This window comes from Methanosarcina sp. MTP4, assembly GCF_000970045.1.
Taxonomy (GTDB): Archaea; Halobacteriota; Methanosarcinia; order Methanosarcinales; family Methanosarcinaceae; genus MTP4.
The window spans coordinates 4,035,839-4,093,223 of record NZ_CP009505.1 but is presented as its reverse complement, the minus strand read 5'-3'; the positions used below and the strand labels follow the sequence as shown (position 1 = coordinate 4,093,223).

The window sequence follows — 57,385 nt, the reverse complement described above, 5'->3', positions numbered from 1 at the left end:
AGGAGTTTCTGGTTTACTTCGTCAAGCTCCATCCTCACGGTATCGCTCCTGTCCGCAATTCCCAGCAGGTCCGTGATCTTGTTCAGGTCGACTCCGATTTCGCACTCATCTGCGCTGTATTCATCAAAAGCTGCCGACCCGAGCTCGAAAATCCCCATCGCAACGTTTGCGGGGTCAACCGCTTTTACGGTAATTCCTTCCGAGTTAATCCTGAAGCGTACTTCATCGACAATTACAGCCAGTGAGGCAATCGAATCTTTCAGAAGCTCTGCATTAATCGCTGCCTTGAACATAGTTCTTCTCCGTTAAATAAATTTAAATCTTAAACTCCTATTTACCCTTGAGATATATAAATTTCTTTATAGGCGAGGGCGCTTTCAGGCCGTTTCGGACGGAAAAATCCGGAATCCGGGGAAACAACCTTCTGGAATTTTGGAATCAATAGGTCCAAAGTCCCGGCAACTATATAAAGCTTGGTTAGAAAACCGGAGGCTTTAACCTCATCCGGAAGTCGGAAGGCAGGTTCGCAGGGGGCATTCGCTTTCTTTTAGGAATGCAGGGTTGCGGGAACAGCAACTCCCTTACAGTTCTCGAGCTTTTTTTTGCGATAGGATTTTTTTCCCGGATTTTTAGTCGTATTCTCTCCAGGTGAACCCACATTTGGTGCACTTGAAAAAGCGGGTTTCTGACTCATCTGCAGATCGGAGCTGTCTTAACCACCAGTATGCGCTGTTATTCCCGCATTCCGGACATTTTGCGTTTGTTGAGGGCAGACCCGACATCTGTTCCCCTTCCAGGACTACCACTTCGTGTTCTTCCATCTTTGCTTTGGAGACAAACGCTTTTGCGTTTTCTTCAACGGGTTCCGAATGACCACATTTTCTACATTCTAAATTGCCATTCTTAGGAAACATCATACTTTTACATTTGGGACAAAACCGCATTAATATCACTTTTTGCATCGTTTATCATTTTATCATGGTCAAAAGCCAGTTCAGGGATTGAATCAAGTTCAAAAAGCTCCACATCAGCGGCATCAGAGCCCGATCTTAATTGTCCTTGTCCTGTCGCGAGGTAACACACCGAAACCGTATGCCTTCTCGGGTCTCGACGGGGGTCGGAATAGACCCCGATTAACTTGACGAGTTCTATAGAAAGTCCGGTTTCTTCAAAAGCTTCTCTTACAGCTGCCTTTTCCGTGCTTTCTCCGACTTCAACAAAGCCGCCCGGAAGGGCAAATTTTCCTTGATAGGGGGGGTTTTTTCTCTTTATAAGAACAAGCCTGTTTTTATAGAGGATCACTGCGTCTACGGTTAGACTGGGACTGGAGGGAGGACTCATAAAACGCCTTCGTAACACACTTTCATGGAGATGTTTTTACCGCTATCAATCTCCTCATGAATGATGTTTTTCCGGCAGGTGTGCCGGAGTAGAATATTATATTATGTTGTATTATGTTATAGCAGAATATTATATTATTATTGTACATATGTAGAAAATCGTTATCATATTTCAATTATTCTTCTAAATTCTTTTTTTCTTTGCAGGAATTTCTCATGCAAAAAGATTCCTTTTGCTGAAGCCTTTCTTAAAGTTTTCTATTCTTTGCTTCCTAAGTAACTTCTCTTTTCCATCTGGTAAACTTCTTTTTGTCAGGCAGCAGGTTTTTTATTAACGGAAACCTTCTTGTAATCGGTATTCTTCTATAATAGAAATTTATTATCATACTTACTAAGTGCTTGTAAATCAAGTGCTCTCTCCCGGGCTTCTTCTGGCTTTTGCAGCCATAACGCATCGGGTTTTTCAAATGAGACTAAAATCCGCATGCCTGGTAGCTTGTAACTGAATCTTCAATAGAAATGCTTTTAATCATCTTGGAGAATTTCAGATACTGTTTTCCGGAAAAAGGTGCTTGAAAAATGATCGAAAATGTACTCTGGCTTGCAGTCGGGTTAATGATTGCATCATCAGTAATTCCCAGGAACCTTATGGTCCGCAAACTGGTCGGCGGAATAGGCTGGGGATTATTTTCCGTTCACTGGGGTTACCAGCCCTTTCACTACATAGAGATTCAGGACTATGCAAATGTGGGCTTAACCTTTATCTTTGCCCTTTTCTGTGTGTTCGTTGCGTACATAATGCTCCGGGAATACAGGGAAGGCGTCCTCCTGGTAGGAAAGAACAGGGATCTGGTACGCTCGAAAATTCCTTCCCCCAATGGCATGGAAAAAGGCATGGAAATAACTTCCATGCTTACAAGTGCAAGTGCCCTCGGAGCTCTTATCTATTTCCCATTTGCGAATTTTTCAGCCCTTAACACCTGGATCATAGGAGAGGTAGCCTCCCAGGTTGTCTGGATACTCCATTATTTTGATATCCCTGTGTATATGAAGGACTGGAATATGATAACCCTGAACGGGTATACCGTGGAGATCATCCTTGCCTGTACGGCAATCGAGAGCATTGCTCTTTTCATGGGACTTATCGGTTCTGTCAGTGCTCCTTTCAGGCGCCTGGTTGCCGCTTTTATTGTTTCAGTACCGGTGATTTACGTGCTCAATCTTATCAGGGATAGTTTTGTGGTTCTGGCTTACGGGGAACAGTGGTTTGGCATTAACAGTTTCTCGATTGCCCACAACTATATTGCAAAGGCAGGTTCAGGAATAGCTCTCTTTTTAATTTCATACGCAGTACTCCGCATCCTGCCGGAACTGCTGGATCTGATCGATGGTTTGTGGGTTGTCCTTTCCAGAGAAATGAAAAATATCCTGGACAGGTTTGCGGGGGACTGAAGAGGCATGTTTGCAAAAGGCTCAGAACCCTGGATTTGTGCTGCTATCTCCGTCACCGCCCTTCTTGCGGGCTTTCATCGGGTTACGAATTATTCCGTGTTTCTCCACGCTACGTATCTGGGGACAGCAATGGCCATATTCATGGTCTGGTTCTTCAGGGACCCCGAGAGGAATGTAGAAGTTTCGGACAACTACATGATCTCTCCGGCTGATGGCACGGTCATTGACATAAGAGGACGCAAAATCTGTATATTCATGTTTCTTCAGAATGTTCATGTAAACAGGACTCCAATTTCCGGCAGGATTACGGAAGTAGTCTACAAAAAAGGAGGATATCTCCCGGCTTTTTGCAAGGACTCTGAAAGGAATGAAAGAAACGAGTTCATTATCATCAGCAAACACGGGGATGTTAGTGTTACACAGATCGCAGGTACAATTGCCCGCAGGATCGTTACTTATGCAAAAAAAGATGATGTTGTTGAACAGGGCCAGCGCATAGGTATGATCCGTTTCGGGTCGAGGGTAGACGTGACAATCCCCGAAGCCTTTGACATCACTGTCCGTAAAGGAGAGAGGGTGTCCGCAGGCAGGACCGTTATAGCAACACTAAATGAGGACAGTGATGTATTATGACCCTTTTGCAGCTTTTAAAATTACCTGACTTTGTTTCCCTCTCGAACCTCTTCTTTGGAATCTCGGCTATTTCCGCTGCTCATGTAGGCTCCTTTGACTTTGCCCTGATCCTCCTGCTCCTTGCAGCAATTGCAGATGGGGCTGATGGGTACTTTGCCCGGAAATTCGGGGGAGGTAAGCTTGGGGAACAGCTGGACTCCCTGGCAGATGCTGTCTCTTTCGGTGTCGCTCCTGCTCTTCTCATTTACTTCTATTTCGGCGGAGAAGACCTGATAGTAGTCATTTTTGCATACTTCTACGCCCTCTGCGGGGTCCTGAGACTTGCCCGTTTTAACGTAATCCCCTCGGAAAAGACAGGTTTTGAAGGGCTCCCGATCACCGCAGGCTGTGTTATGCTCGCCTCGTATATGCTCCTGGGAGAAAGCCTTGTCAGGATTGATTTCCTGCTTGCCCTGACTCTTGCCCTGTCCCTCCTGATGGTAAGCTCCGTGGCCTATCCCAAGATCAAGAACTTTAAACTCCTGGCTTTCATAGCTTTCATGTTTTTCGCCATGGTGCTGCTCTTCTTCATAGACCTGCGTTACATGAGGTTCTTTTCCCCTGTTCCTTTCATTTTGATGCTGGTTTATATGCTCTCTCCCTTCCTGAAAGTACCCATGTTGAGCAATGTTAATAATAAAAGGAAAAGGTAAAGGTAAAAAAGGTAAGATAAGGTGATACTATGACTGGTTGTACAAATGATAATATAACTGACAGGGACAACGCTCTCTTCGAGGCAGGCATAAAACTGGGCGCTCTCTACCACCAGTTTACCGGTTCCCCCGTGAACCTGAAAACGGCAGGAAGTCTGGAAAAAGCCATTCAGGAAAGTATCTCCGTCCAGCCTTACGTGGAAGACATTTCCGTAAAAATCGACCGGGAAATGTTAAAGGGTAAACTGAACGATGAATTCGGCTACACCGAACTCCAGGGACCCATGCTGAAGGTTAAAATAACCGTAAAATATGGCTCTAAGCGGGTCAATGTCGGAATGGAATTCGATCCCGAGCTGAATTATCCTCTTATGAAAATCGAAGGAATTGAAGAATTTTGAAGGAATTGAAGAAGTAAAGTTATGAAGCGAATTAATTGAAAAACCGGGTAATTTATAAAATTGAAGTCAGAAACCCGGGCCCGGGGTTTCCGTCACATCTTTTTTCAACTTCCTTTTTCAACTTCCTTTTTCAAACTTCTTTTTTACAATTCTTCTTTTACAGCCTCGAAAGCCCGGACCACCTTATCGTTCTGTTCCGGGGTTCCCACTGTCAGGCGGATCAGGGTATCCCCGGCGTCCCGGAAGGAATCGCAGGGACGCACAATAATTCCTTTTTTCAGGAGAGCTTCGGACACGGCTTTTGATTTAAGCGGGATGACGTCCACGAGGACGAAGTTGGCCTGGGAGGGGTAAACTTTGAAAGGCATCCTCTCTTTCAGGTCTTCCCTTCCTTTCCTGGCAAGTTCTATGCTCTTCCGGAGTTGTTCGGTATCCGATAGGGCAGCGATTCCTGCCCTGAGAGCGGGAAGGCTCACGCAGAAAGGCGTTGCTGCCCGCATGTATTCCCTTTGAAGCCATTCCTGCATGATCCCGTAGCCAAGGCGCAGGCCTGCAAGTCCGAAGGCTTTGGAAAAGGTCCTGCCTACGATCAGGTTGTCGTACTCGCTGACCAGGCTTGAGAGCTTCCTGTCGGCAAATTCCACATAGGCTTCGTCAACGAAGACAAGGGCCCGGGCATTTTCAAGGATCTTCCTGAGGTCGGCTTCGGGCAGGAGGTTTCCCGAGGGGTTGTTGGGGGAGCAGAGGAAGATAAGCTTTGTCCGCGGTGTTTCGGCTGCCAGGACTTTTTCCGGGTCAACGGAAAAGTCGGCTTCCCTGCTGACAAAGACCGGGATTCCCCCGCAGGCCAGGGCCGGAAGTTCGTAATAGGCAAAGGTGGGGGTCGGGACAATGACTTCGTCTCCCTTTTCGAGGGTGAGCCTGCAAAGCCCGTCCAGGAGCCCGTCCATCCCGGGGCCTGACGCGACAAGGTTCGAGACCGGGAATCCTGTGTATTCAGACAGGGCTTCCCTTAACTCCCGGGCATCGGCTGAGGGGTAGATGTTTGCGCCGGGAGCGGCTTTTACCAGGGCTTCCACGGCTTTTGGAGAGGGGCCAAGCGGGTTTTCGTTCGAGCCGAGTTTGATGATCGTTGCAGGGTCAAGCCCGTAAGCCGAGGCTATTTCCTCGATGGACTTGCCGGGCACGTACTCTGCAATCTCAAAAATTTCTTTTTTTATGAGTTCAGGCCTGCTCAAGGATACCAACTACCGTATCTATCTGCTCTTTGGTGATTACAAGCGGGGGCACAAGGCGGAGCACCGAGTCCGAGGTGCAGTTCACAAGCACACCGTGTTCCCGGGCAAAGTCCACGATATCCCCACATTTGTAGTTCATCTCAACCCCGATCATGAGCCCTTTCCCGCGGACTTCCACTACATCGTCCCTGTTCATGTTCCTGAGTTTTTCTATAAAATAAGCTCCCATTTCACGGGAACGTTCTAGGAGCTTTTCTTCCTTGATGGCTCCAATTGAGGCGAGAGCAGCAGCACAGGCCAGGGGCCCGCCTCCGAAGGTGGCCGCATGCTGGCCGCGCTCAAAACTGATTCCTTCACGGGCGGCAATGGCTCCCATGGGGAAACCTCCTCCGATTGCTTTTGCCATGCTCATAATGTCGGGTTCAACCCCTGCCTGCTCTTTACAGAACCAGGTCCCTGTCCTCCCAAAGCCGGTCTGCACCTCGTCAAAGATCAGGAGAGTGCCGGTTTCGTCGCAGATTTCCCTTACTTCTTTAAGGTAGCCGGGGTCAGGAATGTTCACCCCGCCTTCCCCCTGGACGGGTTCCAGGATAACGGCGGCGGTATTGTCGGAGATTGCCTGCCTGATTGCAGCGGCATCGGAGTAGGGGACAAAGGTGGTCGCCGTACTTACCGGGGGTTCAAAAGGTGCCCTGTAAGCGTTTTTGTAAGTTACGGAAAGTGCTCCTATGGTCCTGCCGTGGAAGGAGCCTTCAGCTGCAATAAAGGCGCTTTTCCCTGAAACCATGCGGGCAAGTTTCATTGCAGCTTCTACGGCTTCAGCTCCCGAGTTGCAGAAGAAAACACGTCCCATGCCCGTAACCGAGACCAGGGCTTCCGCAAGTTCTGCCTGGATTTCGGTGTAGTATAGGTTGGAGACGTGCATCAGTTCTCCTGCCTGTTCTCTGATAGCTTGGACCACTTTCGGGTGGCAGTGTCCCACGTTGTTTACCGCAATCCCTGCCACGCAGTCGATATACTCTTTCCCGTGCACGTCATAGACAAGCGCACCTTTTCCTTTCGAGAGCACAAGGGGCTGGCGCCCATAGGTCTGCATAACGTATTTTGCATCTTTCCCGATGACGGAATCGTACTTTGCCTGCGGATCTTTCTGATCCATTATTCCTTCTGTCAAATGAACACCTTCTCTGAGATTTATAACTAAAGGTTATAATGGTAAGCCGCTTACTTGCAACCGCTTACTTGCGACAACTTACTTGCAGCTCTTACCTGCGGAAGAATATCTCCGTAATTATAGCAGTCAGTTGAAACTCTCATCTATTCTATCTGAAGCCAGATAATTCCCTGATTCCCTAATTAATCTTACTGCTACCTGGCAGTTTCCTTTAAAGAATATAGTACCTTGTTAAAGGTTTCTTCATTCAAAATAAAAAAAATCGAAATATGTCTTAGAAGGGTCAGGATTAGTCAGGGTTGGGGAGTTTTCTGACTCTTCCCAGCGTTGGGCTCGGAGTGGGGGAATGTCCGGTCCCCGGCTTATGGCAGTCTTCCGGAACCTGAAGCCCTGCATTTTTCTAATCTGAACCTCTGCGCACCCATGAAACGTCGGCTTCTTCCCATTGCCCCAGTCCTGGCAGGCATTCTTCCTCTGCCGGGCACAAAACCGTTTTTAGCTTTTGCCTTTGTTTTCATGAGGGTTTCGATTTCTACCACTTCAAAGGCTTTTACGCCCCCTTCTTCATGAGATCTTGCTTTAAACCCTTCAGATGCTTTTTCAGCCGCTGGGCTTTCAAAGTTCCGGATTTTTTTGAAAGCTATTTTTTCTGCAGGTTCCCGGATAAAAGATACTCCGGAAGGTGCCCTGATAGTGCCGTCTACCCTTGCCTTTTCATGCAGGAACACGGCATCGGCCTTTATTCCTCCGTAGATCCGGCTGTTTCTTCCTATACGGACCTGTCCTTTTGAAACAAGGCTGCCGTGGACAGTGCTGTTGTCCCCGAGGGTAATCTTGTCCTCCGAATGGATGCTTCCCTGCAGGGTCAGGCCTTTTCCTGCCTCTAACGACTGCGCCTTAATATTTCCTATGAGAACACAGCCGCTTCCTATCAAGGCTTTTTCTGCAACTTCTATGGCTTTCGGGGAGACTTTCGAGCCGGCGGGCACAATCAGGAGCTTTTCGCCAAGCCGGGGGGTCTCTTCATTGTCCTCATAATCTTCGAAGAGGTCTTCAATGGCTTTTTCAACTTCTTCGCCCTTTCCGAGGCCCATCATTTCCCTGATGTACAGGAAAAGGAACATGATAACGGGTACGGGGTTCCTGACAACTATCCAGCCTTTGGTTTCGAATCCGGCTTTGACCTTCACTTCTTTTCCGACGTCCAGATCTCTTTCAACGGTCAGTTTCCCGTCAATTGTCACGAATTCCCCCAGGTAGGCGTTTCTCCCAACATCGACATTGCTCCCAAATTTGGACCACATGTCAATCCTGGCATCGGACCTGGCTGCAACGTCTCCAGAAACGCTCACCCCTTCCCCGATTATAACCGTATTTCCGGAAATCCCGTATTCAATACTGGAGTGGTTGCCGACAATCACGTCTCCTTCCACGAAGATCCGGTTAGCTTCTATTCTGGTGTTGTCGGGAATGAGCAGGGATTTAAAGACCTGTTCTGGTTCTGAAATGTTTTCACTCTCCGGGGACTGATTTTGGATACCTGGATCTCTGCTGCAGGGATATTGTTTGAAATCCTTTTTCAGAAATCTATGAAGTACTTTCAAGCAAAAACTACTTTACAGGATATATTTTTATTCATTTACTGTGGGCCTGAGCCACACAAAATGGCATCCTTATTATATTATGTCCTATTTCTACCAGCCTTTACATATAAAATATTGTGTAAATTTCCGGAAATGTCTATTCTATTTCCTTTCTCCAGTGTCTTCTCCGGAAAATCCTAAAGATAAATCCGGGAAGTGCAAAGGGAAAACACAGGGACTCCTGCGTTGGAGGTTCATTCCGCTTTCTTTGATTCTATGCCTACCCGCACATCCACTGCAGGCCCACCCTCAAGGGCAAGGACCTCTTCGGGAGAGAGGAGTAGCTGTCCGGTCGCAAGCAGCCTGTCGTTTTCGTCCGTGACAAGGACTTCGTCCCCTGCCCTGAGTTCGGGGTCGAGGGATACCACATGTTTTGCAAAAGCCGTTTTACCTTTTGCCACAAAAGGGGCCGCGTCTTCACAGACCACTACCCTGAGCCTTTTTCCCGGTAAATGTCCGTGAAGAACGGCTGCCCCTTTCATGCTCAGGGTAAAAAAACCGTCCTTTGCCCTTGCTGTTGTGATGCGCTTTCCGGAGTGGAAAACCTGGCGCACTCTCTTTGTCCGGGATAACTGGAATGTTGCCCCTTCAGGGAAAAGTTCTTTTCCGGAGCCTTTACCAAACTGGTAATCCGCGATCGTGCGGACTCTTGTAAGTCTTTCTTCGCTTTGCATGAGAGTAAATAATATGCTGAACTTAAAGCCGTGTCGGTCATCCTGAGTTTTCCGGAGAGATTTCCCGGGATGCATCTTATTAATATTTATAAAATGATATAATAACTTATTTATATTTGTTGCATTAAAGCAGTAACTGGTAGAAAATATAAAATTTCGTGAAAGTTTATGGCGTTTTCCGGGTCCAAGGATCTACGGACCTGATCTGCCGGCCCGGAAAGTTATCTTATATAAAATGTCGAGGGCTCTTTTGATTCGTAAAAACATCTCCCTGGATGATGCTCATCTACTTAAGCTCCAGCCTTTCCTGGACAGGCATGGAGGAAATCTCAGTGCGGCGGTAAGAGAAGCTATCGAGCTTGCCGATCTCGCTCTGGAAATGCACGGGACACCGGAAAAAGCAGCAAATTCTCTGAATGGAAGTGAAATTGATTTCGGAGGAATGGAAACCCTGGTGGAGTCAGGGGAAGGCATCATGGTAAGCCAGCAAGTGTTGAACTGGCTTGTGAAGAATACTTCCGGCAGGCTGCTGGATGAAGACGTTGTCCATGAACTGATCAACCCTTACAGGATCAGAACGATGTCTGAACTTGAAGGATATCTCAATGCCCGAAGCCGGAAGATGGGCTGGAATCTGGAGGTCTCGGCTGCCTGCGGCAAGGAACTTGATCCTGAATTTTCAACTATGAGTTTTCTGGGGGGAGATCGGGACCTCCGGGAACTCGTTGTGGAAACAGTTTGCCTTTTCCTGGCGCGGTGGATGAGCCTAGATGTGGAAGTGGTGCACAGGAAGTCCAACTCGACTACCCTCTACCTGAAGCCCTTTGCACGGCATGAGCAGGGAGAAATTCCCCCCGGGGTCCTGAAGTACTTCGGGTCGATGGACAGCATGTACAGGGAAATCGAAAGAAAAGGGGATTTCTGGAAAACGCTCGTCGAACTATACAAGTTTTTCAACTACCAGCGGATAAACATTGACAGGGACCTCTTCGAATCTTTTGCTGCCGGGGAATATCCCGATATAATGAAGTATTTCGAGGTAAAAGCCGGGCGCCAGCTCCATGAAATCCCGCTTTCGGAACTGATCCCTCTTTTCAAACACCTGTTTATGACCTCACAGCTTGTGGACGATGTCGAAATTAACACGGAAAAAGGGAAAGAGTACATCAAAGTTTACCATAATTATTCCAGTGAAAAGGTAAATGCCAAAATGGTTCGTCTTTTTTCTGATGTATTCCGGGCAGGCTGGCACAGTTTCAGTGTAACCTCTCTTAAGGGGCTTACAATATTGGAGTTCAATGATCCGGAAGTTGAAAAGGAAAGTTCCGGGCTTCCCTACCCTTCAGACGAAGGCGTGGAACTCTGAGAAAATGAGAGTTGGGGTCTAATTTCAGATTTTTTTGTGTCCTTTCAGATCCCTTCGTGTTCTTTCTGATTTTTTCGCCTCTTCTCTTTTTCTTTCGCATCCTCTCGATTTTTTCGTGTTTTTTCAGGCCTTTTTCAGTTTCTCTGTAAGGACCTGTATGAATGCAGCTTATTCTTATTTTATATAATATCCAAGAAATTTTATATACCATCGATTAACATCTTAGTGTGTATTGGATGCCATCCATTCACATCTTGATGCCCGTAAACATCCTTTATCCGGAAATACGAAGGAAATTTGTTTCAAATTTCAATGGCCGGCTTGAAAGTACCTTATTTAAATAAGAACTCTGGGGAACGCTAGTGATCCGAAAGAACATCTCAATGGAAGATGAGTACCTGCAAAAATTGCGCCCTTTTCTGGATAATAATTCTGGTAATCTGAGTGCGGCAATACGGGATGCCATCGAACTTGCCGAAGCTGCATTACAGGAATATGACACAATCGAGGAGGCAATAAAGCACTTCAGGGAAGAATCCGGGTACCCTGCGCTTCGCAACAGCCTAATTGAAAGTGGAGAATGTATATTAATGAGTCAGCTCACCGTTAGGTGGCTGATCGAGAAAACCGATGGGATTCTCGTGGAAGAAGGGGTTGTAAGTGAACTTTTCAATCCTTACCGGATAAAGTCTCTTCCCGACCTGGTGGAGTACCTGAACACCCGAAGCAGGAACATGGGATGGGAACTTGTAGCTTCAACCTATCACCTGGATGACGATAAAACCGAAGTAATCATACTCGAAAACGGGGACCCGAGTTTCAGGGCTTTCATTTCCGAGAAAATCTCTATTTTCCTTGGCTTTTATATGGATCTGGACGTCTCTTTTGTCCACCGGAAATCAAACTCTGTACGTATATATCTCAAGGAATACAGGTCTATGGGTCTGGAACTTCCTCCCGGGATTTTAAAAAACTTCGGAGCTTTCGATGCCGTTTTCAAGGAGATTAAGAGCCGGCCTGATTTCTGGATTTCCCTCATAGTCAGGTACAGGCAGCAAAGGTACCAGAGGGTGAACCTGAACAAGGACGTTTTTGAAGCTTTCCTCGTGGGAGAAGTCCCTGACGTGACAAGCTTTTTTGAAGAATCTGCGGGTAAACCTATACGAGAGATCTCGCTTTGCGAAATGATCGTTGCCACGAAAAAACTGGCCTCAGTCACCCAGCTTGTAAGTGATGTCGAAAGGGTTTTTGAGGAAGGAAGGATGCAGGTAAAAATCCGGCATCAGTTTTCCAGTGAAAAGGCTTCTCTCAAATTGGTTGAAATGTTTTCCAGGCTGTTCCAGGCTGCCGGATATGAGTTTGAAGTAAGGATCATTTCGAACCTTCTGATTTTCGAATTCAGGGAAAAGTGTTAAACAGCCTAAAGGCTTTTTTCAAATAATTCTCTTTTCGGATGTTTTCTTTTTCCCCGGCCTTCTCCCTTCTCTCCAAAGTTCTGTATTCTACGTTTTTGTCCCTCTCAAACTGTCTAATTTTTTAAACACATATACCAAAAAAATTAAAAGTTATAATCTACAATTATTTGGTATTGGGTGTTACTCAATTATGTGGTCAAGGCGAGTGAACAATTAATGCTTAAATACCTGCCTGGTCCCAACAGGTTGAAGAAGGCAATCTAAGTGATAGTCCGGAAGAATATCTCGATTGACCAGTGCTATATCGATAAGCTCCAGCCTTTTCTGGAAAAAAATAACGGCAACCTTAGTGCAGCGATAAGGGACGCTATTGAAATTTCTTCCCGGGTAGTGGAAGGAAAAAAGGCTGTGGATGCGGAAAAGTACGTAAATAATGTTCCTCAAAATGCGGAAATTCGCAATAAGCTTATTGAGACGGAAGAATTCATACTTGTACACCGTACCATGTTTGAATGGTTCTTTAAAAAAACTTCAGGGCTGCTTATGGATGAATCTACAATATATGAGCTTATAAATCCTTATAAGTTCAGAAAGGTCCCTGAAATAATCAACTACCTGAACACACTTAACGAGAAGCTTGGCTGGAAGATTAAGGTTTCCGCAGAATACCAGGGAGAGCCGGAACCGGAATCGTTTACTCTTACTTTCTCAAACGGCAATCCTTCTTTCCGGGAACACCTGGTTCACGGGGTTGCTCTTTACCTGGTTAAACAGATGAAACTGGATGTCCAGGGACTGTACAGCAGGTCAAATGTGACCAAACTTTACCTGAAGCGCTTTAAGTATCTTGATTATGAAAAGGTTCCGGAAGGCTTTGAAGGGCATTTCGGTTCCATGGACAGCACCTTCCGGGAAATCCGGAAAAAGCCTGATTTCTGGAAAAATCTCATCCAGCTCCACAGGCAGCACAACTACCAGCGAATCAGCATACAGAAAACAATTTTTGAGGACCTTGTCTCCGGAAGAGTGCCCGATGTTGCGGATATTGCAAGGGACTTCGAATTCCTCGCGGGAAAACCTCCTGATGCTCTCACTCTTTCCGAACACATTATGATTTTCAAGGAACTCTACCTGACAGACAACATAGGGAGTGATATTGAGGTCTCCACGGAAAAAGGGCGTGAATACATAAAACTCATTCATGAGTATTACGATGAAAAGGTCTGTGAATACGTCACTCAGTATTACTCAAACATGTTAAGGGCTCTTTTCTATCCTTTCACAGTAACTTCCAGTCCCAACATGATCCTTTTTAATTTCAGGAAAGGCCCCGATTCCTGTGCCGAAACAAAACCCGATTTTGTCGATCCCGGTTCTCTGATTCCCTGAAACTCTGCTTTCAGGGTTTTGTTTCAGGATTTTGTTTCAAAAAAATCCACTATTTACTTACTGATGCGTTGACTTACTGATACGTTGACTTACTGATACGTTGACTTACAGATACGTTGACTTACTGATACGTTGACTTACTGATGCGTTGACCTACAGATACATTGATATTGCAGAGTTTCATATCCTTTTTCCATGAGTGACGTGATTCTGCTCTGGGACACCCCTTTGCTTTTTGAAAAACTGTTTCTTGAATACGGCCTTGAATGCACCCGGACACATTCCGGCTCCCTGGGCACCCCCTATCTTCCCGCCTGTAAAATCCTGGTTGTGCCCACAGGTTTTGCAAACCGGCAGTATACCAAAATAGGGTCCGGGATCGAAAGCAGTGGAACTCGCCTTGAAAGGTTTGTGGAAAAGGGTGGGACCCTCCTGATCTTCAGCCCTCTTGTTCCGGAATATGAATATGAATGGCTTCCCTTCACCCTGAAGTACGTAATGGAAGAAAACCCCTGTACTCCCCGGCCAGTAGGCGAGCACGATGCCCAGAAGCTTGTGGAAGGCGTCCACCCTCCCGTTGGATGCGACGGTTATTTCGCAGAAACCGATGCCTACGTGGTGCTGGAAGATGATAAGGGAAGAGCCATTATGGTTGCAAAGGAAATCGGAAAGGGACTGATAGTGGCAACCACCGTGCATGAACTGCCTGCAGAAGAGTTCTTCAAATGCAGGATCTGCGGGGCCTGTAAAGTTAAGGTCTGAACAAGTTCAGGTCAGGAAAGTTCAGGTCAGGAAAGTTAAGATTTGAAGGAAAAGTCAGGTTCGGAAAATTAAGATTTGAAGGAAAAGTCAGATTATGAAGAAAAGTTAAAGTCTTAATTCTTTTTTTTATCGGCCTTCATCTTCCTCATTTTATTTTTTTGACGTCTTTGTCTTTGCTGTACTGGGCTTTCAGCTTTTTGATCTCTTTTGCTTCGTTTCTAAGCCTCAGGACAAACAAGCCGAAGCAGGGTTTTATATACTGAAATATTATGTCGTCTCCTGAAAACCCCACAGGGGCTACCTCTCCCATGAGAGGGAGGTCTTTTACCTTGTATCCGCCGGGTACAAGGTAAACTTCTTCAGAATTATCCTTTACGGTTTTTTCACACTCCTTGAGTGTGGCATTCTTCAGGAGAAGTTCAAAGTCCAGATCGCTTAAACATACCATTTTTGTACCTTTTATGATTTTTTTCTTTTAGATCAGCCAGAAAGATTTTGATGGCTGCCACTGCCTCAAATGACCTTTATTATATCTACAAATTTAAATTAAGGGGGGATACTATATAGAGATAGCTCATTCTAAAAAGAGTAAAAAGATGGTTCCAAGTTTTGCTTCTTTGACTTTATTACGGAACTTTCTAACCCTTAGTGCTTCTCAGAACTTCCTTCTCACGATATTTTAACCTGGGATATTGAACCGTTTTTGGACTGATATCAACAAACATATAAATTGTTAACACATGAGAATTGTTATAATCAGAACTTAGAAGGATCGAAACACGAATATACGGGAAAATGGTTGAATTAAAACGTTTTCTCGTTTCAAGGATTTCCGTCTAAATCTTAATTGCAAAGGTTGAGATTCAGGCTCATCTATATTCCATTCTTACAGATAGCATTCTTACAGATAGCATTCTTACAGATAGCATTCTTACAGATACCATTCTTAATGATAAAAATACATCAGAGATGAAATTTATGACCGGCGTAAAAGTGCTCCTCATGATGGGATGCCCTGAGGTCCCAATTCAAACCAGCATTGCTCTGTATCTTTCCCATAAGCTGACTAACTCAGGATTCGATGTAACCGTTGCCGGGACAGGTGCAGCAACTAAGCTTTTGAGAGTCTCTGATTCCGACAGCTATTATGTAAAAAATCTGGTGAATCTCGATAAAACCCTGAAGGACGTTATTGAGAAAAGAGCGGATTTCGACATCTGCTTTGCCTTTATGCATAATGATGCCGGAATGACCTATGCCGCTACAATGAGTGCCCTTTCCGAGGCTAAACTGTACTCCATAGTCTTTGGAAGGAACGCCGAGGCTCTGGCAGAAACCATCGAATTCGATTGTGATAGGATCATCGAAAAGGCCGCTCACAATCCCGTTCAGCTCAAGAAAAAACTGGATAAGGTGCTGGAGGAGATATCCAAATGAGCTGTATTGAGCAAATGAAGTACGAGATCCTCCTGGATAGGACGACCTATAAGGATGCCAGAGAGTATATTAAGGAAAACTCGGACGAGGTTTACTATGTTTCCCCCGGCTACAAGATATTCAGGGACTACCACATAATAGGAGTTCCGCCCATTGCTCTGGGGGCTAAAGGAAGTGCTCTGATCTTCACCTATACAAAGCCCTGCTATGGAACTTTTGTCCTGACAGTAGACAACGAGGATAGCATAAAGGAGATCAATCGGCTCAGGGAAATGGAGAAGGAAAAGGTGACTTCCTCATTGAAGAAAAGCAAGCCTCCTGAAAGCTCCAAAAAACCACCAGGCAGCTTCCTGGATATGTGGAAAAAATGAATTCAAAAAGCAGGTGAATTCTAAAAAGATTTCAACCTAGGGGAAAAGAGTTTTACCCTCACTTTCCTCTAAGTTGACTTTCAAAATCGAGTTTTGCACTAATTAATTTTGAAGTAATAGTTTTACACTAATTAATTTTGCACTAATAGTTTTGCACTAATAGTTTTGCACTAATAGTTTTGCACTAATTAGTTTTACACTCGCTTATTCTATTACCAGGTCTCTGACCCTGATTCCGCTTTCCACTATTTTCCCTACTATTTTCCCACCGGTTATTTCGGCAGCCCTTGCTGCGTCTTTTTCCGGGAGGATGAGCAGGAAGCCCATGCCCATGTTGAAGGTCTTGTACATCTCAAGGTCCTCGACTCCGCCTTCTTTCTGGAGGAACTTGAAGATCTCCTGGGGTTCCAGGGGGTCGTAAAAGTCGAAACCGAGTTTTGTCACCCTTCTCAGCTTCAAAAGCCCGCTGCCCGTGATGTGGGCAAGCCCGTGGACTTCGCATTCCTTGAGGGCGTCCAGGACTTCGATATAGATCCTGGTCGGTATCAGGAGGTCTTCTCCTATGGTCTTTGAAGCATCGTAGGGGCAGGGGTCCTGGTAGGAGTATTCCGACTCTTCAATGATCTTCCTGACAAGTGTGTAGCCGTTGCTGTGTACCCCGTTGCTCGGGACTCCCACAATAACGTCCCCTTCCTGCACTTTTTCCCCGGTTACTATCTCACCTTTCTTAACCATTCCAAGACAGGTGCCTGCAAGGTCGAAACCTTTGATGATATCGGGCAGAGTTGCGGTTTCCCCTCCCACGATGGACATCCTGGAGATTTCAGCTCCTTTCAAAAGTCCCTCTCCTATCTGCTCGGCGAAGGCTTCATCGTGCTCTTCGAGAGCCAGATAGTCCACAAAAGCCATGGGTTCGGCCCCTATGGCAAGGAGGTCGTTTACGTTCATAGCGATGCAGTCGATTCCCACGGTGTTCCAGCGCTGCATCTCGTTTGCGATGAGAACTTTCGAGCCTACCCCGTCCGTTGCCAGGGCAAGGGCATATTCCCCGAAGTCCAGCAGACCTGCATAGTGCCCGATCCCCGTCAGGGGGGCGCCGATGCCTTCCCGTACATAGCTGAGTTTGCCTGTCAGGGCTTTAATGGTTTTTTCTTCTTTCCTGATGTCAACGCCTGATTCTGCGTATGTAAGGTGTTTTTCGCTCACTCTCTGACCTCTTGCCGTGCCGTTCAAATTTGATATTAGATCCCGTTTCCGTTGTAAAGTTCGAATTCCTGATGCAGGGTCCTGACCGCGGGGATTGCGTCTTTTTCCCGGACCACGAAGGAGATGTTGTACTGCGAAGAGCCCTGGCTGATCATGATGATGTTGATCATGGAATTCCCTAGAGCCCCAAAGACTCGCTTTGCCACTCCCGGGGTCCCGGCCATGCCCGCGCCTACCACGGCAACCACGCAGACTTCTTTGTCCGAAATGATTTCCCGGATGATTTTTCGGTTAAACTCCCTGTGGAGGGCTTTTACGGCCTTTTCCACATGGGCTTCGCTGACCACGAAGGAGAGGTTGGACTCGGAAGAGCCCTGGCTGATCATGACGATGTTCACGCCTGCGCTTGCAAGGGTGGTAAAGAGCCTTGCAACGGTGCCTATGGTGCCTGCCATTTCGGCTCCTGAGATGTTGATAAGAGCTACGTTCTTGATCAGGCTTACCGCCTTTACCACGTGCCTGCACTGGAACTTGTCCGCGACCACAAGGGTGCCTTCGAACAGGGGGGCGAAAGTGTTCTTGACCCGGACAGGGATGTGCTCGCGCATCGCAGGTTCGATTGACCGCGGGTGGAGCACGTTTGCCCCGAAGTAAGAAAGTTCCATGGCTTCGGAGTAGGAAATCCTGGGGATGGTCTTGGCTTCGGGCACGATCCTTGGGTCGGTGGTCATGATTCCGTTTACTTCTTTCCAGAGCCAAATTTCATCAACTTTCAGGGAAGCGCCAAGGATGGATGCCGAGAAGTCCGAGCCGCTCCGGCCAAGTGTCGTAATGATCCCGTCCTCGTTTTCCCCGATAAAGCCTGTGACCACCTGGATCTGGGACTCAAGCCGGCAGCCCAGCCGTTTTTCCACCAATTCGTAGGTCTTTTCAAGAGGCCGGGCGTTTCCGTAATCTCCAGTGGTTATGATCCCGGCTTCGCCTCCCGTGTATTCCGTGGAGGAGACTCCAAGAGAGCGGATTGCTCCTGATATGATAGGGGCTGCCAGGCGTTCCCCGTAGGATGATATGTAGTCAATGGACCTTGGAGTAAGTTCTCCCAGGTAGCAGATCCCGATCAGAGCTTTTTCAAGTTCGTCAATGCGGATGTCAAGGATCTGGAGGACTTCTTCTGCGATTTTGGGGTTGTCAATAGCTTCCTTAACGGCTTCGTGGTGTTTGTTTGTCAGCTCTGTCTTAAACTCTTTCACAAGAGTCACTTTGCCCTTTGTGGAAGCAAAGTTCGCATTTTCCATGAGCACATCGGTCACTCCGCCGAGTGCCGAAGTTACCACCACGATCTGATTGCCTTCCTCATAGTACTTCATGAGGAGCTGGGCAACATGACGGATCTTCTTTCCGTCGCCTACGGAACTTCCTCCAAATTTCATCACAAGTCTCATGATCGAATCACATTTCAGGATTTAAATAAAAGTATTTTAATTTGAATCTTTTAATGATTTATTTTTAATAGGGTTATTCTAATTAGCATCATTCTCTGAAATTTATTCAATTCTGGAATTTATTCAATGCTTATCTGTCATGTTTGCAGTTTGCCTTTCTCTGATACGGTTTTTTTCTGAACGGGCATTTACATGCCAGCTCTTTTTGCAGATTAATATAATTTACGCTGCAAGCATTTCCTGTATAGGATATAGGTACTATATTATAACATTTGTGTAAAACAAAGTGTAGCAAAGTGCAGGATTGAAATCTCGGAAAATCTCCTGCAGGCAGGCTTTGCAGTGCCTTGTAGAAGGGAACGGTAGAAAGGGATATATCTTATCCCCAAGTGAAAGAGAGTAAAACAGTAAACACAGGTGAAGCAATGAAATACGCCGTACTTATCGGAGACGGAATGGCGGATTATCCTATTGAGGATCTGGATGGAAAGACAATCCTCCAGGCAGCCAGTACTCCAGCTATGGATTCCATCGCAGCCCGCGGAAAAGCAGGGCTTGCAAGAACCGTACCGGAAGGCTTTCCCCCCGGCAGTGATGTGGCAAACATGTCCATTATCGGTTATGACCCCGCAGTCTACTATTCCGGTCGGGCTCCCCTGGAAGCTGCAAGCATGGGAGTGGCTCTTGCCGCGGACGATGTGGCTTTCAGGTGCAACCTCGTGACAATTGAAAACGGATTAGTAAAGGATTACAGTGCAGGACACATAAGCAGTGATGAAGCGAAAACCCTTATCGAGACCCTTGATTCGGAATTAAGAACTGAGGAGCTTAAGTTCTACCCCGGAATTAGCTACAGGCACCTTCTGGTCGCAAGAGGGGACAGGGGTATCGAAATGGAATGCACCCCTCCTCACGATGTGACAGGGGAAAGGGCGGCGGAACATCTACCTAAAGGAGAGGAAGAGGATTTCTTCAGGGACCTTATGGAGGCTTCCATGGAGATTCTGGAACTGCACCCGGTGAACCTGAAGAGAGCCGAGGAAGGCAAAAACCCGGCCAATTCCATCTGGGTCTGGGGCCAGGGGCATGCCCCGCAGTTCACATCCTTCAGGGAGCTTTACGGGAAGACCGGAGCCGTGATCTCGGCGGTGGACCTCCTGAAAGGGATAGGGATCTATGCAGGGCTGGACGTAATAGAAGTCCCGGGAGCCACCGGTTACCTGGACACAAACTATGAGGGAAAAGCCCGTGCCGCAATCGAAGCTTTTGAGTCCCGGGATCTCGTTTTTGTCCATGTAGAAGCTCCGGATGAGGCAGGGCACGAAGGAAGCCTTGAGAAAAAACTAAAAGCTGTTGAGGATTTTGACCGCAGGATCGTCGCTCCCATCCTTGAGCATGCCAAAGCCTCTGAAGAGTCTTTTACCATCCTTGTAATGCCCGACCACCCGACTCCCATCTCCTTAAAGACCCATACTCCGGACCCTGTACCTTTTGCGGTCTACAGGACCGATAAGGAAGATCCGGATGAAGCAGGGGCTTTTGATGAGGAGTCTGTTAAAAATGGTTCCATGGGCATTGTGAAAGCTTCGGACCTTGTCGGGATGCTTATAAAGGCTGAATAAGTGCCTTACATCCTGTTATTATTTCCCGGATTTTCGAATTTCGGGAATTTTTTCTTTTTGTAGCTTTTTCTTTCTGTAGCTTTTTCTTTCTGTAGCTTTTTCTTTCTGTAGCTTTTTTATTTTTTTTATTTTTTTTATTTAACATCCTAATTATATTTTCTCAGAAAACCTATATATTTGCTCTCAATGTATTCAAATATTGAACGTTATCACTTCATTTAAGGGGGTATTTTTATGGTTAGATGGCCTGTCAGAAGACCTTCCGGAGGTCCCATACGCTGGGACCCGTTTGATGAGATCAAGAGGACACAGGATCGCCTGAACCAGCTGTTTGAAGAGTTCATGCCAGTTGAAGAGTGGGCCGGGGGTAAAGTATACGCTCCTGCTATTGACATCATGGAAGAAGATAACAAACTCGTAGTTACCACTGACCTTCCGGGAGTCGATAAGAAAGATATTGAAATAAACGTAAAAGAAGACATGCTTGAGATCAGCGCAAAATGCGGCCGGGAAAAGGAAACCGAAGAAGAAGGCTACCTGCGCCGGGAGCGGGCTTACACGCGCTTTTACCGGGCGGTCCGCCTGCCAACCAACGTGACGGACGAAAAAGCAACTGCAAAAATGGAAAACGGGGTCCTGACAATAACAATTCCGAAACTCCAGCTCGAAGAGCCCAAGAAAAAGATAGATATCGAGTAATTTTCAAAAAGACCCGGTGACTATAGGGAAACTTCTTTTTGGTCCCTACTTTTTCATCAGGTCTTTAGTTTTCATTAATTTCTTTTTTGATTTTTTTCAATCTGTTCATGCATAACGAGGGAAAAGGTATTTTATTTCTTCCGGTTTTTCTTCTTCTATCCCCTTATTATCAGGGGCTCCCTTGTCTTTCGAACCTTCGGGTTTTACGAGTTCAGGGTGCTGATTCAGGAATTCTTCCGAATAATCGGTGGTCTGCCTTCTGGAACCTTGCTTGAAGATTTCATCTATTTCTTCTTTGCTGAATTGCCCGTGGTCGAGTAAAAGTTGCGTAACCTTTTCCCGGGTTGCCTGGGGTTCTTTTGTATAGCTCTGGGAGTAATAAAGCCTGGATATGATGATTTTCAGGGTCCTTGGTCTGCTCTTTTTGTTGTCTTTGTGTTCGAAGGGGCTTTTGTCCTGAATTTTCTGTATTATTACGTCAAGGTCATACTGAGTCATTTTTTCACCCTGGAAGTTTTGGACGGCAAACTAAATAAGAATTCTCAAATGTATCGGATTTTCAGCTGGCATTCTGGCCCTAGCTGGAATTTGTAATGTGAAACTGAGGGTGAACAAGTTGGAAGTTAACCTTAGATGTAGCTATGGCCTTGAAGCCCTAACCTGAAGTATGGGCATGGAAAGTTGGAGAAAAGTGCGGCATCAGGAAATAGTTCTCGTCATACTTTGCTCGGTCGGGGTAACTCTCATCATCGCCGCAAAAAGTAGTATATAGATGGTCTTATTTATGTTTAGTGCCTTTACTGATCAAAATTATTCTCAACTGTGGGGGCGCTTTAATCCGCTTTAAATATCTTATCATATGTCTTTCATATGACTCTCATATACCCCTCATATATCCATTTCATACCTTTCCCATGTTATTTCCCATGTCTACTATTAATACTCTTATAACCCTAACAAAACTTTGAGGAACCTGCTTGAAATTTGAAGCCATAGCCGTAGAAAATATCCCCCTGATTCGGAAGGGGGATGACCTCCCCTCTATCATCTGTGAAAATATCTTTCTTGAGGACCGGGATATAGTTATCATTGCCTCCACCATCGTTGGAAAAACCGAAGGGCTGACTTTCAGGCTCGAGGACATCACCCCCGGGGAACGGGCACTTGAGCTTGCATCCATGAACGGGCAGGATCCGTGTTTTGTCCAGGCGGTCCTTTCCCGGAGCAGGGAAGTCCTGGTAGAGGCCCCTTTTATGCTTGCAACGACTCTTGCAGGGCACACCTGCGTAAATGCGGGGATTGACGACTCAAACGTCGAGGGTGATCTGCTGCTGAACACCCCGGAAAATCCGGACATCAGTGCTGCAAAAATCGGAGAGAGGATTGAAACCCTTAGCGGAAAAAAGCTCAGCGTGATTGTCACGGACACTAACGGCCGTGCGTTCAAGGTCGGGCAGACAGGGGTTGCCATCGGGCTCTATAAAATAAAACCTGTCAAGCGCTGGATCGGGGAAAAAGACCTCTTTGGGAAAACCCTGGAAATTTCCGAGGAAGCCGTTGCTGATGAGCTTGCAGGGGCCGCAAACCTCCTTATGGGAGAAGGCAACGGTGGTGTTCCTGTGATAGTTATCAGGGGTCTTGATTATTACTGCGAGGAAAACCCGGGAATAAAGGAAATGTACCGTCCGGAAGAGTTTGACGTTATCAAAAAAGGGCTTCGTTGCCTTTTGAAAAAATAAGCTGAAAAAATAAGCTGAAAAGCCAGGTTTTTCTCCTTTTCAGTCCGAAATTTTTTCTCCTTCAAAGGGAATGTACTCGACTTCCACTCCCGCCTCCCTGAAGTATTCCAGAGAATCCGTGTCCGGGTAGGGTGTTGAGTATACGACCCGTTTGATGTTTGAATTGATTATCATTTTTGCGCAGAGGATGCAGGGCTGGTGGGTGCAGTAGAGGGTTGCCCCTGCAATGCTCACGCCGTGGAGTGCAGCCTGTATAATGGCATTTTGCTCCGCATGCACTGCCCGGCATTTCTCGTGCCGCGTGCCCGACGGGATGTTTTCCATTTCCCGGATGCAGCCTATATCCAGGCAGTGGTCCATACCGCTTGGGGCACCATTGTATCCAGTTGAAAGGATGCGCTTGTCCCGTACGATCACCGCCCCCACGTTGTTCCTGAGGCAGGTGGCCCGTTTGCCTACCACGAAGGCGATTTCGAGGAAATATTCGTCAAGGGATGGTCTTTCTGTCATTATTTTTAATGAACAGTAACTCGTATATATAGTTGTGACGTTAGGACTTGTGCCATTTTTGAGATTAATTTTAAATGAAATGAATCTTTGCTTTAGAGAGGAAGAATTGATATAATCGATGAGAGTACAGAATTGAAACAGATTAAATTCATCAGCATTATTAAGATGTGTTGATCACTTATTTCCGGAACCGCAATCGGAATTTTTTTCCGGACGAGTCCGGGATTACCGGGTATGTTTAGTACTACAAACTCGGATTATAAATCTGGATTATAAATTTGGATTATAAATCTGGATTATAGATTTGAATTATAGATTTGAATTATAGATTTGAATTATAGATTTGAATTATAGATTTGAATTATAGATTTGAATTATAGATTTGAATTATAGATTTGAATTATAAATTGATTCTCAATTCGGCTTATCAATTTGGATTATAAAATCAGATTCGGATAAGTTCAAGGAAATAATAGATGCATTCATCCGGAGTATTTAATTATGGCAACAGGTTTTACCGATTTTTTAGATTCCTTCGTGAAGGGTCACGATAATCGCCAGTTGCTGGCAATTCCTCTTGCAGTATTCGCGGTTTCTTTAGCGATACTGCTGGTTTCTTTCGCAAGCAGCGGGTCGCCTTTGCTCCTGGGCATGGAGTTCCAGGGAGGTACCCAGATTTCGATGGGAACAACCGATTCCCCTGCTGAGCTTGAAGAACTGTATTCCGATTATCCGATAATGGATGCCCGGCAGGCAGGTAACAGGGTTATCATGCAGTTCGGTGTCATGGATAATGAGGAACAGCGCCAGCTAGAAGACGATGTAATGGGCCGTTATTCCAATGTGGAAATCAAGCAGATAGGGCCGGTGTACGGAAAAGACCTGCAGGTCCAGGCTCTTCAGGCCCTTTTAATCTCCTTTATCGGGATGGCTATTGTGGTCTTCTTGATCTTCAGGAGCCCTGTCCCCTCTTTTGCAGTGGTACTTTCGGCTCTCTCGGACATAGTGATTGCCGCAGCTTTCATGCGGATTGCAGGGATCGAGCTTTCTCTGGGGACGGTTGCAGCCCTCCTTATGCTTATCGGTTATTCCGTGGACAGTGACATCCTGCTTACTAACAGGGTGCTGAAGCGCAGAGGTACGGTGGAAGAGAAGGTTTCCAGGGCCATGCAGACCGGGATTACCATGACCTCCACAACCCTTGCAGCCCTCGTAGTGATGTACGCTGTCTCCACTTTCCCCTACCTGATCATTCCCTCCTTCACGCAGATAACCCTGCTCTCGCAGATCTCCGGCGTCCTGATCATAGGGCTGGCTGCGGACCTGATGAACACCTGGCTCCTGAACACGGGGATTTTGCGCTGGTATGTCCTGAAACCCGAATTCAGAGGGAGGTTTAACAGATGAGCGACGCAAAAAGTCTCTTTAAAAACGTGAGAGTTATCATCTTTATTATTGCCCTGCTGGCTTCCATTATTGCAATCCACCCAGGATATACCTCGGGGGAAGGCACGACCTCAAACCTGAACTACGGGCTTGACCTGGAAGGCGGTTCCTGGCTCCAGATCAAACTGCAGGGTGCTTTGGCCCAGGTGGACGCGGATTCCGGGATGATTGTCAGTGAAATGGTGGAACCGGTCATCGGAGCCCCCATCACAATAACGGAAAACAAGCTGGAAGGAAACGGCCTTTCAGAAGCTGAAAACTCCATTACGTTCACCACGGATGTCCCGGTCAGCAGCTCCGAACTCGAGCTCCTGGAAATCGGGCGGGTAAGTGTGGATCGGCTGAACCAGGAGACCACCCAGGTCACCCTCTTTACCAGCAAGGAAAGCCTGGTCCGGCTCTACCTGGCAAGCTCTCTGGATTCCGAAGTCATTACTTTTGACGAAGGGGAAGGGCTTGTCTATGAAATCAGGACTGCTGTTTCCGAAGAGGAACTCGAAGCCCTGATGGCAAAGGTAGGCGGTTCAATCCTCAAGAACGAAGACGGGACTTCCAGCTACAAGGAAGGGGTAAGTGTGCAGACCCGGGACCTGACCCGGGACATCCTGAACGACAAGCTCAACGCCCTCGGCCTGAAAGATATCCCTGTCCGGACGGTCGGGGAAGACTACATCCTCATTGACTTTGCAGGCATAGACCTGGCAACCGCAAAGGACATTGCCGAAAAGCCCGGGAAATTCGAGATCAGGATCAATACTACAGGAACTGAGACCCGGCATGTGCTTTACGGGGATTCCATAGTAAGCGTAGGGATACCCGGTTTCCACGATAACCAATGGAATACGCCCTTTACCCTGAACGAGGCTGGGGCGCTCGCCCTCCAGAAAGTCGCAATTGAAACCGGGGCAGTGGACAACCCGAGTGCTCACTACCTTACCATGTACCTGGACGAAAACGTGGTCTACAGCGCTCCCCTTAGCTATTCCGCCGCATCCCAGCTAAAAGAAGCTCCTATCTACTCCTGGCAAGCTTCCACCGGTGGCGATGAGGAAGCCAAGGCTCAGGCTCAGGCACTCCAGATACACCTCAGGGCAGGGGCTCTCCCTGTGAACGTGGTGCTTGTGGGTTCCGGGCATGTGGACGCAGCTCTCGGTGAACAGTTCAAGACCGAAGCCCTGATTGCAGGCCTTCTTTCCCTTTTAGCCGTGGCAGGAGTGATCTTCCGCAGGTACAGGAGACCTGAGATTCTCATACCAATGGTAGGGACTTCTATCAGTGAAGTGGTAATGATCCTCGGGGTGGCTGCGGCCATCGGCTGGCAGATGGACCTGGCAGCAATAGCAGGTATCATCGCAGCCATAGGGACAGGGATTGACCACCTGGTTATCATCACCGACGAGGTGCTTTACGAAGGCAAGCTTCCCCCAACAAAGGTCTTTGTCTCAAGGATCGGGAAAGCCTTCGGAATCATTTTCGGAGCTGCTGCAACCACTATCATTGCCATGTCCCCCCTGGTCGTGATGGGTTTTGGAGCCTTGAAGGGCTTTGCCATAACCACAATCATCGGTGTGTTCATCGGTGTGGTGATTGCAAGACCGGTCTACGGAGTGGTGATTAAGGAAATGCTCGAAGCAGGTGAAGCCTCTGCCGCTCGTAAAGGGGAAATTTCCGCTGACGAGTGAACCGCGCTTTATGGAAAATAAATAAGGGTCGCAGAAAAGGTTGATTGCAGAAAAGCGAATAAAATGAATTGCAAGAAAGTGGGCAAAAGAATCGCAGAAAAGCGAATAGAATTGCGAAAAAAAGGACAAAGCGAATCCCAGAACCACAAATAAACGGATCGAAGGAAAGCAAAATAACGAGGTGCTAAGATGCAGGATCTCTGGACGTTGAAATACAGGGCCGCTGCCCTGGAAGAACTGCTTGGAAACGAACATTCGGTGGATACCCTCTCCGAGCTGCTGCAGTCCGGGAATCTGCCCCACCTTGTTTTCCACGGTCCGGAAAATTCGGGAAAAACAACTGCGGCTCTTGCCCTTGCCCGGGAACTTTACGGGGAAACCTGGAAAAACAACTTTACCTATTTCAATGCCTCGGACTTTTTCGACCAGGGTAAACGTTACCTTGTCCGGGATAGGCGTTTTGTCCGGATTATCGGGACCGATGACCCGAAAAAGATCTACAAAAGCGTAATCGAGATTTTCAAGCAAATCATTAACGAATACGCAGGAATGGCTTCTCTTGATGCGGACTACAAGCTCATTTACATTGACAACGCTGAGTCCCTGAGTTCCGATGCTCAGCATGCCCTCAGGCGCATCATGGAAAAGTATACTTCCACCTGCCGCTTTATCCTCTCCACAACACGGCCTTCAAAACTGATCCCCCCTCTTCGTTCCAGGGGCTTGCAGCTCTTTTTCACCTATGTCTCCGATACCTCTCTGAAAACCTATCTTGAGAAGATCGCTGAGGCCGAAGGGCTCAGCTGTTCGGAAGGGAGCCTGGATGCGGTCCTCTATTTTGCAAGAGGGAACGTTGCACGGGCTGTCCAGACTCTTCAGCTTGCTTTTCTCAGGGCTGAGGGAGCCGAAATTACGGAGGAGATCGTCTACGAGGTCACTGTTAAAGGCAGGGATGAAACAATAGATGAACTGCTTGACGCCGCTCTTTCCGGGGACTTTGCCCGGGGGCGCAAGCTCATTGACGAAATGCTTATAGAAAAGGGTTTTTCCGGAATTGAGATCCTTGAGGGGCTCTCTGAAGCTCTTGTAGATTCCGGGGGGCCGGATGAGAATATTGCCCGTCTGCTGGTGAAAATTGCGGAGGCTGATGCCTGTATGGTGGTTGCAGCAAACGAAAGGATCCAGCTGGAGTACCTCATTTCTCATTTTTCTTAATTTTTTTCATTTGTGTGACATTTGTTTTTAATACTTTCGGTCTTTTATCAAACTTCAGTGCTCTAATATATATAATATTTGGTTCCTAAAATGTCAAATACACAAAATATATATACTATGTTTCAACATTTTAAAATCTAGAGCGCAATTTATTTATATAATTGTGTTTTTGTATAACATAAGGTACTTCTTGGGTATGGGGCTCCTCAGGATACTAGAGGTCCGAAAATACCTTCTGTAAAGGGATATCGGGGCCCGGGTTCTACGGATGTCCGTAGAAGGGTCCGAAAATATCTCTATTGAATGGTAAAGGGCCTGAATTCCCTTGAGCAGGTGCCCTTCCTTCGGGAGTCGCCTTTAAAATTCCACAAAAACTCCCTCAAAATTCCCTGAATCCCTCCTGGTTCAGGGAGATCTTGCTTATCTAATAATTGGGCTTTTGAAGCAGTTCTATTAAAACAGTCGGATCTGCCGGGAAATTACAAAAGCCAGAATTTCAAAAAAAACGTTGACTGCCTGAACCCTCTTTCAGGCAGTTCAACAGTCTATTCTTCAATTCATTACTATTTTTTAATTCATTACTATTTTTTAATTCATTACTATTTTTTAATTCATTACATCTATTCTTCAGTACTTGTAGTGCTTCACCGAGTGGTGGAGGATTACCACAAAGAATGCGATGATTACAAGCACGAAGCTGAAGAAGCCGACCGGGTCCCAGACGAAGCCTATGCCTGCTCCACCTTCGTCCCAGGAAACGAGCACTGCTCCCTGGAGCACCGTGGGAACCACGACGCAAGCGAAGGCCAGGACGAAGATGAATATGATATCAAAGGCCTCTGCAAGGGCACTTTTTTCTTTTTTGGTAATTTCTGCCATTTCTTTCAGCCTCCTCAATCGTAGTAGGCGAACTCAAACATGTGCTTCTTGATGGAGTCGCGTACCCGCAGGCAACCTATCGTTTCGACTACAACTATCAGCCCGAAGAAGATCACATAGAGATAGAAGAAGTCCGAAGCTATCTCCCATGTAGCCCCCAGGATCTTACTGATCACAAAGAGTTCCACACTTACAAGCAGTAAGAGCATTCCTGCAACCAGGATACTGTCTCCTGTCAGTTTGCTGTGGTACTTGCTTTCCATCTCCTGGTTAATCTTTGCTGAACTCAACTCCAATCACCTCCTTTCCTATCCTCGCATTTTCTGACCCTCTGGGTTCGGGCCAGCCCATTTCAGCCCAGTTGTTTTCTGCCTTTGAAGTCTTGTGCTTGTGGCTGAAGTAGAAGTACGCAATGCCGTAGAATACGAACCCGAAGATCAGGTTATACTTGTAGCCCCAGAAGAGGGTTGAAAGGATCGTAATGGCAATTGCGATTGCAAAGTAGGCGATGTAGGGCTGGAGGGGTCCTGCAAAGGGACGGACTTTGCTTGTTGTCTCCGGGAAGAGGGTCCTGAAGCGGATCAGGGCAAACGGGATCAGCACATAGCAGAGCAGCCCCGAGACGATGGAGAAGGTAATGACCTGGTCCAGGAAACCGCTGAAAGCAAAGCCGATTGCTACCGGCATTGTGAAGATCACAGCCCTGTAAGGGGTGTTATACTTCGGGTGCACCGCCGAGAACCAGGAAGATACGTAGTGGTCTCTGGAGAGTGCAAACCAGGAGCGTGAAGAGTCACAAACACAACCGTTTGCACTTGCAAGGCAGGTAAGGAGTGTCCCGAGTCCCAGGAGGGCGATGAAGATTAATATACCGCTGTTCTGTGCCGCTTCAAAGAGCGGATACACGGAAACCCCTAGCATGTTAGCGGGGATCAGCACTGAACAGAGGTATAGGGTCATAGCTGCTCCCATCAGGAGGGTGATCATCCCTGCCTGCTGCCCGAGCGGGACTGCCCTTGACGGGTGCTTACATTCTTCGGCACACATCGCTGCCCCTTCTATTCCCAGGTAGAACCATGGCCCGAATTGCAACGCTGCAAATAGGCCTATCATGCCGTTTGGCAAAGCCCCCTGGAAGAGATATTCAGGGTGAATGTCCACTGTTCCGAAGGCGGTTGCGAAGAAGAATACCACAATTGCAATAAAGGCTATCATGGTCAGGAAGAAGTTCAGGGTTAAAGCTGCAACCACACCCCGGTAGTTAATAAATGTCAATAGTGCAATAACTAGCAGGGTCACAGGGAAAACCTGTAACTGTGGAAATACCTCCGACGCAATAAATGCGACCACAATAGCGTCCGCAGCTTCAAGAGCGATGTATTCCATGTACACCGCAAGCCCGACACTGGCGGCTGCTCCGGGTCCTATAAATAGTCTTGCCCAGTCGTAGGGTCCTCCTGCAAGTTTTGTGGCTGATCCGAGTTCACTGGCACAGAGAGAAATTATAACATACATGGTTCCTGCAACCAGCATGGCAAGCAGGGAACCCAGAACTCCTCCTTTTGCGACGGTGAAGTTCCAGCCCATGTACTCTCCGACCAGCACGATCCCGACTCCAAGAGCCCATACGTGGAATGGGCGCAGAGTCTTCACTAGGCTGGCAGATTCAGAGTTTTCAGACATTTTATCCCTCTCTCATTCAGCTTCTTTTTGAAATCTTGCTGGCGTCCAGCAAAACCCAGGCCATCAATGCAAAAGCAAGGAGATATATCATACCGTTTATGATAGTCCAGATGTCCATTTTCTCATATCCCCCGATATGTTTTTAAACAGTGTTTTTTTGCATTCCTTTGTCTATTCATTAAAAATATTCCAAACCAAGCGTGTCTGACTTATTTAAGGGTTTTGCCCATGTTTTTAAAAAAAAATTAGCCGACGAGGCTATCTCGCCGGCCGGGTTTATTGCCTTAGGGATGTCAGTTTAGAATACGAGTCCGAGGTCTTCGAGCTGCTTCCTTGCTCCGTCGTAGACCTGCATGTATTCGTCCGTGGGTGTTACGGTCTTAACGTCGTAGCATTCCTGGAAGGTCTTGCCTGCGGGTGCGTTTGCATAGTTCTTCTCGTAGAGGCCGACGAGCTTGTCGAGGATTCCGTTGACTTCTGCGATGTCCATGCCTGCGGTTGCCCTTGCGACTTCTCCCATCATCCTGGCTTCCATACCTGTGGTCTTGTCGGTGACGACACCCTTTGCGGCTGCCACACCGGAGAGGATTTCACGGCCTGAAGCGGTGTCAGTCATGGACTGGGCGGAAGCTTCGAGGAGACACATCTCGGTACAGGGGCCTGCACATGGGTAGTACTGGTTCCCGGAGAGGATGTCTGTAAACTCGGAGATAGTTGCACATGCCCAGCCTGCGATTGTCAGGGTTTCCCTGGTGTTGGTGGATCCCCAGCGGATGTGGACAGGGCCGTCAAGGTGCCAGCTTGCGCTGCTCATGACGAATGCGTTGATGTGGGTTGCAATGTCCACGATTGTGGTCTCTTCAATGCCGCCGGCGTATCCGCCAAAGATTGGCATCTGTTCGTCCATGATAATATCGCTGTTGCCTTTGTAGTGAGCAATTACTGCGATTGCATCGAGGTCGATCTTCAGCTCGTTGAGCTGGGAGACTTCGTGGCTGTCAGAGGAGATCTGTCCACCGTAGCAGTCAGAGGCAATGTTTCCCTGAGCGGACAGGGAGGTCTCAGGGCCCTATATGCCCATGCCTGGCCTGCCGGCCATTGCTGCTGCCTGCTTGATGAGCCTGGTTTCGGTCTTTGATGCCAGGACTTCATAGGGGCTTCCCGGAATTGGAGGCTTGCCGCGGACGGAGGTCATAACACCGTCTACAATGGTGTCTACTTCCTTTTCCAGGGCGTAGCTCATGTGGACTGGCATGAAGACTTCTTCGGAAATCGGGGACCCGGTAGGACCTCCCTGGACAATTGGCTTCCTCTTGTCTCCGATGCTTCTCTTCTTGAACTGAACTGAATCCCTACCGGTCCCGAGGGTGAATTCCGTCTGGATGTTGTTGAGTGCGTCCCAGATCTCTTCTTCGGTGTACTTGACGATCCTGTGGGTGTCAGTACAGTAGATACCGCAGTCGAGGAGCATCTCAAACCCTGCCTGGAAGAGCTTTTCCATCATGTCCTTGTCGGTAGGGATGATCTCTCCCTTGAAGTCAAGCCCGTACTTCTGCTTAAGCTCCATGGACTTCATGGGAATTGTCATGAGGTCCCAGTCGTCCTGGGTGCATTTCTCACCGACTTTTGCTCTGTCGTAGAAATCGTAGCAATCAAATGATTTTCTGAATGTCATGTCTGGTTCCCCCGATTATTTCATAACTTCAAGTGCTACTTTTGCGGCTTCTGCAGCGTTCTCTGCGGTTGCGTCTGCTCCGATTTCTTCGATCCAGCCTTCAGAAACAGGGGCTCCTCCGAACATGCACTTTACGCTGTCTCTCAGGTTTTCTTCCCTGAGCAGATCCATGAGGTCCTTCTGGCCGAGCATGGAGGTGGTCATAAGGGCGGAACCTACAAGAATGACTTTTTCTCCCTTGTGCTTTGCAACCTCTTCTACAACAGTCTCGTTGAGGACGTCGGTTCCGAGGTCGAGTATATCAAAACCATTTGCTCCGAGCATGGTTGAAACAAGGCGGTGCCCGATGTCGTGGATGTCTCCTTCTGCAACAAAAGTGATTGCAAGCCCGGTTTCTTCTCCTTCCTTCCTGGTCTTCTCAAGTTCGGGAGTAAGGATTTCCATTGCCCCGCTCATTGCTTTTGCAGACATCATTATCTGGGGCAGGAAGATTTCGGCGGCTTCAAACTTGTCTCCGACGATCTTCATCCCTGCAGAAAGGCCCTTTGTGATAATATCAAGTGCTGGGATTCCAGCAGAAAGAGCTTCCTGGGTTAACTGTACACATCCCGCGATATCCTGATTAACAATAGAGTCGCGAAGCTTGTCAAACATTTCTTCGTTTGCCATTTTTAATCCTCCATTTCAAAACTCCGTTATCACGCAGTTTTTCTGGGGCAACGCAATGCTCACTGATACACATAAAAACGACTCATGCTCTGAGGAATGACTCACGCTCCGCTACCTTCCGTTACCTATACCTTCCGGTAGCCGATTTGAGTAGGGTTCTCATAAGCTCCGCTACCTATACCTTCCGGTAGCCGATTTGAGTGGGGTTCTTATTTGCTCAGTTTCCTATTCACATGCTATTTTGGAATTTCTTCTCAGAAAATTCGTTCCCATAATTTTGCCATATCGGAATTTCCTCAGAATGGGTTTTTCTGAGTTTTGCCATTTTGAAATTCCTTTACATGAGATTCATTTTCTGAATGAGGGTCCTGTGCATTTAGTGAACAGATTTTTACATTGGTTTTCTGGATACTCTTATCCTATATTTTCTACCTGTCATATCCTGGACGGATGAACAGATTTTTCGATATATCCCAACTATATCGTTGCCCTGTAATCACTCTCTATCTCAAAAGCAATTACTTATGTTAAACATTAGCCTTCTACTATATAAGCGATTACTATATTTAATAATATTATAATGTGAAATATTTTTTTAATCTTTTTTGTGATAAATGTTCAGGCGAAAACCTTCCTATTTTTTGTCTGGACAGGTTCTGAAACTAACTAAACTGTAAGTTAAATCAAAAATTATTTATACCAAATCTCTCAGGCTTCAGGTTTACCCTTGTCTGCATGCCTGCCTGAACACTAACTAGAAGCACATCCATTTGATTCGGTCTTAATGGCCATTAAATGGATATGTATAAATAGGAGTTTATTTTCTCTTCCGGCGGGAAGGGGTATGTGAAGGTTGAAAACCGCAGGCTCCAGTAGAAGCTTTTGTAAAAGTAGCTGAGAATTCATTTTCTCAGAGAATTCATTTTCTCAGAGAATTCATTTTTCTCAAAATAGCTCTTCTCTAAAGTGCCTTTCCCTGCAAATTTAAAAAAAGGTGTCGGCTTCAGAGCCGACATTACATTTTTTCAGTTCAATTTATTCAGTATTTGTAGTTGATGGTACACTCGACCATCTTCTGAAGGTTGGCGGTAGGGGTCATGCTGACAATCCCGCAGCCAGGGGCAAGCAGTCCGACTCCTGCGTCGAGAATCTTCTTGGATTCTTCGGCGACGGTTTCTGGAGTGCCGTTCCAGAGGTTTGCTACAGGGTCGAGGTTTCCGATAATGAGTGTGTTTTCAACGTTGCCCTTTGCGGTTGCGATGTCGACTCTCTGGTCCACGCTGATTCCTTCCACGCCGGTCTTTTCCATGATTGCAAGCCCGTTGGTGGTGTTGCCGCAGATGTGGAGGACGGAGGCTACATCGAGTTCCTTCATTGCGTCCACGAGCCTCTTCTGGTAGGGGAGGGCGAATTTCTCGTAGAATTCTCCGCCGATGAGTTCGTAGCTTGCGGTGGGGTCAATGATGGCCAGGGTGTCTGCTCCGTTCTTGACCATTTCTTTTGCGTATGCTACGTTGAAGTCAGCGCAGAAGTCAAGGAGTTCGGCGACAATGGGTTCCCCTGTGAAAAGGTTCCCGAACCAGGCATCTCCATTGATATGCTGGGCAAGGGAGAAAGGACCGATCATGGATCCGATGATCGGGAGTTCTTTCCCGTATTTTTCACTGAGGATCTTGACTGCTTCGAGGACCTTGGATACCCTGCCTTCGTCAAGGCTATAGTCCCTGATCTTGTCGAGGTCTTCCAGGTTCTTTACGCTGTGCTTGATGACCGAAGGCTGTTGCTTGTGGTCGCCAGCTTTGATGCCGCAACCGAAGAGCTCAGCTTCAGCGGTAATGTCAAAAGGTACTCTCACAGCTTCAAAACCGATGACTGTGTGCCCAGCTTCCGCAAGAGTTGCCATTTTCTCTGCGTCTTCATGGGCTTCAGGCCAGTGGGCTCCGCAAGCTTCCATCTGCTCAACAGTTGCCGTCTGTGTGAAGCAGGCGGAAGGCATTCTGTCAACTGGCTGTTTCCTTAATGCACGATATAACCTTTCTTTCGGTGTGTATTCTGTCATTTATTTTCCCTCTCTCTAGTATAAGAACAGCGACTAATATCAAAAAATCATAGTATAAATAAATATGTATTATTGTATATTGATTAAATGTTATATTATAAATATATGTCAATTTTAATCTTGATTGACCTTAAATTCTCTGAAAACAAGTACATTTGTTATATCAGTCTGATAACTATGGAAAAATTAATGTATATAATGATTTGCTGGCTTAACTAAAGACTGAGGCATGCAGGCATAAATATAAAATAAAATTGAATTGAAATAGTTAATTGAACAGTATCTAAAATTGGAAAACTCTAATGGAAAACTAATTGGAAAACTCTAATTAAAAAATCGAATTGGTAAAGTTTTGAATATTTGTTTGAAGCTTCAGGTCCAATTAGAAAAGTTCTCGGAACAAAAAGGCTTTTCATTAATGGAAAGGGAATTGCGATAAAGAGCTTAATACTTATCAAGGACTGAAAGCAAGGACTGAAAGCAAAATCATGTCGGTATACTAACAGGTATACTAATATATACTATCGGTTATATAAATATAGGGCCATATATCTTAACCCTTGCTGTTCCAGTATTCGGATTTGAATTCTTTCCCTTCTTATTTCCAATCCTTTAAGGGGTAATCCAGAGTGCCGGATGCCTCGAAATCATGCACACTTCGGGAAAACATTGAGGAGAATAAAAAAATGTACGGCATAGCACTTGATTTGGGTACGAGCGGTTTTCGAGCACAGCTTATTGAGCTTGAAACGAAAGAAACCATTAAAACGGTTATTACCATGGGGCACCCCCTGCCCGGTGGAAATGTCATGGATCACCTTGACTTTGCGATCTCAACCGGAGAGGATGTGGCCCATGCGGTGATACTGGAAACCATCAGGAGAATGTTCCTTAAATTCGATATTGACTTCTCCGAAGTAGAGCGGCTGGCTGTTTGCGGAAACCCTATCCAGCTTTCCCTTTTCCAGAACATAGAAATCAGGGACCTTGCATACGCCGGAGAAAACAAGCAGAAAAAGCTGGGCGTGGAAAATGTAAAAAGAGACGCCCGTGTGTTCCCAGCTTCCGAGCTCTTTAAAGACCTGGATATGCCTAACTGCGAAGTTATCGTCCCTCCCGCAATCAAGCATGAGATCGGGGCAGACGCCCTGGCAATGATGCTTGAAACTGACTTCCTGAACCAGACTAAACCTGCTCTTGTTACTGATTACGGGACAAATGCCGAGATGGCCCTGAAGATCGGGGAGCGGATAATCACGGCAAGTGCAGCTGCCGGTCCTGCCATTGAAGGACAGGGAATAAGCTGCGGGATGCTCGCAAGCCCCGGAGCGATCTGCGATGTAAAGCCCGAAGGGGAGTACTGGAGGATTATTGTCCTTGACAAGGAGATGGAAAAAAGGGACGCTTATCTCATTAATCCTCTCACCGGGGACATAAAGGAGTTCTACGGCTACGAAGCTGTGGGCATAACGGGCACCGGTGTGATCTCGGCTTTTGCTCTGGCGCTGAAAAGCGGCCTTATCGAAAAGTCCCCGTCCCTGCCAAACGGCAGACTGGTCCTTGGCCCTGATATCGAAATCACCGAAAAGGATGTGGAAGAAGCCGGAAAAGCAATTGGGGCAATCAGGGCAGCCCACCTTACCCTTATCGTGGACTCCGGCATCAAGTATGAAGACCTGGAATACGCTTACATGTCCGGAGCCTCCGGGGCTTATGCGGATGCCGAAGATGCCCGCCAGCTCGGGGCTGCCCCTGGTTTTGCAAAGAATATTGTTCAGTTTGGGAACACTTCCCTTGCCCTTGCCCGGGAACTGGTAATGGACAGGTCCAGGCTCGAAGACGTTATTAAGATCGCCAAAAGGATCACTGCCGACCACCTCATGATGGCGACCAGCGAAACCTTCAACAACTTCTATCTCTGCGAACTCTCCTACTGGACCCAGGGTATGCCCCTTGAAATGTACAACCAGATGCTCGAAATGTACGGCATCCCCGTCCTCCCCGAAACCCTGGAACATGCCTCAATCGAACGCCGGGTCAGCAAAGATATAGAAGAAGTGGGAGCAGAAGGCCTTGCCATCCTCAAAGAAATCGGAATCAACCTCGAAGTCCCCGTGAGCAAGTGCATCTACTGCCACAAATGCGAAAAAGAATGCCCCGAAAACGCCATCGAAATAATCGAAGACGCTGAAGGCAAGCGGACAGCCAGATACGACAGCCAGAAGTGCCTGGGAACAAGTTGCCGCCGCTGCGTAAACATCTGCCCCGAAGGTGCTATCGAGATGTCCAACCTCCAGATCAAGGAAGCAAAATAAGTTTTTTTCAGGAATCGTCCTCAAAAGGGCGTTTCTCCCTCTTTTTCTCATTTTTGACATTTTTTCATTTTTTCATTTTTTTCATTTTTTCATTTTTTCATTTTTTCATTTTTTCATTTTTAGCAAGTTCTACCACCTTATTTTTTTCATTTTTTGCCATCTTAGCCTTTCACAAATACAAAATTTGATAAGTGGTTCCCTTCTATATTTCTTCTTACCAGGAGCTGAACGTCTATGCCTTCTCATCCCATCGCGATCACCCGTACCATCTACGACCCTGCCCTCAAAGATTTTGTTTTTGATTCTCCCGAAGGCAGGGCTATGCCTAACATCAGGCAGTGGATAGACAAGCAAAATCCTGTTATTTACTGGTATATCCTGCGTGTAGACAACCCTTCAGAACTCCTGCTCGACCAGTGGGCCGTTGAACTCTACAACCACCAGGCCCTCAACATCACAGACGCTTACATTGACGGCATAGACCGGCGTTTTGAACTTAAGAAACGTGAACGTGACCCATGGAGTGATAAATACGTCCTCTCCATTCCAAAACAATTGGGAATTCCCATTGTAGGCAGCGGGACTCGCCGTATTTTCTTCAAAGTGGATGTAAACTGCCGGGAAGGTCTGATGCACGAATATGGTATTTCCGGCAAGTTCATTGCACAGGGGGTTGAAGCCATTGACGTCCGGGAAAAAATGTTCCGTTATTCCTGCAAGGTCGGAGAATTTCGGCAGATCTTCGATAACAACCCGGATGAAGCTTCCATCTATGCCGAAAGACGCCTCTCATTCCGCTATTCTTCAAAGTCGGTCCAGGTTTTCACCAACAGTTTCCGGATGATACACGACCTTTACAAATACTGTCATTCCGGCCCCATTGGAAAGGATGACCTTCTTTACAAACTCAATTCGCTGTATTCCAATTTCGAAAAGGTTCCCGAGATTGCCGATAAACGTATTAACCCTCTTCTAAATGAAGGCATCAAAGTACTCACCATTCTTGACGAAGGCAACATGAGTGAATTCAAGTCGCGGTACCTCCGTCTCTGTGACTCTCTTGTGGAGCAGTTGCATATCGAAGTTTTGGGTGCTAATTTGAAGGATAACAAGGTGAGTCCCCCTCCTGTGACCCCGTCACCCTCTCCTGAAAACCAGAAAACGGGAAGTATGAAAGAGGATTCAAAAGCAGAAAATGGGAAACGAGAGTGTCCTTTATGCATGAACCTCATTGATTCCTCCAACAGGTCCTTATTGTGCGGAAAATGTGGAGCTCAATTTTGCCAGATATGCGAGAGCTGGTTCCGTGAAAAGAGAAAACGTGGGGAGAAACCTCTATGCGAGAATTGTTTTACTGCCGAAAAGGAAATTCTGAGGAAGCAGATGGAAGAAAAAAGGAAACTCAGCAACTCTATTGGCATGAAATTTGTGAAAATCCCTGTTGGGGATTTCATGATGGGGTCGAAGGAGTATAACGATGAACAGCCTGTTCGCAAAGTAACGATTAAGACGTCTTTCCTTTTGAGTAAGTATCCTGTTACTCAGAAACAGTGGAAAGCTGTAATGGGCAATAATCCTTCTCACTTTAGATGCGACAACAATCCTGTTGAGATGGTATCCTGGGAAGATGCACAGGAATTTATCAAAAAACTCAATCAAATGGAAGGGGCAAATGAGTATCGTTTGCCCTCGGAAGCCGAATGGGAATATGCATGCCGTGCTGGCACTGCAACAAAATATTACTTTGGTGACGATGAATCGAAACTTGGGGATTATGCATGGTACAGCGGAAACTCAGGTGGCAAGACTCATCCGGTTGGCGAAAAGAACGGAAATCCTTGGGGTATTCACGACATGCATGGAAATGTCTGGGAATGGGTTCAGGACAAATATCATGGTAATTATGAAGGTGCTCCTTCTGATGAAAGTGCCTGGGAAGGTGGCAGTAGCTCTAACCGGTTCAAACGGGGAGGCAGCTGGTTCAGCGTTGCAGGGTACTGTCGGTCAGCTTACCGCTCCTACCTTGCTCCTGGTAGTCGCCTTGACTACCTTGGCTTTCGCTTGCTGAGGAAACTGTAACCACTTTCCACTTTCCACTTTACCACTTTATACGCTAATTTGGAATGGACCCCGGCGAAGCCCGAAGGTTCGAAGCGTGCGAAGTTGCCGAACCTGAGGTGCTGAGCCAGCCCACTATTTGAATATAATTTGACTCATTTGAATATCCATTTTTGAGGTCCAAATGAGTGAATTAGCAGCTCAGGTCCACCGTAATCCGAACCGCGTCATAATTGACAACTGGTTTCTTATGCAGTACCGGGTCTTTTTTCTCTTCAAGTTCCAGCAGCCCGCTACCTTCCAGATACTTTATGTCGTTTGAGACGTTGGGTTGTCTGCGGTTCAGGAAGTGAGCAAGTTCACTGATGGATTCGGGCTTCTTTTCCCGGATCACCTGAAGCAGGCGGATGCGTTCATTTGTCAGGATTTTTGCTACGTCTTCAGGAGTACGGGCTACAATTTTTGGTTTTTTCTCCCCGGCAATTTTCCCGTCTTTCAGGTCATCAAAAAGCCGGTTCAGATGATCTCCATAAGCCTCATCGGACATGATCTTGATTTCAATGTCTTTTAATTTTATCTATAAACCCCCGGTTTGTAGTTGTTTTATAAGATATCTCAATATTATAGCTATATGGTCTGAGCATATAGGCACACATGGCGTGAAAAAAGAGTGAAAATTTTCCCGATTCGATGAGGTCGGATTTTCTGGCTGATAAGTAGTGAACCGGCATTTTTTCTGGACGAAAAGAATTTGAACCGCTGTCTCTGGTAGGGCCAGATGCTATAAATGCTGAGGTTTCGAAGGAGGTAGCGGTTTTTACAAAGAGCTTATCATGTTCTTGTTTTATGGTCTTTTTGAGATTCTTATTTTCATTCTGGATTGTGGAAAAGGCCATTTGCTTCGCAAATGGGACAAAGCACGTTTGATAAGGTGTTCCGGTTGCCCTAGTTTTTATTCGAATCTTATTCACACACCTGTTTTTAAGTCCTCTTGAGCGAACGGAGTGAGCGAAAAGGACGCGTGCTCCCGAAGCGCAACTCGGGAAGTGCAACTCGGGCAGCGCAACTCGGGTTCAGAGAACCGAATACAGCATTGAAGCGGTCCCTATCCCCAGGGGTTCCATCAAAAGATCCACGTTGTATTTTTCCTGGAGTTCCCTGGAAAGGCCACAGGGGATTCCGGGGGTTGAAACCAGGCATTTTTCTGCGAGCACGTTTTCGGGGATTGTGTCCGCACAGGGGGTCGCTTCAAATATCATGGAGAACTTTTTAGGGGTTTTGAGGTCAAAGGGGGTGATCCCCAGTTTGAAGATAGCCTTTTTCATGAGGCTTTTTTCGGGGTCGCAGCCATAAACATTGAAGCCCTTATTCACGAGGTGTTCGGCTCCGGGGAAACCGACCTTCCCAAGCCCGAGCACCAGTACGTCCTTTGAATCAGCGTTTCGGTACCTGGATACTATATCCGCGTAGATAATGCCGGTGCAGGGCTGGTTGTTTCCGATTTTTCCGTTTGTGAGGTTGTGGGCAAGGAAGGTGTTGTCGTCAGCCATAAGGATTATTTCCGCTCCGCTTTCCACGGCTTCATAGTAGCCGCTCACGTCAGGCATTTCCGTCACAAAACTGTCAAACTTGAAGTAATCCGTAATTACTTTCAATGAGTCTGAGAAGTTACCTATGATCCCGTTTCCTGAAGTCACGGGAACAATGCCCACTGATTCATAGTGGGGGGATGTGCCGTAGAGGTCTTTGCAGACCTCTTTCACATTAAGCCTTGTTACCTTGCTGACGGCAGTGTCGGCTCTTTCAAGCTGCTTTTTAATATTTTCCAGATCTTCCGGAGTTAAAAGTGCCATTTTTTTCCCTCTCTTAAGTTTCAATTTAGAATTTAGGTGCCGTTTTAAAATCAAACTTTAATTCTTTATGATAAAGATTTCTATTTATGTTAACAGGGTCAATCTTATTATTTGTATCAATCACTATTAATATTGGACAGTATCAAACCCGTTTACAGGTTGCTGGATATTTTTGTGAATATAGCATATTTCGTATGAAGTTATGATTTATTTTGTGATCATTATAAACTGCCATTTCTGTTTTCTGAAACTAAGCACCTCAACTTTTTACCTTAATCCTGTTTTTCTGGTAACTATCGGGGTAACTCTCATAAGCAGTGGTATCAACAAGCGGGGAATATGCAATTGCTCCGAAGTCTTCTTCCAGAATCAAAAGCCCTCTCTTTCTTATGGACTCAGCTTCTTCCCGTCCAGGAGCCCGGGCAATCAGGGTAAATACGGGGTTTTCTCCCTTGCATGTGAAGATCTCAAGGCCCGGCTCGCTGTAGTATTCTCCGTATTCGCTGCCTTCGGATAGGAACTGTTCTCCGGCAGGGTGAAGGGTGCGCTCTCCACTCTTTTCTTTCTTTAGCAGGAGGTGTTCGAAACTGCAGTAGTCGTTCTTCGGAAGTTCCTCGGGCTTCTTAATCTGCTTCATCTCCTTGATCCCGCCTTCAAAGGCTCGTACCAGGAGTTCCACAAGGTTGATCCCCGAAGAATGGTAAACAACCGTCGGGGTCTGGCTCGGGAAACGGGCATCGATTTCAATGACTTTAAGCCCGCAGGGGCCGGCGATTGCTTCCACGTCCATGATTCCCTTCAAGGAAAGGTTGGCTGCAAGGGAAAGGGATATTTTCCTGAATTCGGGGTCAAAGGAAAGCGGGGTAACCCTGTGGCAGTCGTAGGTCCCGTCGATATGGACCAGGGTTTCCTTCACTACAGCAAAATGCTCCCCGTCCCCTATGACTTCCAGGGAAACAACATCTCCTTCAACGTATTCTTCTACCAGCATCCCGGGGTCCAGGGTCTGCAGTTCCGCTTCATCATAGATGATCCTGGCTCCCAGGCTGCTGCTTTCACAGGGGGGTTTTACAAAATAGGGAGGTTCTGCCGGGCTGTCAAGAGGAGTGGGGACTTTGATGGCCGCAAAATATTCCTTGGATTTTTTCTTGTCCCTGCTGATCCCGTAGGCGGCAAAATCAAAAAGGAGAGGGCATGATAGCTTTTCTTTTACCGAGTCAAGGAAATTGATGCATTCGAGGTTTTCGTTCACGGGGATAACGGCATCAACAGTTTTTGAAATCTCTATTAGTTTCTCCGGTTCCCCGGAGATGTCAAAACAGTGGAATTCGTCAACAAAGTTCCGGATCAGGGCTTTCGGGTTCCGGTCTACAAGGACCGTTCTCATGTCAGCTTTCTTTGCAAGATACGCAACTTCGAAGCCCTGGAGTTTCCCCCCTATCAGGCAGATAGTTTTCATCCTAGCACCCCAGGATCTTTTCGAAATCAGCCTGAGATGCAGGCTCCATCCCCATACTTTCAAGCCTTAAGATCACGCTTGTGATGCTCCGGTCCCGTTCTTCAAGTTCCCGGTCATAATTGGCAACACCTTCGAGCCGGGAGTCCGGGGGGAGGATGGATGTTACAATGTTTGCCCCGGCGTTCAGCCGGTAGACCATGCCGTCAATGCCTTCAAGGTCCAGGGAAGCCGGGATCAAGCGGTCGGGGAACATGAGCCTCTGAACTGCAATAATCTTCAGCTCGGAAAGGTTTGAGCTATCCTGGAAATCGGCAAGTGGGGTCCCTTCCTGGGGAAGAAATGTCATGACCCTCACCATATCGGGGTTATTTGCTTCCATGCCCCTGAGGGACGTGATGGTCGATTCGATATCGTTTCCCACTCCCGTCAGGAGCCCATCTTCTACGCAGTAGCCGTTTTCCTTTGCAAAGAGCCGGGAACCTGCCCTGCCGTCAAAGGACTGCCCTACCCTGAGTTTTGCGTAGAGTTCCCTGTCGTAGGTTTCCTGGTAGAGCGCCAGGAAGTTGGCTCCGTTTCTTTTCAGTTCTAGGAGGGTGGAATTGTCCATCACTCCGGGAGATACCATTATTGGAAGACCCAGTTCCTCTTTTACGGTGCGGACCATCTCCACAAAACGGCCAGGTTCGTCATGGTAGTAGGGGTCTTCACCCATGGTCAGGTCGACCATGTGGAACCCAAGCCCTTTGAGGACCTTGCAGGTATCTCTTACCTCCTCTGGGGTTAGGCGGTAGCGTTTGATCTCGTTTTTACAGTTGTAGTAGCAAAAAGTACACTGGTTTTTGCAGTATGTCGAAAAATATATGAAACAGTTCAGGAAGACCCTGTTCCCGAAGAAATGGTCCCTGACCTTTCGTGCTACGTAGTAAAGCTTCTCAAGTTCTTCTTCCGATCCGAGGGAGAGAAGAGCTCTCAGTTCGTCGTCTGATAAACGGTAGCCTTCAATTATTTTTTCCCCGAACTTATCCAGTTCATTGTTCGCCATTTTCTGAAACAAAAATTTCACCCTCTCATTTTCAAATAAAATTTTAACCCGGAGTTTTGCCATTACAGGTTTTTGCCATTACAGAATTTTGCCATTACAGGTTTGTGGAAATCCCGTTGTAGTACGATTCTGACCTGGATGCTCTTTTGATGTTTTTGAAATCGTGCCTGACCTTCAGGAGGCGTTCGAGCCCGAACCCTGCTCCTATCCAGGGCTTGCTAATACCCCAGTCCCGGTCCATCGGGACAGGGCCGACAACTGCCGAGGAAAGTTCCAGGTCCCCGTGCATGACGTCGAGAGTATCCCCGTAGACCATGCAGGAATCCCCTATGATCTCGAAGTCTATCTCCATGAAGTCCAGGAATTCTGTGATCAGCGCCTCGAGGTTCTCCCGGGTGCAGCCCGCGCCCATCTGGCAGAAGTTCAGCATGGTGAACTCTTCCAGGTGTTCTTTTCCGTCGGACTCTTTCCGGTAGCAGGGTCCAATTTCGAAAATCTTGATCGGGTCCGGCAGGGCCCTGTCGAATTTGCGCAGGTAGTTGTAGAGGTTCGGGGCAAGCATGGGCCTCAGGCAGAGTTTCTGGTCTACCCTGAAGACCTGTTTGGAAAGCTCGGTGTCGTTGTCAATTCCCATACGTTCTATGTATTCCGCAGGGATCAGGATCGGAGACTTGATTTCAATGAAACCCCTGTCCACAAAAAATTTCGTGATATCGCGTTCGAGTTTTCCCAGGTAGTGTTCCCGCTCTTCGGCATACATGCGTTGAAGGTCTTTTCTCCTTCTGGAAACCAGCTCTGATTCCAGCTTCCTGAATGGCGTGCTCCCATCCAGGGAAATTTCATCTGCCGGGCTCAACAGGGCTTCGAGTCTCCCTCTCTGGCTCAGGGTCAGGGCCGGGGACGGAGCGGGGGCTGGTGAAGTTGTCTTTGTGGCTGCAACGGAAGAAGGCGCTGACGCGGACCGGTTCAATGAAGATGCAGCCGAAGACGTTGCGGATACGACCTTGCCTGAAGTGGGTGCAGCAGGTGCCGCGGATGCCATTGCAGATTCAGAAGGATTCGGAGCAGACGCAGCAGGTGCCGCGGATGCCATTGCAGATTCGGAAGGCTTCGGAACAGACGCAGCAGACACCGCAGACGCAGGTGATGCCGGTTCAGGTGCAGCTGGGGCTGTTGTCTGAGGGCCATTTGAGTTTTCAAGAATTTTGGGAGCCCTTGCAACGGATTTCGGTTTTGCTTTCCTGGCTCTCGGAGCAGAGACTACCCTGACCTTCACACTGCTTTTGTTCTCGGTGGTTTTTGTGAGGAAACGGTTGATATCTTCATCCGAGACTTTGCAGTGCTTGCAGGTTTTCCTGTACTTGTGGTGCCTGAGCGCCCGGGCTGTGCGGCTGCTGCGGGAGTTATTCACGATAAGCTGGTCTCCGCACTCCATTTCTATATAGATTTTCCTTCGGGAGACTTCATAGTGCTTGACTTTGTGAAGCAGTCCGGTTCTGGACATCCAGACCCCGGCAGCAGATACGAGAGAATCGAGTGGTTTTTTCTCCATAGTGTTACCCCGTGATGAGTTTAAGATCAGGTGGATTTCCTAAAAGTAGCGTTCAAGAACCCCGGCTTACAAAACATAAGCACGGACTCAGCAAAGTATGCCAAAAGCAGCAAAATATGCTGGAAAATACCCGGAAAGACTCAGAAATTATTCCTGTATTCTGGAAAAAATTTCAGCGGAATGCCATGTAAGTGCCATTCCGGGATTCAAAAACGTGGCGGAAACCCCGGGAATCTAACCCGGCTGAACGGATTTAGAGTCCATTCGATCTACATGATCAGGTTTCCTCCTTGTAATAAAATAGACTGGTTAAAATATTTGTTTTTGTATAGTGATAGCTTAATTGTTATAAATTAAATATTATCATTTTGTATATATGTTTATTGGTATAATCTACAAAAAAGTCTAATGTTTATATATATTTTTCGAATTATGATAAACAAAATGGAAGTAAAAAAGTAAAAAAGCTGTAAAGACAAAAGTCCATTAAAATGCAGGAGCGAAGCAGAGGGTAAGCCGAGAAAGAAAGCAGGAATTTCTTCTGTTTAGTTCTTTTCTGTTTAGTTTTTTTTCATTTTTCCCTTTCTTTCTTATATATTTTTTCTTTCTCGTTTTTCCCTTCATTTTCTTTCTTCTTCTCTTTTTTTTGTTCAGGCCTGATTATAAAGCCCGAGGGTTATAAGTGTCAGGGAAGTAGCGTTTACATCGTCTTCTTTGTTTCCCCATGCCCCGCTTTCGCGGACATTTTCAAGTAGCCACCGGATAGAATCTTCAATTTCGTTTTTGAAACCTGCAAGGACCAGGGCCTGGACTGCCAGGTTGCTGGTGGATATATGCTTCCAACCGCCGTCCGTTTCTCTCTTTGAAAGGACCCACTCCGCACGTTCCTGGATAAAAGCCCGGAACTCTGTGCTTTTTGCCAGGGTGTCTTGCTTTTGAAGGGCTGTGATGATCAGGGAGGTGGTGCCCACCTGTTCCCAGGAAAGGCCGTAGTTTTCGTACAGCCAGCGGCATCCTTCGCGGTCTTTTACCTCCATGTCCGCAAGGGCTGCCAGGACATAGGCAGTATCATAAACTTCTTCGTTCCAGGAGCTCCCGCTTTTTTTGCTCAGGAGCCATTTTTCAGAGGCTGTGATAACAATCCCTTCGGTCGCAAGAGCCGAGCAGGCTCGGGCGGTTTCCCTGACCGAATCGTTCCAGGAAGCTTCTTCCTTTTCATGGATGAGGCGGGTGATGTAGGGGTTCGGACGCTTCCAGACAGCACGGGCTGAAAGGGCTCGGGAAAGTTCCTTCAAGGAACTTATCTGCTGTTGGGAAAGCCATTTGAAGCTTTTTTTTACAATATCGAGTTCCAGGTCGCCTAACATTTAACTGTGCTTTTCAGGCTTCATATATTAAAACCTGACTGAGCCAGGACCTGGCTTAACCAGGAACTTATTTAATCGAGATCTGACCGGGCCAAAATCTGACTTAACCAATACCCTTTTGCGCCAAAACCTGGCTGTTGCAGAGTTAATACAAAGCTATATATGGGGGTTTTGCATTATTATGCATAATGGTGCGTCCAAGGAAAAGACGGATGGTGGATTTCGAACATGGTTTGAGGCATTTCAAACCGGAGGGGGACAGTCCCGAGCCCCCTGAAGACGTCAGGTTAACCATTGACGAACTGGAAACCATGAGGCTCAGCTACCTGGAAAAACTGAGCCAGAGTGATGCCGCGGCTCTCATGCAGATTCATCAGTCCACTTTCCAAAGGACCCTTAAAAAAACACTTGAAAAAATTACCGATGCTTTTGTCAATGGCAAAGCGATCAGGATTGAAGGAGGAGATTACAGGATGCCAGGTAAAGACGGAACAGGTCCTGCAGGCCAGGGCCCGGTTGGTGGACAGGGACGTGGACAGGGTAGAGGTCGAGGAGGTCGTTTTGGCGGCCCTGAAGGAAACTGTGTATGCCCTGCTTGCGGGCACGAAGCTCCCCATACTCCGGGAGTGCCCTGCAGCCAGATGAAATGTGAGAAGTGCGGAAGTCCTATGGTCAGGAAGTAATTGCGCAGGAGAAAATTGATTTTCAAACTTGATTATTAAAATTTTACAATAAACTTAAAACCATAAATTAAGGAGTTAAGAAACAATGCCAGGTGGAGACAGAACGGGCCCTATGGGCCAGGGATCGAAGACAGGAAGGGCTATGGGTTACTGCTCGGGCAGTGATGCCCCGGGTTATACGACAGGAGTTCCTGCAGGTGCAGGGCGGGGCGCTGGCCGTGGAGGAGGGCCTGGTATGGGCCGAAATGCAGGTCGCGGTGCAGGTCAGGGTTTCCGGTGCAGACGAATCCCCGGTTTCGGAAGAGGCGGAGGATTTGCTGCCCGGGGTGACTACCCCGGATATTACTATCCAGCACCTGCTCAGTCCAGGACCGAATCAGATGTCAATTTACTTGAGAACCGGATAAGCTCTCTGAAACAGGAACTTGAGACTCTCACGGAAAGTTTGAAGGGACTTCGGGCTCAAGGAATTGATGAAAAGGAATGAGTTCAGTAACAAGTTCAGTAATGAATCCATAAATGAGTTCTGAATTCATTCATAAGTTAGTTTTAAAAAATGAATTTCGGGCTGGAAAATGGAGATATTTCCTGCTGGATTTTCCGCTAAATTCCCCATTTTTTCAGGTCCTGATCTTTTTTGTGAAAGGAAGAGTTAAAAAATGAAGTCACGAATCGTATACGGTCCACTTCTTTCCAGAAGGCTCGGCAGGTCTCTCGGAGTCGATGTGATTAAAAACACCGGTTCGAAAAAGAACTGCAACTACGACTGCATCTACTGCCAGCTCGGGCATGTGGAAAAGAAGCTTAGAGGGCCGGAAGCTGTGCAGGGAGGGGTAACCCCCGGGGAAGTTGTCGAAAGCCTGCAAAACTTCCATAAAAATGTCGAGGATCTGGACTACATCACTTTTTCCGGCACCTGTGAACCGACCCTTAACCTAACGCTTGGGGAAATGATCCGGGAAATCAGGAAAGTAAGCGAAATTCCGGTCTGCGTTATTACGAATTCTTCCCTTACAGGAAGGTCCGATGTCCGGGAAAACCTTGCTGAAGCCGACCTTGTGGTGGCAACCTTTGTCTCCGGAAACGAAGATACCTGGAAGAAAATTCACAGGCCCGCCCCGGAGATAAAACTTGAGGAGGTCATCGAAGGGCTCAGGAAACTTGCAAAAATGGAGTCCGGGCCAAAACTTGCCCTCGAAATCATGCTGCTCGAACGTGCCGACGGCAGCCCCCTGAACAGCACTGAGGAGGAAGTCGAAGCCCTGATTGAAGCGATAAAATACATTGCCCCCGATGAAATCGAAATCCTTTCAGTCAGCCGCCCGCCTGCGGAAGCTTATGTTGTCCCTGTCCCGGAAGAGAGGCTCAGGGAGATTGCGGAAAGGTTTGTGTCAGAGTTCGGGCAGGAAAAAGTCAGGCTTGTCCTGAAAGGCCTGAAGAAAAAGCGTTCGAAGGTAAGCCACCAGAACCCGGAAGAAGAAGTCTATGCCCTGCTTCTGAGAAGGCCCTGCACTTTTGAACAGGTTGAAAAAGCCCTCGATATTGATTCCGGAGGTCTGCACCTGATAATCGAAAAGCTTCTAAAGGCCGGAAAAATAGTTGAGGTAGGCTCTTCCGGTGAAGAGTATTACAAGGCAAGTTGAATTTGGCAAATTTATTTTTTTGAATCATGTTTTATTTTCCGGGGAAGGTTCCGTTTTTGCCCTTTGCCTTTTGCTCTTCCCCGATTTATTCAGACCTGAAAAAAGAAAAAAGTAATTAAGTGCCAGAAATGTGCTGGCTCTTCACGCATTCCCCTGAGTTGCTGGCTGGGGCGGAAGCCTCTGGGCAAGTTCGTTGTCGAGCATGTACAGGGAGTTGACGTTGTCTCCGACGAGCTTCAACTTGGCGATTATGTCGTTGTCGTTTTCTTCTTCTTCGATCTGCTCGTTCACGTACCACTGGAGGAAGGCGTTTGTTGCGTGGTCTTTCTCGGCAATGGCGAGGTCTACAAGTTCGTGGATTGAGCGGGTGATGAACTGTTCGTGCTCCAGGGTCTTCTTGAACATTTCCAGAGGGGTCCCGAATTCCATGGGAGGCTCCTGGATTTCCTTGAGCTTTACGTTTGCACCCTGCCTGTTCAGGTAGTCAAAGAACTTCATTGCGTGGATAGTCTCTTCTTCGACCTGGATCCTGAACCAGTGTGCAAAGCCAGGGAGCCCTTTTGCCGAGCTGTATGCCGACATTGCAAGGTAGAGGTAGGACGAGTACATTTCCTTGTTAATCTGTTCGTTAATTGCTTCTTCCATCTTTTCGTTAAGCATTTTTTTACCCTCACTAACAAATGTCCTGTTAAATGACTGCCCCTCTGGCAGGCTGAATCCTCCGCTTCACTCTCTTATGAGTTGAGTCTGCAGCTTTCCACCCAGGTATTTTTTCCTGCCAGTGATATTTGCCTGAACTTCGATAACTCCAATTATTTTGAGTCAGGCAGGGTGCTTTACACCCTTACTTTCTTATAACTTTCAATTTATAGAAGTTTTTTGTAAAATTGGATCTTTATCAATTTTCTTGTAATTGTCTGGGTGCTGGATAGATGAGGATAAGTGTGGGGCAGATTCCGGGCAGATGCAGATTCCGGGCAGATGCAGGATAAAGATCTCTGGTTTCTGAGGTTGTTTGAGCTTGCAGAGCTAAATAGCCGGAAAAGGCACATAAAAAAGCACATAATTCCGGAAACCCGGTTCGTGAAAAAAGTGCGTGTAAATATGAGTCGGTATAAGGATGTGTGTAAAAAAGTACGTATAAAAGAATTATGTATAAAATAGAAGGGGTTAATGCCCCCTCTTTCCGAGATCGCTGTCAATAACGAGCAGGGCTGCCCCGTCCTCTCCTGCAAGTTTCAGCTTTGCGATGATGGCGCTGTCATTAGCTTCTTCTTCTACCTGTTCTTCCACAAACCACTGCAGGAAGATGCTTGTGGCATAGTCCTTTTCTGCTACTGCCAGTTCGAGGAGTTCCCGGATTAAGTGGGTGACGAACTGTTCATGGGCAAGGGTTTTTTCAAACATTTCCAGGAGCGTCCCGAACTCCGTGGGAGGTTTCTCAATTGCCTCCAGTTCCACACGGGCTCCCTGTTCAACGAGGTATTTGTAGATCTTGTCCGCATGTTCCATTTCTTCTCCGTACTGGACTTTGAACCAGTTTGCAAAGCCAGCAAGCCCTTTGTATGAACAGTAAGCTGACATTGCCAGGTACAGGTATGCAGAATACATTTCTTTGTTAATCTGTTCGTTCAGTGCTTTTTGCATCTTTTCATTCAGCATTGCTTTTCCCCTCACTTCTTACGGATTCTTTCTATACAGATTCGGAAAAACTGATCTTAATGGTAAAGTTTTTCAGGGACAGGGCGCACGCACAACAAGCACCTCGGCTTTTGCGTTTCTTACGACCTTTTCCGTAACCCCTCCCAGAAGGAAGCGGTCAATCCCAGTTTTTCCCCGCGTCCCCATAACAATAATATCGATGTCGTTTTTTTCCGCAAAATTCAGGATCTCCTGGGCGGGGTATCCCTGCAGCAGGACGGTCTTTACCGTAACCCCTGACTCTTTTCCCATCTCCTCTATCTCTGTGGTTGCCTCACTCCCTTCCTTTCCGATTTCCCAGTCATAGCTTTCGGGCATAAGAGGAGTACAGCAGGAAGTAGCTGCAACGTATAAGGCGTAGACCTCCGCCCCGGTCCGTGCTGCAATTTCAATTCCCGAACAGGCTGCGCTTTTTGCGTTTTCCGAGCCGTCGGTTGCGACCAGGATTTTCCTGTAGGTTTTTCGCTTCGTAAGTTATCCACCCATTTGCAAGTTATTCTCTGGTTTATTTCCGGAACTTTCCTCTTGATCCTGGTTTCCAATTTCCAATTTCCGGTTTCTCAGGAGCCCTTTCCCCGTACAACAAGTACCGGGACCTTTGAGATCCGGACAACTTTTTCGGACACGCTGCCTATCAGGAAGCGTTCGATCCCGCTTTTTCCGAGCGAACCCATAACTACCAGGTCGACCTCGTTCCTTTCCGCAAAATTGACGATTTCTTCTGCGGGATGCCCCTCAAGTAGCACGGCTTCCACCTCAATCCCTGCCTCTTTTGCCTTTTCTTCCACGTATGAGGTGGCTTCCTTTCCCAATTCCCTGAACTGGGTGTACATGGCTTCTTCCCACCTGGGATCTTTCGGAACTGAGGAATAACTTGAGATGTCGATAACGTATGCCGTATGGACTTTTGCCCCGCTCATCCTTGCGATCTCAATCCCGGTATCAGCTGCTTTTTTTGCTCCCACCGAACCGTCGGTCGCAATCAGGATTTTTTTGAAAATTTTTCTCTCCATTATCTGATCCCTCAATGAATTTTACTCCCTTTTCTAAGCCTTTTATATGCCTTTTTTAATCCCTTTTCTAATTTAATCCCCTTATTTGAATATTGGCGCATCCATATTAATGATTTTCATCCAATAATTCCCGGTGCAGAGCAACAAACTTATTCTGCCAAAAGTAGCATATACTTCTTGTATCTATTTTGAAAGAGGAGGGTAGATTTTGGGTAAAAAGGGAATCAAATCACTCGGAACCCGGTCGTTCAAGATCCTTATTATTATGTCCATTCTCCTGGCTTTCACCTCCGGAAGCGGTTGCCTTCGGAGTTTTGAAGAAGAAAGTTACTACAATATCAGGGATATGGATATCTCTGCAGACCGGGTAGGGACTGCTTTTGTGGACCTAAACGTCACGACTTACGTTGAAAAATATCACGGGGATACGGAGAAAAACACTTCTCTCCTTCTCAAGGCTTACAGCAGGGAGAGCGGACTTCTTGTGGTTCAGAAGGAAGTGGAACTCGGAGCATTTGAAAACGGGGAAACAAAAGCTGTAAGCCAGGCCCTGAGCCTTCCGAAAACCGGGGGATACGAGATCCTTTCCGTCCTGTTTGAAGAAAAAACCCGAAAGGTAAGTGGGGAAATCAAAGTTTACAACCTGGACGCCCTGCCCGCCGATCTGGAGGACATAGGGCTTGAGATTTCCGAAATGGATTTTCTGGTAAGGAAGGTCGAAAACGGAAAAGTCCTGATTGAAAACGACATCTACCTGGCAAACGAGGGCAGGGAAACAAGCCAGGACTTCCGGATGCTTGTCAAGGTCCGGGAGCTGGATGCCGGGCTCCTGGCCGATAAGGTCTGGGCCGGGACCGGAAAAATCAGGCCCCAGACGACGGTCATAAGAAGTGTAAACCTGACAATGCCCGATCAGTACAACTATGCGGTTGAGGTCCTGATCTGGAACAACGACACTGTTGTCAAGCGCGGGGAAGACTACATCCAGCTCAGCCCGGAAATCAAGATTAAGGACGAGACCCAAACGGCAGTCAGGAAGATCGAGACAAGCGACTTCGAAAGCAGTGAGGAGAGAGTGCCGGTTCCTGAAGAGGAATACCCCATGGAAGAAGAACCCACTCCCGGATTCGGGCTGTTCCTTTCCGCAGTTCTGATGTGCTTTGCAGTGTTTTTGAGGTCCAGGAGGCGGTTTAGATGAATGAGGCAGAAGACATTAAAACAGGGTTGGAAGGGGTAAAAGAGGAAAAAACTTCGGACCTGGGAGATAACTTCAAAAAAGGAGTGTTTCTGATTGCCATGCTGCTCCTGCTTGTGGCAACTTTCAAGCTCTACTTTTCTATCGAACGAATAATTGATGTGTGGTTCGAGCGCCAGTACGTCCCCATTTTCAGGGCAGTGTATAACTTTTTAGTCCTGGTCGTAAGCCTGTACATCATCAGGCTGTACATCCTGAGGCGCTGAGTGTATATCCTGAAATGCTGAATACGTAAAAAGATTTGAAAACAGGGCTTAAAGGGACCTGAATTTCAGGCCTCTTCAAGCAATTTTTTTACGGTTTCGAGCACCAGGATCGCATCTTTCCTTTTTATGTCAACTTCTTTGTTTTTGCAAAAATCGAGCAGGACATCTCTTTTTTCTTCTGGAATCAGGCCCTTTTTTACCCCTTCTTTTACAAGTCCGAGATAACTCCGGTCCGGGTAGTAAGTATTGATTGCAAGTTCGAGGAGGGAATCCTGCTCTTCTCCTGTAACCAGCCCTGCGGCAAGAGCTGCTTTCAGGGTTTCCCTCATATTGACCAGGGGTACGGAAATGGATTCGAAGGTATCCGGGTTTGTGCTTACAGCCACCTCGTCGTCGGATTCGATCACGCCGTCCCTGTACCAGCCGTAGATTTTCCCGACTCCTATCATCCCGTGGGCATCCAGTTCCGAAGCCCTGAGGGCTCCCATGCTCGAGCCGCCCACAACCTTAATCCCGGCGTCCATTGCGGCTATTATCTCCCGGTGCCCTACCGCTGCCCGGTCAAAGAAGATCCCGTCAATAATCCCAATGACTCCGTATCCCTTCTGGATAAACTTTTGAAGCTGGAACCTCTTCACCGGGGGCTGGTAGTTCCCCCTGAGGATTTTCCTTGCCTCCTCATGGGAGATGCTTGAGCCGGCAAAGATAACTGCTTTTGTTTTCATGTCCGTCCCTTGGCTTGGTTTTTTTTCACAGCTTTATTTTTTTGACAGCTTACTTATCTACAGCTTACTTATCTACAGCTTACTTATCTACAGCTTACTTTCCGCGTATTATCTTCTTTTCCAGGGCCTTTCCCTTCTGTTCCTGGAAGAACCTCTCTTTTTCCCTGCTTTGAGCCTTTCGCCCTGGCGTTCGGGGTCGATTGTAAAGAGTTCAAAGCCCGGAACGATTACCCGGACAACCGGAATCGAGACTTCTTCTCTGGAAAGGTCCACGACAAGCACTCTCTCTACTTTCCCTCTGAGCTTTTCCAGCACCGTGTCGATGCCTTCGGCCGGGCTTGAGGTGGAGAGGTCAGGAACTTCTGAGAGGGAAACATGTTCTCCGTCTTCGAACCAGAACCCATTCAGGCGTTTCATCCTCTCGTACCCGATGTCCCGGATAAAACCTTCTCTTGAGGTATCTTCTCTTGCGCCCTGGATCTGGACGACCCTGGACTGGGCAGCTTCCGTGATGGCCCTGGAAACTGCGATTTCGGGTTTCAGGTGGGAGCCTGCGCCCATGACAAGGAGGGCCGGATCTTTGAGTTTCACGTCGTCTGCGGCAGCAATTGCCGTGGGGATGCCGGTATCGCTGGGGACGAGCCAGACTTTGAGGTCAACTCCGTTGTCCTTGAATTTCCGGGCAAGTTCGTATACGTACCCGTCTTCTTCCGTTAACACGATTTCTTTCCCGAGGTTCCGGTTGAACTGGGCCGTGCTGATTGCGTCCCTTTCGATGACTTCGAGAAGCCCGTGGAGGATGGCTTCCTCAAGCACGTTTCCGGAGGCAAGCCCGTTGGTGTTGCTTTTGAAGATTTGCTGGCACATTCCAGGGGGGTTGTAGGGGTGGTAGACCGCATTTACGTTCAGGAGCACGTCTTCCCCGTTGAGCAGGTCACATGCCCCTACCCATTCGAACATTGCATCCGGCTGGGGAGGCTGGGCCAGGAGAAGGGACTCGGGCTCAACTATGTTGTAGCTTTCGGTGGCGTTTTTGTATGATTCCACCATAACAGGGGAGGAAATATCACTTTTGATATTCGCGTTCAGGCCTGCCCTCTCTGCCAGGCAGCGCTCGAAACTTTCCATGATGGCGGAGATCCTGGCTCGTTCGTCGGTCGAACCTTTTCCCGAATATATGGAAATCGCACCCGGAGCCGCACTGGGGCGGATTGAGGAAAAGACCGGGATTCCGAGCCTGTCCAGGTTTGTGATGTCGGCGATTCTCGTGACGCCTATGTTTTTTAACTGGGCTTTTGTTTTTTCCAGGGTTGTGGCTTCATCATACACGCGCTGGCTGCCTTCAATGTATGAGAGAGACCTGTCAATCGTTATCTCGGACATAGTTAGAAACCTTCTCATTTCCTGTTATATAGCTTGTGATTTTTTACAGGGTGGATTGTTGCGGGTATTCGCCTGAGCTTAGTTGCATTTTCCAGGCTTCATATCCCTTAAATTACATTCTTGATAAGCTTGAAAGTAATGAAAACTTGAAAGTAACAATATATAGGGAAGGGGTCTATAAGTATGTTTAAGGGTTTATAAGGGGTTTTTGTCTGGTGGATCTTAAGAAACTGCTTCTGGAAGAAAACGTAGGGGGTTTTGACCTGATGTTCAGGGCTCTCCTGGGGGTGCTGGGTATCACTGCTCTTGCAATGAACCTTGTGAAAAGTTCTCCGTTGAAATGGATAACTGCACTAATTGCTGCTGTAGGGCTTTTCACTTCAATCACGCGGCACTGTTCTCCGTACCACCTTCTGGGGATCAATACTGCGAAGAAAAGATGAACGAGTTTTTTGCTTTATTTCCCCAGTTCCTGGATCCTTTTCGGCCGCCGGATGAGGTAGTAAAGAAAAGCTCCGATGACGTAGGTGAAAACAATAACGATAATCCATATTAATCGTGTGTTTCCTTCATCGGTTTCTTTTCGGAAGCAGTCAGCCAGCATCCAGACCCATAGGGCTAAAGAGACCAGGTACATGAGCCCGAAACTGAGGAAAATAAATAAAAAACCGAGGTTGACGTTTTCGAACATTTTGCAGCGTCCTTTATTTGAATAATTTTTTCTTTTTTCTTTTGCCTTCTTTGCGTTTCTGTTTGCAATTCTTTGTGCTAAAAACATAAAAGACTGCCTGAATCTGCGGGCCTTTTTGGACGTAATGCCGGTTCGAAATCGTCTTCCGGGTTTAATCAAAAAGGAGCTTCCTCAGGTTTTCTCAAAACTAAACTCGATTCTACAATTGATATAAAATATTCTATTAGAGGCAAATTTGCACACAAATTTCAGAATAATTGTTTATGTGAATTTAATTTCAATATTGGCCATTATCCAATTGTAGAAATGGATTGAGTTTTGAGACAGCCTCAGCCTATTTTTTTCTGTTCTTTTCCCCGCTTCTCTCCGTCATCCCTTCAGTTCCCCTAGAATTTTTCAAGTTTTAGGGAATTTCAGAGCTTTTCACCCCGAATGAAGGAGAAATAGAGTCGAAAATCTTGAATATTGAAGACCTTCACTGGAATGTATTGAACCTTGTAGGATATAAATGTGAAAATATCTATCTTTAATTAGAAGACCTGCCAAATGTAAGGTCTAATCAAAAACTTTATATTAAATAAATATCCTCTTTAGGTCTATTATATTGTAATAGGTAGTATTTCGGCATCGGCAAGTTATTCAATAAAGAGTAGTAAGTAGGCGGCAAAGAGGAATAAGATGGCATATACAACGAGAGATAAGAAAGCGATAGCAGCCCGTGAGGAATGGAATCTAAGACCGATTGATTTTGAAACCCATTTGACTGCCGAACAAATACGTTCGTATGGAGGTTCTCAAAGATATGGACGTGGTGGGAGATGGCTTGACCAACATTTCTACATATCCATAGGTGGGTATAAAAGTAAAGGAGGAATTCCATCTAAATTAAAGACGTCTGATGACGTCATTCCGATATCGCCAACAGATGTAAAAGAACTACAAAGTATAAACGCATTTAGAACAATGTAAAATTATGTGTATGAAAGGTGGTCTCCTCCATTTCAATGGTTGGATGTAGCCTTTCAACCTTTCCAACACAACTTTTTCTTTTTTACGGTGTTGGGTTAGAATCCACCTTGCTACCTCGCCATCACTTGGTGATTCTTCCAATATAATATCGGCTCTTCGCTGTTTCGAGTGGGTGGCTTACGTTCATTTCCCAAATGTCGAAGTAACATGTATAAAATTTAGAAATGTTTGCAGTCGAAAATCATATTCAAGCTTGATTTTTCTATCTTTGGTTTGGCTACTTCATAACTAATCAATTATTTTCAGTACCTTCATAACAGCGAAGACCCATTGCATCTATCGTCACACTGGCACATATTTTGATTTCAAGTGCTAAGCTGTACACTTCTTGTGCCTGTCAGGCCAATTATTAGGAATGACGATGGCAAGAGGATTTATAATTTGAGTGGGGATATAACAATTAGACCGTTAGCTGTTGATATTTAAACATTTCTTTAAATGGCAAGTATAATATGAAGCAAACTTGAAATTGAAGTATAATTGTGAGTTGAATGTATCCGATATATAATTGCAATAAAATAAATTAAAAAAGTGGAATGCTTTTGGGATAGAACATATTTTACATTAATATCTGTTTTATCCCCGAGCGCCGAAGGCGCTCGGTTTTTCTAGATTAAATAGAGAAAAGGCAAAAAGTAAAAGCAGCCACAAAAACCGGCAAGTGTGCAAACAAAACAGAAGCAGAATCAAATAAAACCTGTAAAATATTCTTTTTAAGCTATTTTTTTATTTCTTTTTGTGAGACGCCGCCAGCCAAGCTGGCGGAGGCGCTTATAAAGATGGGTTGAAAAACGTTTTCCGGGACAAAGGAAAATATTCTCGGACCTTGGGGGTATTTTTCTACAACATCGGATTCTTCTAACAGCATTTACATCTTTATTGTGTCTCAGGGTCGAG

At 46.8% G+C, this 57,385-nt stretch carries 55 protein-coding genes and 1 pseudogene (1 of these 56 only partly in view); 25 read left to right on the top strand and 31 right to left on the bottom strand.

Annotation, left to right across the window (positions count from 1 at the left end; all coding sequences use genetic code 11):
* The 3 genes from MSMTP_RS17265 to MSMTP_RS17255 all read right to left on the bottom strand — a co-directional run.
* Positions 1-293, bottom strand: partial view of a DNA polymerase sliding clamp gene (locus tag MSMTP_RS17265; protein ID WP_048182067.1) — the 5' portion only. 445 nt of this gene lie to the left of the window's left edge; 293 of the gene's 738 nt are visible here — the first part of the coding sequence; it begins with the start codon at positions 291-293; the stop codon falls past the left edge of the window.
* Positions 294-629: 336 nt separating this feature from the next.
* The gene (locus MSMTP_RS17260) at positions 630-944 is read right to left on the bottom strand and encodes a transcription factor S (RefSeq protein ID WP_048182063.1); all 315 of its coding nucleotides are present in this window, start codon (positions 942-944) and stop codon (positions 630-632) included.
* Positions 922-1,341 carry an NUDIX hydrolase gene (locus tag MSMTP_RS17255; RefSeq protein ID WP_048182060.1) on the bottom strand — a complete coding sequence of 140 codons (420 nt, stop codon included), beginning with the start codon at positions 1,339-1,341 and terminating at the stop codon, positions 922-924. Before MSMTP_RS17255 ends, MSMTP_RS17260 begins: the two co-directional genes overlap by 23 nt.
* Positions 1,342-1,919: 578 nt before the next feature.
* Here MSMTP_RS17255 and artA point away from each other — a divergent pair.
* From artA to MSMTP_RS17235, 4 genes are read left to right on the top strand one after another with little or no spacing between them, the layout of a single operon-like run.
* Positions 1,920-2,792: an archaeosortase A gene (artA, locus tag MSMTP_RS17250; RefSeq protein WP_048182057.1), complete on the top strand. Its 873-nt coding sequence runs from the start codon at positions 1,920-1,922 to the stop codon at positions 2,790-2,792.
* Between the two features lie 6 nt (positions 2,793-2,798).
* Positions 2,799-3,425 carry a phosphatidylserine decarboxylase gene (locus MSMTP_RS17245; protein WP_048182055.1) on the top strand — a complete coding sequence of 209 codons (627 nt, stop codon included), beginning with the start codon at positions 2,799-2,801 and terminating at the stop codon, positions 3,423-3,425.
* The gene (locus tag MSMTP_RS17240) at positions 3,422-4,117 is read left to right on the top strand and encodes an archaetidylserine synthase (RefSeq protein WP_048182052.1); all 696 of its coding nucleotides are present in this window, start codon (positions 3,422-3,424) and stop codon (positions 4,115-4,117) included. Before MSMTP_RS17245 ends, MSMTP_RS17240 begins: the two co-directional genes overlap by 4 nt.
* A gap of 29 nt (positions 4,118-4,146) precedes the next feature.
* Positions 4,147-4,518, top strand: a complete 372-nt coding sequence (locus MSMTP_RS17235) for a dihydroneopterin aldolase family protein (protein WP_048182050.1) — start codon at positions 4,147-4,149, stop codon at positions 4,516-4,518.
* A 143-nt stretch (positions 4,519-4,661) separates the two neighbouring features.
* Here the strand turns inward: MSMTP_RS17235 and hisC are convergent, their stop codons facing one another.
* The 4 genes from hisC to MSMTP_RS17215 form a co-directional block, all read right to left on the bottom strand.
* Positions 4,662-5,756: a histidinol-phosphate transaminase gene (gene hisC / locus MSMTP_RS17230; protein ID WP_048182048.1), complete on the bottom strand. Its 1,095-nt coding sequence runs from the start codon at positions 5,754-5,756 to the stop codon at positions 4,662-4,664.
* On the bottom strand, positions 5,743-6,915 hold the full coding sequence (locus tag MSMTP_RS17225) for an acetylornithine transaminase (RefSeq protein WP_048183976.1): 1,173 nt from the start codon (positions 6,913-6,915) through the stop codon (positions 5,743-5,745). The genes hisC and MSMTP_RS17225 overlap by 14 nt, the downstream gene beginning before the upstream one ends.
* 377 nt (positions 6,916-7,292) lie before the next feature.
* Positions 7,293-8,534 (bottom strand): polymer-forming cytoskeletal protein, encoded by a 1,242-nt coding sequence (locus MSMTP_RS17220; protein WP_231582842.1) that lies wholly within the window; start codon positions 8,532-8,534, stop codon positions 7,293-7,295.
* A 233-nt stretch (positions 8,535-8,767) separates the two neighbouring features.
* A complete protein-coding gene (locus tag MSMTP_RS17215) occupies positions 8,768-9,247 on the bottom strand; it encodes a PUA domain-containing protein (RefSeq protein ID WP_048182045.1) in 480 nt (159 codons plus the stop codon).
* A gap of 250 nt (positions 9,248-9,497) precedes the next feature.
* Here MSMTP_RS17215 and MSMTP_RS17210 point away from each other — a divergent pair, with 250 nt between their 5' ends.
* The 4 genes from MSMTP_RS17210 to MSMTP_RS17195 all read left to right on the top strand — a co-directional run bounded on the left by MSMTP_RS17210 (position 9,498) and on the right by MSMTP_RS17195 (position 14,179).
* Positions 9,498-10,613 (top strand): hypothetical protein, encoded by a 1,116-nt coding sequence (locus MSMTP_RS17210; protein WP_048183969.1) that lies wholly within the window; start codon positions 9,498-9,500, stop codon positions 10,611-10,613.
* A gap of 362 nt (positions 10,614-10,975) precedes the next feature.
* On the top strand, positions 10,976-12,028 hold the full coding sequence (locus MSMTP_RS17205) for a hypothetical protein (protein ID WP_048182043.1): 1,053 nt from the start codon (positions 10,976-10,978) through the stop codon (positions 12,026-12,028).
* Between the two features lie 264 nt (positions 12,029-12,292).
* On the top strand, positions 12,293-13,417 hold the full coding sequence (locus tag MSMTP_RS17200) for a hypothetical protein (RefSeq protein WP_048182040.1): 1,125 nt from the start codon (positions 12,293-12,295) through the stop codon (positions 13,415-13,417).
* Between the two features lie 195 nt (positions 13,418-13,612).
* Entirely contained in the window at positions 13,613-14,179 is a 567-nt protein-coding gene (locus MSMTP_RS17195; RefSeq protein ID WP_048182038.1) for a hypothetical protein, read from the top strand.
* Between the two features lie 145 nt (positions 14,180-14,324).
* On the opposite strand, the gene MSMTP_RS17190 is transcribed toward MSMTP_RS17195, so the two are convergent.
* Positions 14,325-14,627, bottom strand: a complete 303-nt coding sequence (locus MSMTP_RS17190; protein ID WP_048182034.1) for a DUF1894 domain-containing protein — start codon at positions 14,625-14,627, stop codon at positions 14,325-14,327.
* Positions 14,628-15,157: 530 nt separating this feature from the next.
* On the opposite strand from MSMTP_RS17190, the gene MSMTP_RS17185 reads away from it, so the two are divergent.
* Entirely contained in the window at positions 15,158-15,616 is a 459-nt protein-coding gene (locus tag MSMTP_RS17185; protein ID WP_048182026.1) for a DUF1890 domain-containing protein, read from the top strand.
* Complete coding sequence (locus MSMTP_RS17180; protein WP_048182023.1) at positions 15,613-15,987, top strand: DUF1894 domain-containing protein; 375 nt, start codon at positions 15,613-15,615, stop codon at positions 15,985-15,987. The genes MSMTP_RS17185 and MSMTP_RS17180 overlap by 4 nt, the downstream gene beginning before the upstream one ends.
* 204 nt (positions 15,988-16,191) lie before the next feature.
* Here the strand turns inward: MSMTP_RS17180 and purM are convergent, their stop codons facing one another.
* Together purM and MSMTP_RS17170 are read right to left on the bottom strand one after the other, a co-directional pair.
* A complete protein-coding gene (gene purM / locus MSMTP_RS17175; RefSeq protein ID WP_048182021.1) occupies positions 16,192-17,193 on the bottom strand; it encodes a phosphoribosylformylglycinamidine cyclo-ligase in 1,002 nt (333 codons plus the stop codon).
* A gap of 35 nt (positions 17,194-17,228) precedes the next feature.
* Positions 17,229-18,635, bottom strand: a complete 1,407-nt coding sequence (locus MSMTP_RS17170) for an aspartate kinase (RefSeq protein ID WP_048182018.1) — start codon at positions 18,633-18,635, stop codon at positions 17,229-17,231.
* A gap of 425 nt (positions 18,636-19,060) precedes the next feature.
* Here MSMTP_RS17170 and MSMTP_RS17165 point away from each other — a divergent pair, with 425 nt between their 5' ends.
* On the top strand, positions 19,061-20,257 hold the full coding sequence (locus tag MSMTP_RS17165) for a cofactor-independent phosphoglycerate mutase (RefSeq protein WP_048182016.1): 1,197 nt from the start codon (positions 19,061-19,063) through the stop codon (positions 20,255-20,257).
* Positions 20,258-20,491: 234 nt separating this feature from the next.
* A complete protein-coding gene (locus MSMTP_RS17160; protein WP_048182012.1) occupies positions 20,492-20,956 on the top strand; it encodes an Hsp20/alpha crystallin family protein in 465 nt (154 codons plus the stop codon).
* A gap of 105 nt (positions 20,957-21,061) precedes the next feature.
* Here the strand turns inward: MSMTP_RS17160 and MSMTP_RS17155 are convergent, their stop codons facing one another.
* Entirely contained in the window at positions 21,062-21,454 is a 393-nt protein-coding gene (locus MSMTP_RS17155; protein WP_048182009.1) for a hypothetical protein, read from the bottom strand.
* Between the two features lie 479 nt (positions 21,455-21,933).
* On the opposite strand from MSMTP_RS17155, the gene MSMTP_RS17150 reads away from it, so the two are divergent.
* Positions 21,934-22,695, top strand: coding sequence for a coenzyme F420-0:L-glutamate ligase (locus tag MSMTP_RS17150; protein ID WP_048182007.1), 762 nt, complete (start codon positions 21,934-21,936; stop codon positions 22,693-22,695).
* A 39-nt stretch (positions 22,696-22,734) separates the two neighbouring features.
* Here MSMTP_RS17150 and MSMTP_RS17145 read toward each other — a convergent pair whose 3' ends face one another.
* On the bottom strand, positions 22,735-23,205 hold the full coding sequence (locus MSMTP_RS17145) for a cytidine/deoxycytidylate deaminase family protein (protein ID WP_048182005.1): 471 nt from the start codon (positions 23,203-23,205) through the stop codon (positions 22,735-22,737).
* A gap of 501 nt (positions 23,206-23,706) precedes the next feature.
* On the opposite strand from MSMTP_RS17145, the gene MSMTP_RS17140 reads away from it, so the two are divergent.
* The 3 genes from MSMTP_RS17140 to MSMTP_RS17130 all read left to right on the top strand — a co-directional run bounded on the left by MSMTP_RS17140 (position 23,707) and on the right by MSMTP_RS17130 (position 27,548).
* Complete coding sequence (locus MSMTP_RS17140; RefSeq protein WP_048182002.1) at positions 23,707-24,612, top strand: protein translocase subunit SecF; 906 nt, start codon at positions 23,707-23,709, stop codon at positions 24,610-24,612.
* Complete coding sequence (locus MSMTP_RS17135; RefSeq protein WP_048182000.1) at positions 24,609-26,333, top strand: preprotein translocase subunit SecD; 1,725 nt, start codon at positions 24,609-24,611, stop codon at positions 26,331-26,333. Before MSMTP_RS17140 ends, MSMTP_RS17135 begins: the two co-directional genes overlap by 4 nt.
* 189 nt (positions 26,334-26,522) lie before the next feature.
* Positions 26,523-27,548: an AAA family ATPase gene (locus tag MSMTP_RS17130; RefSeq protein WP_048181999.1), complete on the top strand. Its 1,026-nt coding sequence runs from the start codon at positions 26,523-26,525 to the stop codon at positions 27,546-27,548.
* A gap of 627 nt (positions 27,549-28,175) precedes the next feature.
* Here the strand turns inward: MSMTP_RS17130 and MSMTP_RS17125 are convergent.
* The 6 genes and pseudogenes from MSMTP_RS17125 to mtbA form a co-directional block, all read right to left on the bottom strand.
* Entirely contained in the window at positions 28,176-28,427 is a 252-nt protein-coding gene (locus MSMTP_RS17125) for an efflux RND transporter permease subunit (RefSeq protein WP_048183966.1), read from the bottom strand.
* Between the two features lie 14 nt (positions 28,428-28,441).
* On the bottom strand, positions 28,442-28,717 hold the full coding sequence (locus MSMTP_RS17120; protein ID WP_231582841.1) for a monomethylamine permease: 276 nt from the start codon (positions 28,715-28,717) through the stop codon (positions 28,442-28,444).
* The gene (locus MSMTP_RS17115; RefSeq protein ID WP_048181996.1) at positions 28,698-30,110 is read right to left on the bottom strand and encodes an APC family permease; all 1,413 of its coding nucleotides are present in this window, start codon (positions 30,108-30,110) and stop codon (positions 28,698-28,700) included. The genes MSMTP_RS17120 and MSMTP_RS17115 overlap by 20 nt, the downstream gene beginning before the upstream one ends.
* A gap of 298 nt (positions 30,111-30,408) precedes the next feature.
* Positions 30,409-31,785, bottom strand: a pseudogene (locus tag MSMTP_RS19540) (monomethylamine:corrinoid methyltransferase).
* 15 nt (positions 31,786-31,800) lie between these two features.
* A complete protein-coding gene (locus tag MSMTP_RS17100; RefSeq protein ID WP_048181993.1) occupies positions 31,801-32,454 on the bottom strand; it encodes a methyltransferase cognate corrinoid protein in 654 nt (217 codons plus the stop codon).
* Between the two features lie 1,039 nt (positions 32,455-33,493).
* Positions 33,494-34,513 (bottom strand): methylcobamide:CoM methyltransferase MtbA, encoded by a 1,020-nt coding sequence (gene mtbA, locus MSMTP_RS17095; protein WP_048181990.1) that lies wholly within the window; start codon positions 34,511-34,513, stop codon positions 33,494-33,496.
* A gap of 686 nt (positions 34,514-35,199) precedes the next feature.
* Between mtbA and MSMTP_RS17090 the strand changes: the two genes are divergently transcribed.
* Together MSMTP_RS17090 and MSMTP_RS20110 are read left to right on the top strand one after the other, a co-directional pair.
* Complete coding sequence (locus tag MSMTP_RS17090; protein ID WP_048183960.1) at positions 35,200-36,828, top strand: methylamine methyltransferase corrinoid protein reductive activase; 1,629 nt, start codon at positions 35,200-35,202, stop codon at positions 36,826-36,828.
* Between the two features lie 234 nt (positions 36,829-37,062).
* Positions 37,063-38,907 (top strand): formylglycine-generating enzyme family protein, encoded by a 1,845-nt coding sequence (locus MSMTP_RS20110; protein ID WP_231582840.1) that lies wholly within the window; start codon positions 37,063-37,065, stop codon positions 38,905-38,907.
* Between the two features lie 172 nt (positions 38,908-39,079).
* Here MSMTP_RS20110 and MSMTP_RS17080 read toward each other — a convergent pair whose 3' ends face one another.
* The 6 genes from MSMTP_RS17080 to MSMTP_RS17050 all read right to left on the bottom strand — a co-directional run bounded on the left by MSMTP_RS17080 (position 39,080) and on the right by MSMTP_RS17050 (position 46,159).
* On the bottom strand, positions 39,080-39,433 hold the full coding sequence (locus MSMTP_RS17080) for a MarR family transcriptional regulator (RefSeq protein WP_052718448.1): 354 nt from the start codon (positions 39,431-39,433) through the stop codon (positions 39,080-39,082).
* Between the two features lie 526 nt (positions 39,434-39,959).
* Positions 39,960-40,739, bottom strand: coding sequence for a 3-methylornithyl-N6-L-lysine dehydrogenase PylD (gene pylD, locus MSMTP_RS17070; RefSeq protein WP_048181985.1), 780 nt, complete (start codon positions 40,737-40,739; stop codon positions 39,960-39,962).
* A 259-nt stretch (positions 40,740-40,998) separates the two neighbouring features.
* Positions 40,999-42,198: a 3-methylornithine--L-lysine ligase PylC gene (pylC, locus tag MSMTP_RS17065; RefSeq protein WP_082090675.1), complete on the bottom strand. Its 1,200-nt coding sequence runs from the start codon at positions 42,196-42,198 to the stop codon at positions 40,999-41,001.
* 1 nt (position 42,199) lies between these two features.
* Positions 42,200-43,252, bottom strand: coding sequence for a methylornithine synthase PylB (pylB, locus tag MSMTP_RS17060; protein ID WP_048183949.1), 1,053 nt, complete (start codon positions 43,250-43,252; stop codon positions 42,200-42,202).
* A gap of 82 nt (positions 43,253-43,334) precedes the next feature.
* Positions 43,335-44,792: a pyrrolysine--tRNA(Pyl) ligase gene (gene pylS / locus MSMTP_RS17055; RefSeq protein WP_048181983.1), complete on the bottom strand. Its 1,458-nt coding sequence runs from the start codon at positions 44,790-44,792 to the stop codon at positions 43,335-43,337.
* Between the two features lie 650 nt (positions 44,793-45,442).
* Positions 45,443-46,159 (bottom strand): hypothetical protein, encoded by a 717-nt coding sequence (locus MSMTP_RS17050; RefSeq protein WP_048181979.1) that lies wholly within the window; start codon positions 46,157-46,159, stop codon positions 45,443-45,445.
* Positions 46,160-46,371: 212 nt separating this feature from the next.
* On the opposite strand from MSMTP_RS17050, the gene MSMTP_RS17045 reads away from it, so the two are divergent.
* From MSMTP_RS17045 to MSMTP_RS17035, 3 genes are all read left to right on the top strand, one after another.
* On the top strand, positions 46,372-46,842 hold the full coding sequence (locus MSMTP_RS17045; protein WP_048181977.1) for a DUF134 domain-containing protein: 471 nt from the start codon (positions 46,372-46,374) through the stop codon (positions 46,840-46,842).
* An 85-nt stretch (positions 46,843-46,927) separates the two neighbouring features.
* Positions 46,928-47,329 carry a DUF5320 domain-containing protein gene (locus MSMTP_RS18730; RefSeq protein ID WP_082090674.1) on the top strand — a complete coding sequence of 134 codons (402 nt, stop codon included), beginning with the start codon at positions 46,928-46,930 and terminating at the stop codon, positions 47,327-47,329.
* Positions 47,330-47,501: 172 nt separating this feature from the next.
* Positions 47,502-48,485, top strand: a complete 984-nt coding sequence (locus MSMTP_RS17035) for a radical SAM protein (protein WP_048181973.1) — start codon at positions 47,502-47,504, stop codon at positions 48,483-48,485.
* Positions 48,486-48,626: 141 nt separating this feature from the next.
* Here the strand turns inward: MSMTP_RS17035 and MSMTP_RS17030 are convergent, their stop codons facing one another.
* The 4 genes from MSMTP_RS17030 to MSMTP_RS17010 form a co-directional block, all read right to left on the bottom strand.
* A complete protein-coding gene (locus tag MSMTP_RS17030) occupies positions 48,627-49,145 on the bottom strand; it encodes a ferritin (protein ID WP_048181969.1) in 519 nt (172 codons plus the stop codon).
* A 510-nt stretch (positions 49,146-49,655) separates the two neighbouring features.
* Positions 49,656-50,147, bottom strand: coding sequence for a ferritin (locus tag MSMTP_RS17020; RefSeq protein ID WP_048181964.1), 492 nt, complete (start codon positions 50,145-50,147; stop codon positions 49,656-49,658).
* A gap of 72 nt (positions 50,148-50,219) precedes the next feature.
* Positions 50,220-50,630, bottom strand: coding sequence for a universal stress protein (locus MSMTP_RS17015; protein ID WP_394297402.1), 411 nt, complete (start codon positions 50,628-50,630; stop codon positions 50,220-50,222).
* A gap of 116 nt (positions 50,631-50,746) precedes the next feature.
* On the bottom strand, positions 50,747-51,199 hold the full coding sequence (locus MSMTP_RS17010) for a universal stress protein (RefSeq protein WP_048181959.1): 453 nt from the start codon (positions 51,197-51,199) through the stop codon (positions 50,747-50,749).
* A gap of 208 nt (positions 51,200-51,407) precedes the next feature.
* On the opposite strand from MSMTP_RS17010, the gene MSMTP_RS17005 reads away from it, so the two are divergent.
* A complete protein-coding gene (locus MSMTP_RS17005) occupies positions 51,408-52,397 on the top strand; it encodes a hypothetical protein (RefSeq protein ID WP_231582839.1) in 990 nt (329 codons plus the stop codon).
* Entirely contained in the window at positions 52,394-52,660 is a 267-nt protein-coding gene (locus MSMTP_RS17000; RefSeq protein ID WP_048181955.1) for a hypothetical protein, read from the top strand. The genes MSMTP_RS17005 and MSMTP_RS17000 overlap by 4 nt, the downstream gene beginning before the upstream one ends.
* A 65-nt stretch (positions 52,661-52,725) precedes the next feature.
* Here MSMTP_RS17000 and MSMTP_RS16995 read toward each other — a convergent pair whose 3' ends face one another.
* Both MSMTP_RS16995 and MSMTP_RS16990 read right to left on the bottom strand, forming a co-directional pair.
* The gene (locus MSMTP_RS16995; RefSeq protein ID WP_048181952.1) at positions 52,726-53,385 is read right to left on the bottom strand and encodes a TfuA-related McrA-glycine thioamidation protein; all 660 of its coding nucleotides are present in this window, start codon (positions 53,383-53,385) and stop codon (positions 52,726-52,728) included.
* A gap of 108 nt (positions 53,386-53,493) precedes the next feature.
* Entirely contained in the window at positions 53,494-54,768 is a 1,275-nt protein-coding gene (locus tag MSMTP_RS16990) for a YcaO-related McrA-glycine thioamidation protein (protein ID WP_048181950.1), read from the bottom strand.
* A 215-nt stretch (positions 54,769-54,983) separates the two neighbouring features.
* On the opposite strand from MSMTP_RS16990, the gene MSMTP_RS16985 reads away from it, so the two are divergent.
* Positions 54,984-55,211, top strand: a complete 228-nt coding sequence (locus tag MSMTP_RS16985) for a DUF2892 domain-containing protein (RefSeq protein ID WP_048181947.1) — start codon at positions 54,984-54,986, stop codon at positions 55,209-55,211.
* A 14-nt stretch (positions 55,212-55,225) separates the two neighbouring features.
* Here the strand turns inward: MSMTP_RS16985 and MSMTP_RS16980 are convergent, their stop codons facing one another.
* The gene (locus MSMTP_RS16980) at positions 55,226-55,459 is read right to left on the bottom strand and encodes a PLDc N-terminal domain-containing protein (RefSeq protein WP_048183941.1); all 234 of its coding nucleotides are present in this window, start codon (positions 55,457-55,459) and stop codon (positions 55,226-55,228) included.
* 678 nt (positions 55,460-56,137) lie between these two features.
* Here MSMTP_RS16980 and MSMTP_RS16975 point away from each other — a divergent pair.
* The gene (locus tag MSMTP_RS16975) at positions 56,138-56,428 is read left to right on the top strand and encodes a hypothetical protein (protein ID WP_048181945.1); all 291 of its coding nucleotides are present in this window, start codon (positions 56,138-56,140) and stop codon (positions 56,426-56,428) included.
* Positions 56,429-57,385: the final 957 nt, after the last annotated feature.

Bases quoted from the DNA above. Each gene is read 5' to 3' on its own strand.
- MSMTP_RS17255 (WP_048182060.1), bottom strand. From the start codon at position 1,341: ATGAGTCCTCCCTCCAGTCCCAGTCTAACCGTAGACGCAGTGATCCTC.
- MSMTP_RS17225 (WP_048183976.1), bottom strand. From the start codon at position 6,915: ATGGATCAGAAAGATCCGCAGGCAAAGTACGATTCCGTCATCGGGAAA.
- MSMTP_RS17010 (WP_048181959.1), bottom strand. From the start codon at position 51,199: ATGGAGAGAAAAATTTTCAAAAAAATCCTGATTGCGACCGACGGTTCG.
- MSMTP_RS17190 (WP_048182034.1), bottom strand. From the start codon at position 14,627: ATGGTATGTTTAAGCGATCTGGACTTTGAACTTCTCCTGAAGAATGCC.
- MSMTP_RS18730 (WP_082090674.1), top strand. From the start codon at position 46,928: ATGCCAGGTGGAGACAGAACGGGCCCTATGGGCCAGGGATCGAAGACA.
- MSMTP_RS16980 (WP_048183941.1), bottom strand. From the start codon at position 55,459: ATGTTCGAAAACGTCAACCTCGGTTTTTTATTTATTTTCCTCAGTTTC.
- artA (WP_048182057.1), top strand. From the start codon at position 1,920: ATGATCGAAAATGTACTCTGGCTTGCAGTCGGGTTAATGATTGCATCA.
- MSMTP_RS17115 (WP_048181996.1), bottom strand. From the start codon at position 30,110: ATGTCTGAAAACTCTGAATCTGCCAGCCTAGTGAAGACTCTGCGCCCA.
- pylC (WP_082090675.1), bottom strand. From the start codon at position 42,198: ATGAAAACTATCTGCCTGATAGGGGGGAAACTCCAGGGCTTCGAAGTT.
- MSMTP_RS17180 (WP_048182023.1), top strand. From the start codon at position 15,613: ATGAGCTGTATTGAGCAAATGAAGTACGAGATCCTCCTGGATAGGACG.
- MSMTP_RS16995 (WP_048181952.1), bottom strand. From the start codon at position 53,385: ATGAAAACAAAAGCAGTTATCTTTGCCGGCTCAAGCATCTCCCATGAG.
- MSMTP_RS17100 (WP_048181993.1), bottom strand. From the start codon at position 32,454: ATGGCAAACGAAGAAATGTTTGACAAGCTTCGCGACTCTATTGTTAAT.
- pylD (WP_048181985.1), bottom strand. From the start codon at position 40,739: ATGGCACTTTTAACTCCGGAAGATCTGGAAAATATTAAAAAGCAGCTT.
- MSMTP_RS17045 (WP_048181977.1), top strand. From the start codon at position 46,372: ATGGTGGATTTCGAACATGGTTTGAGGCATTTCAAACCGGAGGGGGAC.
- MSMTP_RS17160 (WP_048182012.1), top strand. From the start codon at position 20,492: ATGGTTAGATGGCCTGTCAGAAGACCTTCCGGAGGTCCCATACGCTGG.
- MSMTP_RS16975 (WP_048181945.1), top strand. From the start codon at position 56,138: ATGGCATATACAACGAGAGATAAGAAAGCGATAGCAGCCCGTGAGGAA.
- MSMTP_RS17155 (WP_048182009.1), bottom strand. From the start codon at position 21,454: ATGACTCAGTATGACCTTGACGTAATAATACAGAAAATTCAGGACAAA.
- mtbA (WP_048181990.1), bottom strand. From the start codon at position 34,513: ATGACAGAATACACACCGAAAGAAAGGTTATATCGTGCATTAAGGAAA.
- MSMTP_RS17090 (WP_048183960.1), top strand. From the start codon at position 35,200: ATGTACGGCATAGCACTTGATTTGGGTACGAGCGGTTTTCGAGCACAG.
- MSMTP_RS17165 (WP_048182016.1), top strand. From the start codon at position 19,061: ATGAAATACGCCGTACTTATCGGAGACGGAATGGCGGATTATCCTATT.
- MSMTP_RS17035 (WP_048181973.1), top strand. From the start codon at position 47,502: ATGAAGTCACGAATCGTATACGGTCCACTTCTTTCCAGAAGGCTCGGC.
- pylS (WP_048181983.1), bottom strand. From the start codon at position 44,792: ATGGAGAAAAAACCACTCGATTCTCTCGTATCTGCTGCCGGGGTCTGG.
- MSMTP_RS17145 (WP_048182005.1), bottom strand. From the start codon at position 23,205: ATGACAGAAAGACCATCCCTTGACGAATATTTCCTCGAAATCGCCTTC.
- MSMTP_RS17260 (WP_048182063.1), bottom strand. From the start codon at position 944: ATGCGGTTTTGTCCCAAATGTAAAAGTATGATGTTTCCTAAGAATGGC.
- MSMTP_RS17245 (WP_048182055.1), top strand. From the start codon at position 2,799: ATGTTTGCAAAAGGCTCAGAACCCTGGATTTGTGCTGCTATCTCCGTC.
- MSMTP_RS17135 (WP_048182000.1), top strand. From the start codon at position 24,609: ATGAGCGACGCAAAAAGTCTCTTTAAAAACGTGAGAGTTATCATCTTT.
- MSMTP_RS17170 (WP_048182018.1), bottom strand. From the start codon at position 18,635: ATGAGACTTGTGATGAAATTTGGAGGAAGTTCCGTAGGCGACGGAAAG.
- MSMTP_RS17020 (WP_048181964.1), bottom strand. From the start codon at position 50,147: ATGCTGAATGAAAAGATGCAAAAAGCACTGAACGAACAGATTAACAAA.
- MSMTP_RS17030 (WP_048181969.1), bottom strand. From the start codon at position 49,145: ATGCTTAACGAAAAGATGGAAGAAGCAATTAACGAACAGATTAACAAG.
- MSMTP_RS17080 (WP_052718448.1), bottom strand. From the start codon at position 39,433: ATGTCCGATGAGGCTTATGGAGATCATCTGAACCGGCTTTTTGATGAC.
- MSMTP_RS17235 (WP_048182050.1), top strand. From the start codon at position 4,147: ATGACTGGTTGTACAAATGATAATATAACTGACAGGGACAACGCTCTC.
- MSMTP_RS17125 (WP_048183966.1), bottom strand. From the start codon at position 28,427: ATGGCAGAAATTACCAAAAAAGAAAAAAGTGCCCTTGCAGAGGCCTTT.
- MSMTP_RS17140 (WP_048182002.1), top strand. From the start codon at position 23,707: ATGGCAACAGGTTTTACCGATTTTTTAGATTCCTTCGTGAAGGGTCAC.
- MSMTP_RS16990 (WP_048181950.1), bottom strand. From the start codon at position 54,768: ATGTCCGAGATAACGATTGACAGGTCTCTCTCATACATTGAAGGCAGC.
- MSMTP_RS17195 (WP_048182038.1), top strand. From the start codon at position 13,613: ATGAGTGACGTGATTCTGCTCTGGGACACCCCTTTGCTTTTTGAAAAA.
- MSMTP_RS17240 (WP_048182052.1), top strand. From the start codon at position 3,422: ATGACCCTTTTGCAGCTTTTAAAATTACCTGACTTTGTTTCCCTCTCG.
- MSMTP_RS17185 (WP_048182026.1), top strand. From the start codon at position 15,158: ATGACCGGCGTAAAAGTGCTCCTCATGATGGGATGCCCTGAGGTCCCA.
- MSMTP_RS17215 (WP_048182045.1), bottom strand. From the start codon at position 9,247: ATGCAAAGCGAAGAAAGACTTACAAGAGTCCGCACGATCGCGGATTAC.
- MSMTP_RS17130 (WP_048181999.1), top strand. From the start codon at position 26,523: ATGCAGGATCTCTGGACGTTGAAATACAGGGCCGCTGCCCTGGAAGAA.
- MSMTP_RS17000 (WP_048181955.1), top strand. From the start codon at position 52,394: ATGAATGAGGCAGAAGACATTAAAACAGGGTTGGAAGGGGTAAAAGAG.
- MSMTP_RS17050 (WP_048181979.1), bottom strand. From the start codon at position 46,159: ATGTTAGGCGACCTGGAACTCGATATTGTAAAAAAAAGCTTCAAATGG.
- MSMTP_RS20110 (WP_231582840.1), top strand. From the start codon at position 37,063: ATGCCTTCTCATCCCATCGCGATCACCCGTACCATCTACGACCCTGCC.